This window comes from Nocardia sp. NPDC023852 (assembly GCF_040639505.1).
GTDB lineage: Bacteria > Actinomycetota > Actinomycetes > Mycobacteriales > Mycobacteriaceae > Nocardia.
The window spans coordinates 1-42,571 of the sequence record NZ_JBFAAB010000037.1; the positions used below are offsets into that span (position 1 = coordinate 1).

Here is a 42,571-nt window from a genome sequence, read left to right on the forward strand (position 1 = left end):
GGGCGACCGTTGAACTCGTCATCGAGAACCTTCTTGGCCGCGGGCAGCTCGCTGTAGTCGACGGTCCCGACGACCTCCGCGCCGGCGAGCGGGTCCGCGTGTTCGATGTCGAATTCGCGGTCGTCGAACAGCCACGGGTGCCGGAATGCGACGATCTCGCGGGCGGTGGTGGCGATGTGGGAGACCACCATCGGAGCGAGCCCGGCCTGCACGACCGCATACCAGGTCTCCGGGCTGGTGATGCTGTCGAGCCGGATCGCCTCCTGTGGCGCCATCTCGATGCGCTGCATGACCACTCTGGTCTTCTCGAACACCGCACCCAGATCCACCGCGACCTTGTCACCGTCCTGGATCCGGTCGACATCGTCGTAGGGGTCGATGAACCGCGCCACATCCTCGTCCAACTGGATGTCGTTGTCCTTGCGTCCCAACCAGTCTCGGAAACTCACACCAACCCCCTCGCGCTCGTAGTAGCCCTGCCGGTCCGAGTATGTCCGGCCGGTCCGACAGATCAGAGCGCTTCAGGTGGTTCCGGTGTTTGTGTCAGAGCAGAACCGCATACTGCCTTGAGGTGTCGTCGTCAAAGGGGTGGCGGCGCAACAACTTCCAAGACAGGGGGAACATACTCATGTTCCAGGACACCGCGACGTTCCCGTTCCGGGTCAACAAGGACATCAAAGACCGCATCGGCACAGACAGTCTGCACCGCATCGGCGAGCACCTATGGCCGGTGGACTGCCAGAGCTGCGGGCACCCCTTCGGTCCGGAGGTCCCGGCCCTGGTGGTCAACGACCTGACGGTGATGGCGGCAGCGTCGCTGCACCACGCTGGTTGCCGGGCACCCTCGTGGAACGAAGGCCTGCTGAACGTGACGCGGCAAGACCACCTGTCCTACCGCACCCTGGCATTTATGCTGCCGACAGAAGTCGACGGTAGGCCGGATCCGCTGCCCACGATGCTGGTGAACCCGTCGCTGGAACAGGTGCTGCTCAAACCTGAGGCTTCGGGGTGGACCGTGGCCACCATGGGCCACTACCGCGATTACTGCGGCCTCACCGGCGTATCGGTGCCTAAGCCAGTTCCCGACGCCTACGCACAGCTACACCCGAACGGGCTGCTGACGGTGACCCTGGAACGCACCGTGCAGACCTGGGAATTCGAGACCACACCTGACGGGCTGCGCGAGTCGATCCTCGCCCGCCGCGGCGTAGCGCTCGGTGTCACCAGCGCCTACATCCCGGGCGAACACTTCGTGGTCGTAGCGGACTTCCTCACCGCGATGCAGTCCGGACAGATCGCCCTCGGATGGGTCACCCTGCGCAAATAGAACCCCGCCGACAGCGAACGGCCCCGGAACCCGCCTAGCGAGTTCCGGGGCCGTTTTCTATCCCAAATCAGTCGAGGTACCGCCACCGAATCCGGGTGACGAACGTGTCCGGGGTGCAGCCCTTGTGGCTGCGGCAGAAGAACTCGACGAACTCCTCCGGTGTCATGCCCGGAAACCCTTCGGCCTCCACGTCCTCCGGACCGATGAGGGCTAGGCGCTCACGCCGCACGTCGAGGACTTCGACGTCGACGATGCGCACCAGCGGCTCCCCAGGCTTGCGGCCCATGACCTTGCGGCACAGAGTCAACCGGGTTCCCGGCGTCAGTGCGAGCCAGCCCATGCGGCGGGTGACGGTCTTACGGCGGTCGCGGACCGCGTCCTCGGTCAGGGAGACCGACATCAGCCTCGGCATGATGTGCTCCTGTTCTGCGGGAATTGGTTCCAGATCTGGCCGTCGAGTTCGCGGCCGGCTGATTTCGGGGTGCGCCCGCCCCACTGTTTGAAGAAGAACGCGGTCCCGGCCTCGACGCACTGGTCGCGCAGGTCGCGCACCCAGTCGGTGTGCATAGGTCGCGCTTTTGGTCCGGATTCCCCGCCGACGATGACCCAGTCGATCGCCGGTTCGGGACGCCATTGGGAGCATTCGCCGCCGCATCCGCACTCGAACCGGTCTGCGTCGTCAGGCCAGCGGCACCTGCAGCCGTCGGTGCAGGTGCCGGTGAACAGGAACCGGTCGAGGTCGATCGGGCCCAGCAGCGGCTCGCACGACAGGAACCGCACTGCGGCAGGTGTGGCGAGCAGGTCGGTGATGCGGTGGGTGACCGCGCCGTTCTCGACGCTGGTGCCCAGCCACAGGTTCGGCGGGAACACCAAACCCCGCTCGGAGGCCAGGCGCCGCGCCCGCGAGGGCCGCTTGGTCAGCACCTGGTAGGTGTGCTGCGGGGTGGCGGCGATGACGTCGATGACGGCCCGGACGAATTCCTCATCGACTCTGGCGTGGAACAGGTCGGACATGGAGTTCACGAACACCATGCGTGGGTCGCGCCAGCGCAGCGGGATGGCGAGGGCGTCTGGGTGCTGGGTGACGGCGAACCCGGGCCCGGAGGTGCGGGGGTCGCCGTCGCGCTGGTACTTCGCCGATCCCATCGCTTTCAACCGCTTGGCCATGGTCAGGGCGTAGCAGTTGTCGCAGCCGGTGCTGATGCGGTCGCAGCCGGTGACGGGATTCCATGTGGTGTCGGTCCATTCGATGCCGGTCATGCGAGGGTCCTTTCGATCTGCTCGCCGGTGATGGCTTCGACGAGGGCGCAGCCGATGACTTCGGCTGCTGCGGGGGTGACGGCGTTGCCGTAGCCGCGGGCCTGGGTCCGCTTGTCGCCCAACGCCTTGAACGTCGCCGGGAAGGCCATCCCGTCACGGATCTCAGACGGTTCGAGCATCCGGAACGTGCACTGTCCGAGCAGCTGCTCGCGGTCGATGCCGAGCAGCCCGAACCGGTCGCGGGTGGTCAAGGTGCCCATCGGCTCGGCGACCGGGTGCGCGCGCCCGGTGCGGTAGTAGGGCACCAGCAGATGCTCGGCCCCGGGTGGCTGGACCAGGCCGTGGTGGAACCCGGACGCAGCGAAGGTGGCCAACGGCTGGTCGATACCGCGGGCCGATTTCTTGCTCCCGCCGCCGCGCAGCTCGGCGATGAATGGCGGGATCGCCACACCGAGTTCGCGGCGGCAGGTCTGTGTCGGCAACGGCTGACCGGCACTGTTGGCGGTGAGTGCGGCGCGTCCGCTGGTCTGCACCACCAGCGGCGGCACCACCAGGGCGTCGGTCTCGCGGGTGGTGCGGGTAGGCATCGGCTCGGTAAGGCTGGTCGCGGCGGTGCGCCATGTCCCGCCGGCGGGGGTGAGCATCGGTGTGCCCGCGAACTTTTCCAGGCCGATCCGGATCCGTTCGAGGGTGTTGTCTGCGAGGGGTTCGTCGCGGTCGGCGATCCGGGCGCCGGGCGGCAGGTTCCAGTCGATCGCGACCGAGGCCGGTGTGGTGATCGGTTCGACGATCGCGAACTTGCAGGCCTTCGACGGGCACCGGTACACGTATTGGCCGTGGCGTATGCCGTAGCGGCCCATCTCGACGCCGGGTTTCTTCCACGCCTGCAGCGCATCGACGATCCGATCGCAGCCCGCGCACCACGCTTTCGGGCGCAGCCACTTGTCCCAATCGGGTTGGCGACCCAACGCTTTCATCCAGTACGCCACATACAGCCGGTCACGCGACTGCGGGACGGGCAGGCAGGTACGGGGCAGCACATGCCCGGAGTTCAGTGCGATCAGCCGCGTCTCGTAGCCGAGTTCCCGGATCTCACCGATCCAACGGCCCCAGTCATCCCAGCGTCGGCACTGAACAACGTTCTCCATCACCCCGGCCAGCACCGGGCGTCCGCGCGCAGCCATCGACCGCAGGTACCGAGGGATCTGTTCGACCAGGGCCCGCGACCGGGACGCGTCCGGATCCTCGATGACACCGAGTTCCGTATCGAACATCGTGTACTGATTCGACTGGTCGAAGTAGCGCTTCTCGCCCTTGGCGTCGGTCCAGGCCGGGCACGCCGGAGACGCCCAGAACAGCTCGGTCGGCGGCAGATCCTGCAGCACAATCTTCTCCACATCACCGGGCGGAAGATGCTCCGCGCCAGGGAAGTTCAGCTCGTGCACCGCCACCGCGACCGGGTTGTGGTTCGCCGCGATCCGCAGCTCGATCCCGGGCACCTGCTCCCAGCCCAGCGAGTCCCCGCCCCATCCGGCGAAGTACACCGTCGATTGCAGGCTCATCGCACACCCGCCGGAATGCGCTCGATCCAACGGTCGATCAGCCGGGTCAGCGTAGCCAGCCACGCACCCGCGAAAACCTCGACATCGGTGGCGCGGGCCGCAAACAGGACACGGGATCCGCGCCAGCTCAACGGGATATCGGCACCAACCAGCTCAGTCAGCGGTGTGGTCATATCGGGCCACATGTAGACACCCGGACCCATCAACGCACCGAAGTACACCAGATACCCCTCAGCATCCAGGTGTGGTGTGCCCTTCCCGTCGCGTCGCCGCTGCTCGATCGCGGCGACCGTCTCGGTGTCGGTGGGGTCGATGCCGTAGGAGACCAGGTGCTGGCGCAGTATCCGCCGCGCCCGCTTGCGCCCTACAGACTCCCCGACGTCGCGCAGCAGCCACTCCAGCACCATCGGGTGCGGCTCGTCGAGCTGTCGTGTCAGCGCCTGTGCCCGGACTTCGGCGCGGGCGCAGGAGTCCTCGTAGGTACTGCCCCAGGCGATCTGGGTCGGGTCTGGTTGTTCACCGGTCAGCACCGCACGCAGCGCGGCCAGCTCAGCCCGGTAGGTCTGCGCGTTCTGCCCGACCGCGGTGGGCAGAACGGCCTGCGCATCGCTCAGCAGCGTCCGCGCCCGGCGGCGCTGCCCGAACGTGCTGGCGCGGATGGCCTCGACCGCGAACGCGAGGACCACCGAGATATCAGCGTGTTCCTCGCGCAGGGTGCGGTCACCCACCTCGGGGGCATGCGGACCGGCGGCGAAGTAGTCGGGCTCGGTAGCGGGATAGGAAGGATCGAAAGTCAACGTCATGACCGACTCCGAGATAGGAGGGACGGAAACAAACCGTCGCGTGACCACTGTTAGCGAACAGCGATTGCGACCACTGTTCACGTTAGGTACCGTCTCGCAGTATGTCAACACTGGTCGCGACCACAGGTAACATCAGGGGCTATAGTGCGGATATGAGCGAAGACGACCGCGCCCGCCGGATCGAGCAGGCCCGAACGGCCTACGACAAGGCCGCCGACGCCTACGAATCCGCGCGAGAGGCGCTGTTCAACGAGATCCTGGCCGGACTCGACGAGGGCATGGGACCTAGCGCCGTCGGCCGACACTCGAAGTTCACCCGCGAATACGTCGCCCGCATTCGCGACGGGAAGGTCAAAGGCCCCAGAGACGCCTGAACCTACCGAGATTGTGGCGCGCTACACCTCCGGCGCGGGCACCAGCGAATCAGCCCGAACGCTGAACGGATACCTACCCGCGGCCTCGAGAAGCACGGACTCGACGATCGCGTAGCCCTCGTCGTCTAGTTCCAGGACCTGAAAGACGGAGGCTCCGCCCGCGACCAGCAGCACCTTGTCACCGACCTGAACCATGACGGTGAGCCTATCTCGCCAGACCGTCCAGTACGTGGCAGTATCGAATGCGTGTTCGATGCCGGGGATCGGGTGGCGTGGTGGGCTGACCGCGATGGTCGCTCGCTCGAGCCCGGCCACCCCGACGCGATCCGGCGAACAGGAATCATCGCCAGTGTGCAGCGTCATCCCGCCGACAACAGCCAGATCGTTGCCTACCTGGTCGAGTGCCGCGGCGGTGTCAGCGGCTCGTACATCACTACCGTCCGCCCAGACCACGGCCACCAGCTCACCCTCGCCGAATGAGAGCACCCCTGAAACGGAGAACTCCCCTGCCGGCGCCAGGACCAGCGGGGGGAGTTCTCCGTTCGGGCGGTTGCGGGGTCAGTCTTCGGCCTGTTTCGAGGTACCGCTTGGACCCGAGCACGCACCGCTACCCTCTGTTTGACCAGCTGGGATGTTCGGATTCGGTGGCGTGGCGGTGGTCCGGCTCGTTGTATGGGGGTGAAGTCTCACCCCCAGTACTCGCCGCGTTTTTTCCGCTCCTCCACGTCGGCCCGATACTGAGCTTCCTGGTCGGTCCCTATTTTGTCTTCGTCGCCGAAACGGTCCCGCAAATGTATTTGCTCTTCGGGTGGCACGGCATCGCGCCGCGCGTTGAATTCTGCGAATCCCGCTTTGATTCGGGCAAGTTCTTCTTGGGAGATGTCCACGGGCACCTCACCAGGCGCGTAGAACGTCTTCCCGTTTTTTCTTTCCGGCATTGTCTTCTCTCATTCCGTTTTGTGTCAGTGGGGTAGGTCTCGGGGAAGTTCGCGCATTTGAATGATTTCGCGGCCGCCCGGTCCCGGAAATCGGTCGACTACCTGGAATGGAGTATCGGTTTTGAAAGCGACCTCCAATTCTTCCGGAACGCTCGAATGGTGGCCGATGTACCGGCCGTCATTCGACCATATCTGAAATTCGATCGGCCGGTCCTTCGCTGCGGCCGGGGTAGCGGACGACGACGTAACGGCGTGCTCGGTGATGACGGCGTCGGGCTGGTATTTCGCCAGGTCTTCCGGCGACATGTCGGTGCGCCGGGTCACCGGCCCTTGATAAACCGGTGCCTTGTCGAGCGCGGAATTGATCGCGTCTCGCTCGGCGGCCTGCGCGGCGGTCAGCGGTTCGCCACTGCGCAATGCGCCGTTGATTTCACCGCTGGAACCGGTGTAGCGCGCGATTGCGTCCAGGTCTTCGCGCGGTAGGTCCGGCTTCGGAATGCCTTCGGGATGCTCGATTTTCGGCAGCTCGATAGGCTCCTTTTTCGGCGGCCCGGACGGTGTGTCCGGTTTGGGTTTGAGTCGCCCGCCTGGAGCCAGGTCTTCGAGCCTTTCCATTTCCCGCACGTGCCGCGACAGATCGGCATCCAGCTTCACCCCGGCGGCGATCCGGCGCTCGGTCTGCCATCGTTCGATGAGCAGCCGCATCGGGCGGGCGTAGCGGGCGCAGATGGCCGCGGCACCAGCTACTCCGATAGCGGCGCTGGCGCCAAGGGTGATCCAGCTCGACGCGATCGAGATCGCGGCGTTGATAGCCAGTTCGGTCAGCAGCGCATCACGGATGGACTCGAGCTGGACTTTGAGGTTGGCGCGCAGCTCGTCCAGCGCAACGCGGTGATCGCGGCAGGATGCGGCCAAATCGGCCATGGCCGTAACGACAGCAGCGGCCGCGCCCTTCAAGGCGCGCAGATCCTCATCGATGAACGCAGATTCCAACGCGGTGATGCGGTCGAACGCGACAGCAGCGGCCTCGAGCGCGGCGGGGAATCCGGCGACGGCGGACGCTGAGCGGACGCGGTCCCAGGTATCGGCCGCATTGCTGATGGTGGTGGCGTTGCCGTCGGGCACGATGATGCCGATCATCTCGGCCAAGCCGATGCCCTCATCGACCAGGCCGTTGCCGGGGCCACCCGCCGACGGTAGCGGGATGTGACACACGATCACCGGGGGTAGTGGCGCGGTCGGCCGGACGGGCAAAGCTCCGGCGCCGATGGTGGCGCCGTGTTCGGCACATTCGTGGTTGTAGCCGATCTGCTGCAGGATCAGGGCGTATCCGTGGGCGGCGGTGGCGACTTTGGAGACCATGCGCAGGATCTCCGCGGCCCGGTTGTCGTAGGAGACGCCCCACTTCTTCGCATCCGAGTAGCTTCCGGCCATGTCGGTGGCCTTGGCCATGTTCGGCCATTCGGCATCGACGGCAGCCCAGAACCCGGCGGCGGCGTCGGCGAGCTTGGTCGCGGTGTCGTAGTAGACCGGCACCGCCACATCGAGAACGGTCACCCAGCGGCCCCGGTGCCACGACCGAGCATGGCCGCATTCGCTGCCGCTGCCGCCTCGTACTGCGCGCGTGCCGCGGTGGCCGCGGCACGCATCTTCTGCAGGCCGTCGCGGATTTCGGCGGCGGAAGCGGTCCATTCGGCGTGTGCGGTGGCGTGCGCGGCCGCGGACACACCGCTCCAGTTCCCTTGGACGGCGGCGATACGCTGCTCCACTTCGCGTAGGGAATCGGCGACGAAACCGTTCAGCCCTTCCATGCGGGTGGTGACGTCGTCCAAGTGGGCGAGGTCTACGCGATATTCAGTCATTGTGGTGTCCCCCCAACAGGTTCGGTTCGGATGTCGATCAGATCGGAGGCAGGCTCAGCGAGCCGTAGTCGCCGGCGTTCGTGGTGTCGGTGGCGACGCTGCGCTCGACCACCACACCCAACAGCTCAGCCATGTCCGCCAGCGCCTCGAACACCCCCAGGGCGGCGGTGTGCGTCTCATCCCATGCCCCGGCGTAGGCAGTGGCCGCCGTGCCGCGCCAGCTGGTCATCAGGCCATCGACTTCAGCCGACGCCGCACGCAACCCGCTGATCAGATTCTGGGCGGTCTGCTGTATGTAGCGCCCGGCATCGCAGACATGCTCGGGCACCACGACGAACGCGGTAGGCGACGCCGCGGGGGCGGCGGTAGCAGTCACGGGATGGCTCCTCGGTTCGGTGATTCTGGGGTGACTCTTTCGGAACGTAGGACGCACCCGACCGCCGCCCGGTTCCATCTCGGCCCGAACTCACCGGTCCACGAGAGCTGGTGGGCGAGTTTTCATTCGAGTGGAACCGAACAACTCATCGGATCGTCCTATCCACTCGAGAGCAATCACCAGGCGATGAGAGAACTTCGAGGGGACCCACACGTGCAGTCAGAAACACAATCGAACCGGCTGGGCCTGGACCCGACCGCTGTAGCGATCTACACCGCCGCCATGGATCGGGTAGCCGCAGAACTGGATTCAGCCGCGCAGCTGGTCGACGCCATACCAGCCACCGACCAGCTCACGGCAGATCTCGGACTCCTCGGCCGCGGGTTCGCGACAGAGTTCGCCGCGGCGGTCACCTCGCATGCTGGTGCGCTCTCGATGGGTGCGCGGCTGGTCAGTGAGTACGGGCGGGTGCTGCGCGACTACAGCGGCGTCGCCGAGACGATCGACCGAGATACCGCTGAGGCGATCACGCGGAAAGCCGCGACGCTGTGAAGCCCGGCCATCGGCAGGATCCGCCGATCGTGGCCGCACTGGTGCAGCCCCTGCTCGAGCTGCGGGCCGCGTTGGGCACCGGGACCACGGTACCGGACCAGACACTGGTCTCAGCCCTGCAGGCGGCCGTCGAGCGGGTCGCCGACACCGACCCTGAGCATGCCCGCGGCCTGCACGCGCTCGAATCCTCGTGGGACACCGGCGCCGATGCGGTACCGGTTCTGCGACGCACCCGCCACGAAATAGGCACGGTCGCCGACCACGGCCCGCGATACCTCACGCTGCTGGCCGATGCGCACGCGACCAACGCCGCCGCCGCCCGCGGCGTGGACCGGATCATCACCGAATTCCGGCGTGACGCACGAGAAGTCGTGGACACCGCGACAACCGCGCCGGACGCCGACCGGGTGATAGACCTCGCCTCCCGTGCCCTGCGGGATGCGATCACCACCGTCAACGCCGCGCAATCGGAGATGGACGACCACACTAGACGACTACGCGGGCTGGACCCGGGTCCGCTGTCGACCCCGCGTAGCTGGTCGACATCCCCCGGCACGATCCACATCCCCCCGAGCCCGACACCAGCCCAGACACCCGGTGCGGGCCCTGGCCAACCGGTAGACCCAGCCGTCGCGCAAGCCGCGATCCAGGCACAAATCCAGCAAGCAGCGCTCGCCGCGGGCGTCCAACTCGGCACCAGCGTGATCGACGCCGGCGTCGAGTTCGGGCTGCACGTGGTCGACAAAGTCGCCGAAGTCGGCAACAAGCTCGTCGATACCGTCGCCGCCAGCGCCCAGACCGCGATACAGGAAGGCCTCAACCCCGGCGCACATCCGCCCGCACCCAACACAGGCACACCGACAGCACCGGTCGGCCCGGGCACACCGACAGCACCGGGCACATCGCGAATCGACTTCGGTCCGACCACACCCGGCCTGGCCGGTGCGGTTTCACCGGTACCGAACACAGCACCAGCGAAACCGGATCCGCTCGCTTCATCACCGCAGCAGCCGGTGAAACCCATCCCGGATCCAGGGCCAGCTTCCAGCACTGCGGGTCCACTGGTAACTCCACCAGCGGCTCCTCCTACGCCGCCGACCGCGCCAGACCACAAGCCCCGGCCCGGGCAGCTCGGCGTCACGATGCCCACAGCAGTGTCCTCACTGCTGCTCGATGAGCCCGCTGGTGTCGTCGGACCGGCGGCTACGTGAGCGACACCAACGGCGATAAGAGCACCGACGCGGGACCGTGGGATCTGGGATTGCCGATGATCGGTGATCCTGCGACGGAAGAACAAGAGCACTCCACACAGGCAGACCGCGGGCCAGGCGACGACGACTGGCAGCAGTGGCTCGCAACCCCCAACGACAACGCGGACCTCGTGCCCGACCACTACGAGGACCGGCGACCGGTTTCGGTCGACCAGGCGGGCGACCGAAACCGACGACTTCGAGGACGATTACGACGACGACGCGGGTGCTCCGTCGATCATCGACCGATCGGGTGGCCACCGTCGCGTGGGGACGCCGCGGTCGCTGCCGTCCGCCCCTCGCCGCGAACCGCGCGGGTCCAGACCTGCGGCAGCACTCGGCATCGTCGCCCTAGTCGTGCTCGTCGTCGTGGTCGTGCTCGCGGTAGCCGTCAACACCGATAAAGCCAAAGCCGCCCAACGCGCGTCGGCGACCGTGGCGACCACGGTTACGGCGACCTCGACCACGGTGGCTGTCTCGACCACGCTAGCCGCACCACCACACGCCCACACCCTGCCCGGATGCGCCCAAACCCGGGCAGGGAACCGGGTTTCCGGCACCGGACCGGGCAGCACCAGCAGCGGGCCCGACGCCATTCTGGCCTTCGAGCACGCGTACTACGTGCTGCGCTCCGGCATCGCGGTGCGTGCCGTGGTCGAGGGAACCGCCATCCCGGATGCCGAGCAAATCCAGCACGGAATCGACCAGGTGCCCGCCGATACCCGCTACTGCGTGGAGATCAGCCCGATGCAGGCTGGACGGTTCCTCGTCGACCTGACCGAGCAGTGGCCCGGCGAACCCTCCGAATCCTTCACCCAAGTAGTCACCACCACCAGCACCAGCGGCCGAACCCTGATCACAGCCATAGCCCCGACCTGATCAACCGCCAAGCGGCCATCGCCCGAGCACCGGGTCCAGCCATCAAAATCACTGCCTTCCGAAACCTGCCGAAAGGACCAGCGTGGATTCCGTACCCGTCACCTCGCCCCGTCGACCGAAAGGCTCGCTCGCACAGTGGCTCACCGCACTCACGGCAGTCGTGGCCCTGGTCGTACTCGTCGCCGCGACCGTGCTGACGCTGGACTACCTACACCGCATCGTGCAGTGGTACGACGTGCGGCACCCGGGCGGGCCACCGACCGTGGCGACCTTCCAAGAGCACTGCATCGACTACACCCGATACGTTCTCGACCAGCACCGCGCAGGGCTCACCCTCGAACAGATCCAGGCCACGCTCGACAAGGCCGCTCACGTCTCCGATCAGTTCAACGCGCAGGGACGCCGCCTCGACCACCCACAAGCGTGCGGGACACCCGAGGAGATACTGCACACCGCAGGCCTGAAGTAAGAGACAACCCTGCGGTGTGGTGATCGGAGGCAAGCGAGCGAAGCTCGTGCGGCAGCACCTTCCCAAGACGCCCGGCACGCCAACGGCAGCGAACGTACGGGCCTGACGGCCGTCGCCGTTCCTCCCCCGAATCCTGTGCCATCCTGACCGTTTTTCCGTCCCACCCCGTCCCTGGTTTGTTGACCACCCTCGGTCCAGGTACGCAGATCGAGGGTGGTCAACAAATCGGACACCGGAGGAAGGGGACGGGGTGGGGCAGGACCGTCCGCAGCTCAGCGGCGGTCCACTGGCGCGACCAGCTTCACGACCAAGGTAGCGACCAGCCTCGCGACACTTGCGCGTCCCTAATCGCGAGGCTGATCGCGATTAGGGACGCGAGTCTGATCTACCGGAACCCCGGCTAGCGGTCAGCGACCCCGACCCTGGTCTCGGATCTGGCTGGTGTCGGACGCGGTGTAAGGCCGGGCGGTCTCCGAGGCCGACGGCGGCCGCTGCGTGGTGGCTGTGCGCGGATCGGTGCCGAAGGCGAGTTGGGAAATTCGCCAGGACTGGATGGCTTCCTCGTCGATTCCGGCCGCCCGCATCTGCTCCACCCGCTGCTCGATCGACTCCCGCCCAGATCCCCGCGCCGGCCCCTGCTCACGTTCCGCGAGCTGATGCTGCCGCTCGCGCAGGACCTGCAACGGTTCCAACGCCCGATCACGCAACTGCTGGGCACGAAGCAGTTCCTGGCGGGCGGTGTGCGCGTCAGCGATCGCCCACAGCGTGCGGATCAGCTCCTCGACCAGCCGCACCGTCTCCGCGGCCGGGTCGGGCCGCCCGCTGTGTTTAGCGAGCTGGATGAGGATCACCGCCACCGCACCCAGCCCGGGCGGGCGCTGCTGGCCTTCGGCCGGCGGGCGCCACCGCAGATGCGCGGGCCGCTGCGCCGAACGAGTCAGCTCCGCGGCCGCGTCGGCGAACACTCCCGGTTTCGTTTCCACGCGCCGCGACCACGCCGCGAACACTCCCGCCGCGCGCCCGGCCGCGCGCGCCCACTCCCCGTGGCTGTCGGCAGGGATCGTCGCCAAGTATTCGTTCCACCTCTGCAGATCGCGGTGCGCCCGCGCCCACATCTGCGGATCATCGAGAGTCTGCGCCTCCCGCCCCCGCTGCCCCCCACTGCGGCGGCCGGCCTTCCACGTCGCCAACGCCTCCGCCCGCGCTTCCAGGGAGTCGTCCCACTGATCACGCAGCGCGGGCAACGCCAGATCCGTCGACAGCGTCCCCCCGGCGTACCAGGGCCCAGTGTGGCTCAGCTCCTCGATCGTCAGGGGCTTCCCACCACCAGCCAACTGCTGCGCTTCGGATTTGCGGTCCGCGGCGATGTCCGCTGCGCTGCGCCAGCGCACCGCATACCCGGTCACCTCGCCGCCACCTTTGCTGTAGCGGGGGCGGATCGAGATCCCGGCATCCCGGATGCGGCGCACGAACTCCGCCTCACTCGCCGACGCCGACGCCAACGCCCGCACCTCCAAACGCAGCTTGTCCCGCTCGGTCAACTCCTCACCGCTGCGGGCACGACGTTCGGTCTCCGCCCGCGAGTTGCCCTTCAACGCGCCGCCGTCCTCGCGGGAGGCCAGCACCTCCAGCCCGTAGCGGTGCTCGAGCAGGTTGCACACCTTCTGCGAGCGCGCGTAGTCACCCATCGGGCGGCCCGTGACCGGGTCAGGGAAAAAGGTGTCGATCTTGCTGCCGTCCTCACGGACGAGGGACGCGGCGATGTGGATGTGATCGCCACCGGAGCGGTCCGCACTCGCGCGGCCGTGACGCACCGCCACCCACCGCACCCCCGCTTGGGACGGGTCGACGAACCCCATCTCGCGCATGAAGTCTTCCGCGATCGCTTTCCACGTCTCGTCCGACAGATCGCCCTCTTCGGCCCGCAACGCCAACGAGCAATGCCACACCGGCGCATCCCGCAGCACACCCTTCTCCCCCGCCACCGGCCGCTCGATTACCTCCACCGCGCCAGTGTTCGCGCTCGCAGCGCGGGCCCGCATCCGGGCACGGGTGCCGTGCAACTTGCGCGGCAGATCTATCTCCCGCGCAATCTCCAACGCCACATTCCTCGCCGACCGATCCGCCTCCGAGCCGTCGAACCGGGCCAGCCACGCCGCCCGCATCACCGACGCCGAGCCCGCGACCACATGCCGGTCGGTGTGCTCATTCGCCTTACCCGGACCCAACAGATACACCATCAGCCCACCGAGCTTGGCGCCACGATTGATATTCGGATTCACGACCCCGCCCTCACCGTCGTGTCACTTCGCGCGCCAGCTCATCCAGCCGCGCCGCGCGCGCCGCGAGATCCTCCAACACCACCCGCAGCTGGGCGAGAGTGTCGTCGATGTCCTCAGCCAGCGTGCCGGTCACATGCGCGGCGTGCGCGATCTGATTCAGATTGCCGCCGATCTTCGCCAGGTGCTCCACCCGCACCTCATCCATCGCTCCCGCTGCCGACAGCAGGATCCCAGCAAGGGTCTTGCGCTTGGGCCAGGGCAGCCACGGCCCCGCCTCATCCGCTTCCCCTGCCACGCGGCCGCCAGTGGGGTTCAACGCCGACTCCGCCAGATACCGCGGCACCGTCATACTCGCCTCCGCCGCAGCCTCCGCGAGCGCGGCGGCCTCGGCCTCCGACACCGTCACCCGGAACCGCTTCACGCTCGCGCCGATGTTCTCCCGCCGCTTGCGCGAACGGGCCCGTGTCACGTCCTGCATCCGCCGCTTCGACGCCACGCCCTCCCCGGTCGTCGGCGACGTCGCGGCGGCCGAATCCGGCCGCTCCGGCACCTGGGTGACCACCTCGCACCCACCTCCCTCTCTGGCTCAGCGCAGCGACACCCGGCAACCCGGGTGGACCTCGCCCCAGCGAGGTGACCACACTTATGGCACATAAGTGTTAGCTTGCTCCGCCGGGGCTGGCCTCTGAGCATACCGGAGCGCGATCGCCGCGACCAGCACGAGACGAGACCGAACAGAGCCCTGTAGTCACTCCGGCAGCGACAGCCGCCGACCCTTCGAAGGCGTGGCGCGACCCGCGCCACGCCTTCCCTTACACCCCGCCTCTGGGGCGCTGGACGGATGAGCCGGTAGGGTCCAGACACGACGAGACCCCGGCGGCTAAGCCCCGCCGGGGTCTCGTCTCTGTATTCGGAGGATCTCAGGTCACTTCTCGCCCTTCCGGTCACCGCGTTTGCGCAGTTCGATCAGTCGGCCACCGCCGGACTCCTCGGTGGTGCGGCCGGCCTCCGCACGGATCCGCTCAGCGGTCGCCTTGATGGAGTTGATCGTCTTGTGGTGCACCCCGGTGGCTTCGTGGATCGCGTTCGTCGACGCGTTCACGGCCGCCATCTCCAGCACCTGCACTACGACCTCGGGGCTCAGCCGACGCCCCACCCCGGCAGCCCGCACTTCCTCGGCCAGTGCCACAGCCGTGCCCGGTACGGCCTGCACTTGGGGCTGCACTTGGGGCTGCACTTGGGGCTGCACTTGGGGCTGCACTTGCTGCGGCGAGTCCGCACTTTCGGGCAGGGAGACAGCAAGTGCGGACTGCGGCCGGACGCCTGCACCAGAAAGTGCAGGGGCGGTCTTCGGGTGCGAGCGGGTCGCAAGTGCAGGCTGCGACGACCGGGAAGTGCGGAGAGAAGTGCGGGGTTCCGCAGCGGTCCGAGTGCCCTCGTTACCGGAGGTAGAGGCGATTTCGTCTGCGTCTGCGACCAGTTCGCGCGGCTCGGTCTCGGCTGCCTCGGGCTGCCCTGCACTTTCGTCCGCACCGTCGCTGGCGGCCGTAAGTGCAGGCTCGACAGACGGTGCGGGCTCCAAGTGCGGGGCAGACTCGACATCTACCCTTTCCGCACTTTCGTCCGCACTTCGGTCCGCACCGGAGTGAAGTGCGGGGGCCTGCACTTCGACTTCGGGCCGGTGATCGGTGTCCGCACTTTCCGCACCAGCGAAGTGCGGATCGCTCTGCAAGTGCGAAGCGGCAGCGGAAAGTGCGGGCTCCTCGAGGTGGGCGAATTCGTCAGTCGGCGCCTCGTGCGGGAGCGCCACCGTGTCGTCGGCAGTCCTGGGAGCGCTGGGCTCGGCCGCCGGCAGGGCAGACACCGCCTCGTCCCGCCCGGTCTCGGGGCGCTCGGTGAGGATGCCCGGCAGGATCTGGTTCCCGGCGCCACCGACCTGTGTCAGGGCCACCAGCCGGGCGTGCAGGTCCTCGTGGTCGGGGACCGCTGCGGTCGCTCGTTCGATCGCGCTGCCGTAGCGTTCGGCGACCAGGCGGTGGGTGACCAGGGCGACGCCGATCATGATCGGTGCGATCCCGTGCACACCGAAACCGGTCACATCCCCCTCCCGGACGTACGGGAAGGTGTTGAGCGCGATGCTCGCCGTCAGCAGAATGCCCTCAACGGTGTAGACCTGCCACAGCTTGTCGATGACACCCCACTCGGCGGTGTCGGCGGTCGAGAGCATCAACGCGACCAGCACGACACTGATCAGGGCTTCCAGGCCGTAGGACAGCCACCACATCGGATTGCCCATACCGCCGGTGGGCGCGATGTTCTGCTGCACCGTGACCGCGGAGAACAGCATCGAGAACGCCACCACCCCGGCGAGCAGCCCCAGCACGCGCGGTTTGCGCTGATGCAGCCGCGCGACTTTGGCGTGCGGGCTGCTGCTGTGGCGCTGCTCCCCGATCGCTTGCGCGGCCCGCAGTAGGTCCGCGGCCTCACGCTCGGCCAGCTGTGAGGCTGTGCGCCGCACCCGTTCGGCGGCGTCGGCGGCGGCCTGGATACGAGCTCGCTGCTCGTTGCGTTCGTGGTCGCGCATGAGCTCGGCGAGCTCGCGGGCGTCGGTGAGCTCGCGCTCCGACAGCGCCGCCAGCAGGGCAGGGTCGTCCTGATGCGCCAGCCGCTCACGCGCGGTCTGCACCCGGTCGGGCAGCGCACCGACGATCAGGCCGTCCCCATCGGGCGGCGGCGCGATTCTGGATTTCGGTCGGGGAAGCATCAGCGGGAACCCTTCTCGGTTGTGGTGTCGGCGTCGAGGGCGCGTTGCAGGGCCTGGAGCTGGGTGTCGTGCGCGGACTGGATGCGGGCGATCTCGCCGCTGTGGTCGCTGCGCAGCTGCTCGCGGTCGGCGCGGGCCTCGGCGCGGGCGGCGACCAGCTCGTCCCGCAACTGCCGGATCTCGGCCCGGTCGGCCTCGACCTGGGACTTCGCTTCGGCACGGACCGCGTCGACCTGGCCGCGCAGCTGCTCACGCTCGCTGCGGGCTTCCTCGCGGGCCTTGGCCAGCTCGCTGCGGAGCCGACTGGCCTCGGCGCGGGCGTCGGCAGCGGCCTGCTCGGCGCCAGCGCGTTCGGATACGGCCTGGTTGCGTTCCTCGGCCGCACGACGGGCCAGCTCGTCATAGCGCTCGATCCGCTCCTGAGCGTCGGACTCGATCCGCGCGATGCGGTCCTCGGCTTCGGCGCGCACAGTGGCGATCTCCTCGCGGGCCTCCGCAGCATCGCGTTCGACCTCGTCGATCCGGGTTTGCGCTGCGCGCTTGGCATCGGCTTGGGCCTGCGTCGCGACCTGGATTCGGGCCTCGGCGTGCTCGCGGGTCGCCTGGATCTCGTTCTCGGCGTGCTGCCGAGCCTCAGCGGTTAGCCATTCGGCGTGAAGCTGTGCCTCGGAGGCCAGCCAGCGAGCGCACTCCGCCGCGTAGTCGGCCTGATCGGCCGCGATCCGCGCCGCGTCGTTGGCTTCCTCGAGATCGTCACGGGCCCGACGGGCCTGCGCTTCGGCGACCTCGGCCCGGCCTCGGGCTTCCGCGACAGCCCTTTCCGACTCGGTCCGGACATGCTGCAGCTCAGCCGCCTGTGCCTCGTCGTCACGCGAGGTGTCCAGGTTCTGCGCGATGGCGGTCAGCTTGCCCGCAAGGTCGGACATCGCTTTCCGCGCTTCGGTGAGCTGGTACTCCAGGCTCATCCGCGCCATCGACACCGGTGCGTCGGTCTGGGCGATATCGACCACCGCGCCGCCGGCGGCGACTTTCTTGCGGCGCCGGTCCTTCTCCTTCCAGCTGTTCGCGGGGTTGTGCAGCGCTGACCCCGGCGTGTCCCGCTGATAGCAGTACTTCGACGGGGCCCCCGTCTCCGGGTCCGGCCTGGTCGGACGTGCGCAATCCGGATAGGCGCAGATCCGTTGCGCCTGCGACGACGCATCATCCTCGGAATTCGACATGACTCAAGTCTACCACTTACATATCTTTAATTTCCTATCTTTCAATTCCTATCCGATAGGAAATTAAAGATAGGAAATTCTGCCTGCAACGTCGGGATCGACACCAGTACCTGGTGTTGCACCCTTGTATTCGCGGTGCGACGACGACGGCCCCGGCAGGGAGCCGGGGCCGTGGTGGATTGCGCGTATGCGGGTGGTATGGGGTTGTCGTTGGGGGTTATTCGGTGATGTTGCCGTTCTCATCGGCGTGGGGCACGCCCGCAGCATCGAGGTAGGCGTTGATCGCGGCGTCGACGGTGTCGGTGAGGACCGCACCTTGTCGCCGGACCCATTCCAGGCGTCCGAGGGTGCTCGCCTGGACCTGGGTCGCGAGAGGCCGTTTGTTGTGCCTGGCCTTCATCGGCAGCTGGACGGTCGGCGGGGGCGGTGTGGGTATGGTCTTATCCTTCCCTGCCGGGCCGGGTGACTCGGCTGTGACGGCCGCAGGATCCGGGGCCGGCGTGGACTTGGCGGTTTCAGGGACCGCGGGCGAGGCCTGCTCGTGCCGAATTCGTTCGGCCTCGGCGCGACGCTCGGCCCGTGAGGGCGCCTTGGTCGAAGGCACGCTGATCCCGGGTGTGGAGGCGTTCACGCGCGGATCCGCTCCGCGAGGCGGACCGCGGCGTCGCGATAGGCCACCGCCGCGCTGCACGTTGGAGCGTGGACCGCGACCGGAACCTGCTTGTCTTTGGCTTCGCGGACGCGCACGGTATGCGGGATCTCGCCGAGGTAGGCGCCGCCATCTGTCCAGGCTCCCCAGTCCCGCAGCAGGCCCTCACGCACGTTCTGCGCGGCCTTGGTGTTGCCCTCGTAGTCAGCGAGTAGCACGTATCGGATCTCGAGTTCTTCGTTGAGGCTGTCTTGCACGTCCGCGACCGCCGAGCCGAGGCGGACCAGGGCGTCGACCTCGTCGGGACCAGCTTCCAGAACGGCCAGGACATCGTCAGCGGCAGCCATCGCGGCCTCGGTAAGCGCGCCGAGAGCAGGCGGGCAGTCGATGAGGATCACGTCATACCCGGTGAGGTCATCGAGCTGCTTTGCCAGCCGCAACTGTCCCCCGGGACCGAGACCCCCCTTCTCCAGACGCCGCAGTGCCAGCGCCGCGGGCACCACGTCGACACCGAACTCGGACTTCTGAATCGCGTCGGCCAGCGGTACTCGGTCGGCTCGCTCGTCGGTGAGGACCTCGAAGGCAGTCGCGTCGTTCGGGCCGACGGTGATACCGAGCCCGCTGGTGCTGTGCGCCTGCTGATCGACGTCGATTACCAGCACCCGCAGATCCAGCCGAGCCAGCTCAGCTCCGAGGTTGATCGTTGTGGTCGTCTTTCCGACACCGCCCTTCTGCAAGGCGATGGCGATGACGCGACCGATCGCGTCATCTGACTGTGCCGCCATGAATCCTCCGCTCATCAGCACATGTAAGGCTGCATACAGACATGCAAGGCGCATGCTAGGCGCAGGCATGCCCCTCAGCAGGACTACCCGCCACATCACCAGCGTGTCCGAACACATCTCTGCCGGTAGCCCTGCATGCACGTTTACATGTATGTCTTCATGTAGGTACGTCATTTCGCGAAACCAAGAGTGGTCAGTCCTCACGGGCCAGCCGCGCGATTTCGCGGCGAGCGGCCTCGGCGGCGGCGCGGGCCTCGGCGGCAGAGCTGATCGCGCGGCGGCCGGCCTTTGCAGCGACGGCCACCGCGACAGCTCGCGCCGGGGAGTCGGGTGCGGCGACGACCTGGGCCATGGCTTCGGTGCGGCGCTGCTCGTTCTCTTCTCGCTGGCGGGTCTGTCGCTCCAGTTCGAGGCACGCTTCGCGGGCCCGGTCCAGCAGCATGGGTGGTTCGTCGACCGGTGTCGAGCTGAGCAGCCACGCTAGGTATGCGTGGGGGTCGCGGGGCCGGTCGAAGATCTTGCGGCCGGACAGGTAGACCTCGTCAAGCGCGGCGTGCACGTCGTCGACCCGCCAGCCTGCCAGCGCGCGGCGGGTCAGGACGGCCGCGAGTCCTTGTACCCCTAGTCTGCGTATCCAGAGCGGGAAACGAGCGTCAGAACGGACGTGAGCGGCCAGCAACAGGGCTCGGGAGTCGTACGCGCGGGGCCGCTTCGACCTCCCCTTCTTGTCCTGGCCGCGCGGAGCGCGTCCCTTTGTCCCGTTGTGTAGTGAAACAACTGAGCTGGGGCGTGAGAGAGAAAGAGAACCACCGCTACGCGGTAGTGGGGTGACAAAGTCCTGTTCAAGTAGTGATTTGATGATCGACTTATCCACAAGGTGGGCATAAGCGGGGGATTCGATCAGCGCGGCGACGGCTGTCCAGCCGCGGTTGGGGTCATCGCGCCGCCAGGAGTCCAGCCGCTCGTTCTTGGTGCGGTGGCGTCCGCGGAACACGACCTGGCGCTGATCGAGCAGTCGGGCAAGCTCGCGGCAGCGTTTCACGGTGCGGGGGTGGCGTTCGATGCGCTCGCTCAGGTGCTTCACCGAGGGGCGGCAGTCGCGGCCGGTGCCGAGGTCGGCGCAGCCTGACTCGGCAATGGCCCACGCCAGGAACGTGTCTCGACGCACCGATGGCGCCCGCAGCGTGGCGCGCAACTCCTTGTAGAGCAGGTCGTATAGCGCCAGGGAGTAGGCGACCCACCGACGCTGAGACCACCAGCAAGACGGAACGTCCGCGTAGAGGTCTTCGGGCTGCTCGAGCTTGAGTGCCGGGGGCTTGAACAGGCTCCAGGAGCGTGGTGCTCCGGAGCCCTTTTTCGCGCCGATAGTCCGGTGGGCGGATACCGCCGTCCGGACATGAACGTGCTGGTTGTCACGGTTTTGTCGCGCGTGCTGTGTCGCAGTTGTACCGCTATATGGGCGTGCGCTACCGTGAGACTTGCTTTCCAGAGCAAAGTCCCTTCTAAGGGCGAGACCAGACCCTCGGCGTGCAAGGCCGGGGGTTTCTCGCGTTTATGAAGTTCTTCCATCTGCGGGACTTCGCAGTGACCCCGCTTAACTATCAGCCTGCCGCGGCAAGTTCCTCCTGGTCATGGACTATCTCGGGAGCTGTCGCACAAGCTACCGAGGTACTTTCCGGACATTGGGTTACGCGCTGAGCTGCAACTGGTCCGACGGGCGAACCCACACGAGGTCGGGACGGTCGACATGCCGCGCCATCGTGTCCGCGATGTACTGCGAGATGCTGACGCCTTGTGCAGCAGCGCGTTTCCTGACCTCGTTGTAGACATCTCGTGCGAGGCGAGATTGCGTGAGTTCGCGATCGCCCTTGTTCGGCTGAGCCATGAGGGGCAGCCTTGCATCTCGAATCTGATACGCCCCGCCGACACGCCGGATCCGAGTTCCCACAATCCATGGGACATCCGTCTCGCTCATGCTGAGGTGGCACTTCTGATGAAAAGTTGTCGGGCTCGTAGCAAAAAGTACAGGGCCAGCTCAATCCACCTAGGTGGGAGGAACTCTCGCGCTCACTGCTGTGTGAGACGCGGCAGCGGCCGGTCCAGACAGGGGAACTCGATGACCAGCATTGCGCAGTCTGCCTCAGCGAGGGTGCGCAGATCAGCGTTGTACACAGCGGTTTCAATCCGGTGTCGCCTCATGGCCTGCAAGACCACGCGTGCGGCGGCGTTCTCTCATTTCTGCCTCGAAGACGTGGCGGCGGCCGGCGAGCAGCCCTTCGCGGACTTCACGTTCGAGGCGGCGGAAGCTCTCGTAGTAGCCGTCGTCGTATTCCTCGACGATCTGGAATGTCCATCGGCCGGGTAGGACGTTGCGGCCGATCAGCTGCTGCTCGATCAGGTCGGCGTAGCGGGCGTGACCCGCCTCCCGGAGCAACGCGACCGCCCCATCGAGGGTGCGGTCACCACCTCCGGTCAGTTGGTGGAATGCGTATAGATGCCCGCGAGCACGCTCGATCGCCTCCAGCGCCTCCGAGAGCTTCCCGACCGCTGCGACAGTCGTATCGTCGACGTCGGCAGGACGCCGATGCCGTTCCGCCGGACCATCGGCGCGCTGCCCGGAGATCGACTGTGGCGGGGGATTCGTCATCTAAGTTCCTTTCGAGACGGCTGCAGCTGGTCTGAAGTCGCTGAGGGATTCCGGTTTTCCGTCCGGCCGGGGGAAAGCAGGGATTCGAGTGCCCGGAGACGCTGATCGATCATTGCCATACGCTCGGCCCGGTCGGACGCGTCTGGGTCGGCCTTGGTGATCTGTCCGGGGTGCTGGCGGTAGAACAGCCCGATGTCGGCGATGAACCAGCCGGTTGCGAAGGTGTTGGCGGTCAACATCATTCCGGTGTCCTCAGAGATCGGTAGGGCCATCCATCCGCCGAGTGCGAGCAGCAGCTCGCGGCGGATCGTGATCGTCGTGGGATGGACGTATAGCCGCCAGTCGTGTTCTCGCCAGTACTGTGCGACTGCCCCGACCGGGATCGGGCCTTCGGCCGGGTCACCCGGGAACGCGGTGAGGCTGCCATCAGGCATGAGGTCGAGGACTCGGCAGGTGGTCCACCCGACTTCAGGATGCTGTTCCAGGACCTCGATGCTGCGCGTGAGCGCGGTGGGTGGCAGCACATCATCGGAATCGAGATTGCGCACGTACACGCCGCGGGCACGCTGTAGCGCCACGGTGCGAGCGACGCCTGGGCCGCCATGCCGGGCCGCACCGGGGCGAACTCGAGGGTCGGCTTGTGCAGCCTGGGGGAGTTCGAGTGGGCTCGGACTGTCGTGTTGCACAAGCCATTCCCAGTCCCAGCCATCCGGCATCACCTGAGCAACCAGAGATTCGTATGCGGCGGTCAGATAGTCCAGTCTGCCCTGATGGACGGGTGTCACCACGGAGATCAGCACCGCTCGCCTCCTGATGTCTCGTCGTCGCTGCTTGAGTGCACGCGATCGGCTGTGTAGATAATGCGGTCTGCGACGACCAAAATCCGTCGAGCGTCGAGCGGAGCGTCAGCTTCGTCGTAGGTCGTGAGGGTCTTCTCGTAGACCGGGACACCAACCGGAACTGCCAACGCCTCACGCTCGTCCGCAGTGGGGTTGCGTGTAAGCAGGACCAGGTGTTCGCGGTGCAGCCGGACACCAGCGCGCTCCAACCACGCGCCGGTGTGGCGGCCCGGAACCTCAACATCAGGGCTGGTCAAGCCACACGCGCGTGCCAGGTCGGCGCGCATGTGCTCACGCGCGATCTGGTGCGGTGTCCCATCGAGTGAGTACCGGTAGGTGCGAACCAGAATGTCGGTGCCCTCTGGAATCTGGAGCAGCTCGGCGATGTCCAGGGGCGCGTCAACCCAGTCGTAGGTGACGTCGACTTCGACGCCATCCGCGCCGGTCTCCTCCTCGAAGCTCACCGGCAGGCCCGAGTTGCCGAACAGATCGCGGGTCAACACCTGGGTGCTGCGGACCCGGACACCGCGCCGTGGGGCGGTCGGGTCGGTTGTGAGAACCCCCTCGCTGACCAGCGACATCACCGCGCGATTGACGGGCATATGACTGCCTGCACCGTATTCGTCAGCGAGTTGTCGCATCGGTGGTAGCCGCTCCCCAGGTCGCCACTCGCCAGCAGCTACGCGACTGCGCAGACCTGCCGCTATGTCTGCCCAGAGCGGGGTGGTGGGGGATGGCACAAAGACCTCCTGGTTTGTTACTGCCAAAGCATTGACCTTGAGCATGTTTGGCAGTAACAATACATCCAATCGTTTTGTTACTGCCAAACATTGGAGGACTTGATGGCGATCAGGCGTGAGGGGCAATGGCTGACAGCGGAGGGGTCCGCGCACTGCGCGTATGAGGTTGGGCCAGGCCGTTTTCGGCTGTCGCTGTGGCCGGGCGTGCGGGTGTCGGCGCGGGCGGCGTTGGCCGGTCTGACGATTGCGGAGATGTCCGCGCGGTGGGGGAGGGGCCTGTGGGTCGATACCCCGAATACCCGCATGGTGTGGGGGCTGATCCGCGTCCAGGCGCAGACGCTGGGCATGGATGCGCTGGATGCGGTGATGCGCTGCCAGGCCGGTGAGGTCCCTTCGGACGCTGCGGTGCTGGGGGTGAGTGCGTGATGCAGATTCCAGCTGTTTGGACGCGTGAGGTTTGGCGTCGTGCTGCTGCGCCTGCGATTCCGGTGGTCCAGGAGATCAACGGGCGCATGGTCAGTGACGCGACCGCTCATCATGCCGATTACGTCGGTCAGGACCGGTGGGTGGTGGATTACCTGCCTGGTCGTCAGCTGACCAGGGAGCAGGCGCGTGCGGCGATGCGGATCGCGGTGGCGCCGGACCGGTTTGAGGTCGATGCGTGGGCGGCCACGTTGGGCATGACCGCTGCTGAGGTCGCGCGGTGTGAGCAGTCCGTGTTGCCTGTGAACGGGTCGGCGGTGGCGAGGTGAGCGTCGCGACGGAGTTGCTTGCGCGGACGGTGTCGACGCGGCCCGCGTCGACGGTGCATGTGGGCCGCCACGTCATGTCCAGTGAGCAGACCGGGCACATGGCCCGTTACGTGGGCGATGGCCGCTGGGCGGTGGATTACCTGCCCGGTCGCCAGCTCACCAAGGAGCAGGCCGTGAACGCGATGAAGGTCGCGGTCGCGTCCAGCCATCAGCGTGAGGTCGGCCGTTGGGCGGCGTCGTTGGGGCTGACGGCGGCGGAGGCGGTCGGTTTGGCCGCGATGCGGATGGGTGCGGCGGCGGAGCAGGCGTTGGGGGTGGACCGGTGAGCCGCCAGGCCCGTGAGGGCGTGCTGCGCTCGGGTATCGGGCACATGGTCGGTGCGTTCCTTGCGGTGCTCGCGGTCGGTGTGTTGGTGATGCTGCTGGTCACGGTCGCGTTCCCGTCGCATGAGGAGGGGTCGACGCGGGTGACGCCGCGCCCGCTGGGCCCGTGCGAGCCGTTCTGCAGCCTGCGCACCACCACGGCCACGCCGGGAGGTGCCCGGTGACCCGCATCGAGCTTTCAGACCCTGTCGTGTTCGCCGACCGCGCGTGCCGTGGCGTGGACCAGGAGCTGTTTTTCGCGACCGGGCGGCAGACCAAGCGGATCGAGCAGGCCAAGGCACTGTGCGGTCGCTGCCCGCGGTTGGAGCACTGCGCGCAGTGGGCGCTGCCGCTGGCTGCATCGGCGCAGCTGGCCGAGTGCGTGGTCGCAGCGGTGTATCTGCCCGCCAACCACTCGAACAAGAGGTCGACGGCTGCCCGCGCGGCGGCCGTCGACGAGCTGGCCGGGATCGCCGCCAGTGCGCCCGCTGAGGGGGCCGCGTGATGCCGATCCGTCCCGAGAACCGTTCGCCGACTTGTCATGCCGCGTTCGCGGCCCGAATTCACCCGTTGTTCGACATGGAAAGGCAGGGCTGATCATGGATCGCCGTGTGAAGGACCCGGCCCAGCATGCGGGCACGGGGGAATGGAAAGAACTGATTGCGGTCAGCGCGATCGGCTCCGTGTCGTTGGGAGCCTCAGCGTCGCTGCGGATGGCCCCGTTCTTCGGTGGCCCGCAGCAGGATGTGCCGTGGAACCCGATCTCGCTCGCCGCGCACGTGGCTGTCATGCAGGACGTGGTGTGGTCAGGTGCGGCGACCGCGTCGGCCGGCGTGCTGCTCGGCGGATCGTTTGCCGCAGTGGGCGTCTCGACGTGGGGCTGGCGCTGGGTGTGCTCCAAGTGGCAACACCGCGGGACGGGTCGCCGCCCGAAGCTGAAGCGGCTGCCGGTCGACGACCGCGCGAAGTTCATGGGCCAGGGCAAAGCCCTCGCTCCTTTGGCTGACAGCGCGGTCGCCGAAGCGTCCCGTCGGTTGAAGGTGGCGTTCCCGAACGCGGAAGTCGCTGCCAAGCAGCGGATTCCGGCCCGGTCCGGGGTGGCGATCGGTGTCTCGGTCGCTGATGGCAATTGGCTGTTCGGCAGTTTCGAAGATCTCCACGTCGACATCTGGGGCCCGCGTCAGGGCAAGTCCACGTCTCGCGTGATCCCGGCGGTGCTGGAAGCAGCGGGCACGGTGGTGACTACCAGTAACAAGAGCGATGTGGTCGCGGCGACGATCCGGATGCGCCGTGAGGTCGGCGCCTGTTTCGTGTTCGATCCGCAGCGCATCGCGGGCCAAACGGAGCCGTGGAGCTGGGACCCGCTGTCGTATGTGATCGCCCCGGAGCAGCGGCCGGCGTTGCCGTCGTCGTCGGCATCATTGCGCGTGGTCGACGGCCCGGTGTTCGTTGACGAGCCCGCCGACATCGGCGACCGGGACGCCGAGCCGGAGCTGGTGTGGGGTGCCGAGCTGCGCGCCGCTCAGCTGGCCGGGCATTTCGCCGACGGCGACGACGGCCAGGACGCCAAAAGGGACGCCTTTTTCGACCCGGCTGGCGAGGACCTTCTCGCGCAGCTGCTGTTGGCTGCGGCGTTGGCGGATCGCCCGATCTCGCAGGTGTGGGAGTGGCTGACCGCCGAAACCAACACCGAACCGGCACGCATCCTCGACGTCGCGGGCCATCACCTGGCCGCCAAGGGGTTGTTCGCGATGTACAACGAGGACCCCAAACAGCGCTCTGGTGTGTTCGGCACCGCGCGGAAGATGGGCCGGATCCTCAAGTCCCCGGAGTTGCGGCCGTGGATCGAGCACGGAGGCGACCGCCGGCGTTTCGATCACCGCGAGTTCGCCGGGGCGGACTCGAACACCCTGTATCTGCTGAGCATGGAGGGCGCTGGGTCTGCCGGGCCGATCCTCAACGCGTTGACCGCCGCGGTGCTGGAGTCGGCTGTGCAGCGTGGCATCGCTCATGGTGGGCGGTTGCCGACGCCGTTGATGGCGGTGCTGGATGAGGCCGCCAACGTGGTGCGCTGGCGTGACCTGCCGAAGCTGTACTCGCATTTCGGTTCTCGCGGCATCGTCGTGATGACCGTGCTGCAGTCCTGGGCCCAGGGCGAGCGCTGCTGGGGTGCGGGCGGGATGAAGGCGCTGTGGGGCGCGGCGAACGTCCGCGTGCTGGGTTCCGGTTTGGACGATGTCCCGTTCTTGCGGGAGCGCGCCGAGGCGGTCGGGTTGCACAACGAGCTGACCGGGTCGGTGTCCACCTCCAGCTCGGGGCGCAGTGTTTCGCGCAGCCTCACCGAACGTCAGACCCTCACCGTGTCCGAGCTGCAGTCCCTGCCGCGCGGCCGGATGGTCGTGTTCGGCAGCGGTTTCCCCGCCACTCTGTGCGCGGCGGTGCCGTTCTGGGACCGCGCCTACGGCGCCCGCGTCCAAGCCGACATCAACGCGGCTGCCGCACAGGCCGCGAAGCTCGCGGCCGCGCTCTTCCCCGCCGGGCAGCCGATCAGCAGCGATGGCGAGCAGCGTGAGGAGGGAGCAGCGTGAGCCAGTTCCCTGACGACGGCGAAGACCTGTTCAAGGAGCAGGTCCTCGCGAAGGTCGAGCAGATGGAAGCCGCTGACCCGGCCCCAGCTGGGCAGGGCGAGAAGGGCAGCGATGAGCCGCCTCCGCCGTGCTTTCCCAACCACATCGAGTGGGTCACGCACTGGCTGTCCCCGATGTATGCGCGCGAGGTGAGCGACGACGTCACCAGCAACGCCTGGTGCCCGTGGTGGCTCAAGCATCCGGAGGCGTGTTCGACGTTCGAGTCGATGTGGCGGGCGTGGGAGCACTACCGCCTCGACGGCAAGACCGGCATGAGCGTGTGGTGGCGCGACCACTGCCACTCGCACATGGCCCGGCTGATGGACCCGGCGGGGACCTTCAAGTTCTGCTCCGTGCGCGGCCATTTCATCAACGGCCAACTCCAACCGCTGCCGCTGGCCTCGCCCGGCGCGGCCCTGTCGTCCCCGGCCATCGCAGAGGCCGGGGCCATCTCCACAACCACCACTTCGGGGAGGAAATCTCATGTCGCACGCCTTTTCGCCCGCCTCGCAGGCCACTGACGCCACGGTCGTGCCGTCGACCAGGGCCGGACTGATCGACGCCGTGCACGACCTCACGTGGCAGACCCGCGACGCGCTCGACGACGACGCGCTCGGTCTGGGCGAACAGATCCTGGCGGTCGTGCGCAGCGGGCAGGTCCTGGACGCTGACGAAGCCGCCCGCGCCGAGGTCGTGCTTACCGAGCTGCTCGACGGCGCCGATTCCGCCTACGCGTGGGAGCGGGTCGCCGACGCCGAGCTGTACGAGGCGTGGATGGCCGCGCAAACCGAACAGCCTACCGGCGACCCGCGCGCCTGGCTGCAAAAAGTCGCTCCGGCAGGGCAGTTCGCCGACGCGATCCACCTGTTCCCGGTTCGGGTGGACCCCCACCGCCGCATCCAGCTCAGCCGCGACGAGCTGCGCTCGTGCCTGTCCGAGCTGTATGAGCACATGGACACCGACCCGATGGAGCACCCCAAAGGCGCGACCACGTGGGAGCTCGAGACCGAGGAGATGACCACCGCGATCGTCTCGACGATCCGCGACAGCGAGCACCAGGCGGTCACTCGTGGGGAGGCCGCCCGCCTGGAACGGCTGGTAGCGGCGATTGCCAGCTTCGAAGAGGTCCGCGGCGTATTCAAAGAAGACGCCTGGCAGCTGGCGTGCGATCCGGACGCGTACTCGGTGTGGCTGAACGTGCGAGCGATGAACATCATCAACGCCTTGACCGCAGATCCTCGCGAGTGGACCAACTCCCGAGGCGAGTTCGTCGACGCGATCGGACTGCGCCCGTTCCGTACCGACAGCCTGCAGCCAGCCGACTACCAGCTGCTCGACCGCACCCAGATCGAGCAAGCATTCGCTGAGCTGGCCACGGCCGCGGACCCGTTCATGGAGCAGACCCTGCTCACCCGGGACCGTGACCTGCTCGACGGCGCCGAGCGCCGCTTCGCCGCCGCGGCGGAGTCCATCCTGGTCACCGCGCGGGCCACCAACGTGCTGACCGTCTCGGAAGCCGGCCGTGCTGAGCGAGTGGTCGCCGCCCTGGCCGCCGGGGAGTGGAGCCCCGACATCGTGCGCGACGGGCAGGCCTGGCAGCTGGTCACCAACCCGGACGCCTACTCGACGTGGATGACCGCCCGCAACAGCGCCATCCACACCGCTACCGAGCAGGACCACACTGTGTCCCTCGAGCCCCATGCGCGGGTCGCGGACTCGGTTGAGCCGGACTGGAATTCGAGTCAGTGGCGGCAGACGGACGCGGCGATCGCCGCCGAGCGGATCATCGAGGACCCGGCCCTGGCAGAGCAGTTGCTGACGGTGGCCGACCACGCCGAGGTCGTCACGGCGATCGTCGAGACCGCGCACGGGCAGCTGCGGGAGTGGCAGAGCCTGCGCGAGGACTACAACCACCTCCGAGGCGAACTCAAGCAGTTGCGCGCGGACAACGAGCGGTTGCAGAGCGCGGCACAGGATTTCGCCGCTGATCTGGGCGTCACGTCCGCGCGGATGACGGTGGCGCCGCAGGCCTACTCGCTGCCCGTGGCGCCGGAGTTCCCGGTTCCGGTGAACACGCAGTCGGTGGAGCCCTCGCAGCCGTGGTGGCGGCCGATCTCGCAGGGTTTGGGCCTGGGCGCCCGCTCTGAGCGTGGGGCCAGCAGGTGAGTGGGCAGCCCCCATCGAGGACGACGGCCGCGACTACGCGGCCGTCGTTCGACCGCATCACCGCAGCCCTGGACGCTCACGCTGCCGCGAACCGCCGCCAGCCTGGTCCCTCGTCGTCGTATGGGGAGTGGACCAAGTACCGGTGCCCGTCGCACGATGACCACAACCCCAGCCTGGGCCTGATCTACGACGCGGAGAAGGCCCGCACCGTCGTGCGGTGCTTCACCGGGGAGTGCACCGACACCGACGTCCTGCACGCGATCGGGCTGGATGTGCGGGATCTGTTCGACGCACCGCGCCGTGGCTTCCGTCCCCGCACACCGCAGGCCGGGCAGACCCGCCAGAGTGGGCAGTCCCGCCAACCCGGCCAGGGGTCGGACCGGGAGCAGGGTCGGGGGCGGGAGCACAGCAATGTCATCCCGTTCCAGGCGCGTCGTGACCGTCTCGGGAAGGTGACCGGGCCTCGCCGGGAGGCCGCGATCTACAGCTACACCGACGAGCGGGGCAACCCGCTGGGTGAGGTTGTGCGCGTGCACATCCCGCATGAGCACGGCGTCGAGAAGCAGTTCCGGCAGCGCAAGTGCGACGCGGGCGGGCGTTGGTCCGGTGGCGGGTTCGCGCCCGTGCTGTACCGGCTGCCCGACGTGCGCGAGGCCGTCGCCGACGGCGAAACCATCTGGCTCGTCGAGGGCGAGAAGGACGCCGACCGGGCCCACGGCGCGGGCCTGACCGCCACCTGCAATGCGATGGGAGCCGGGAGTTTCCGGCCCGAGCACGCCCAGCAGTTGCGCGGCGCCGCGCGGGTGGTGATCGTGGCCGACAAGGACGCACCTGGTTACCGGCACGCTGCCCGGGTCGCGCAGATGCTGACCGGCCGCGTCGGGGAGCTGCTGGTCGTAGAGGCCGCGACCGGCAAGGACCTGTCCGACCACATCGATGCCGGGCATGGCGTAGAGCTCGACGAGTTCGTATGTGTCGACTCCTCGGTCCTGGCGGGCGCGCTCAATGCCCCGCCCGCCGGCTATCCCCACCCGCCCCAGCCACAGCGCTCCCACGCACCGCAGCAGCACACCGCTGCCCCGGCACCGGAGCCCAACTACGAGCACGAACCGCCGCCGGACCCTTCCGACGACGACATCACCCCTTTGGAGGAACCGACTGTGAGTGAGCACGCCGCAGACATCGACCACGCCGCCCGCGATATGGCCGCATTCACCCAGATGTTGTTGAGGCTGATGACCCAGTGGGCGCAAGCTGCCGCGATGCGGCGTCAGCGCAGCTTGGAGCTGGCCGCGCAGCAGGCTGTCGCCGCCGCGGAGTTGGCGGAGAAGCGGTTCGAGGCCGAACGCAAAGCGATGCACGCCAGCTTGGATGGGGCCGGGTCGGACAACTGGTGGAAAACCGCCTCCGCCGACGACGTCGTCGAAGCCTGGTACGAGGCCGCCTCGTGGAGCGTGCACGACCCGAAGGCCGAACAGACCCGCCAGGTGTTGGCCGCCGGGTTGCGTGACCGCTGGAACATCGACGTCGACGAACTTTCTCGTGGCGCTGACCCGGACGCGATTGAGCGGCTGGTGCACAACGCCTACTCCGATGGCGCTTCGCTGGATCGGGCCAGGTTGGCGCAGAAGTACGCGATCAACGCCACCGCCGAGATCGGCAGCCTGAACGAGGATCAGCGCAAAGCTGTCTACGCCGCGATCGAGGAGTACACGCACGCGGCGGCGAAATCCCTGGGCATGCAGCGCAGCTCGACACCACCAGCACCCGGGGTGGAGGCCACGCAGGAGGCGGCGCGGGCCCGGGTGCGGTTCCTGCTCGCCGAGACTGATGAGGCCGCCCAGGACAAGGTGTTGTTCGCCTTGGACTACCTGACTACCGACCCGCGGGCAGCGATCGGGCAAGCCAACTGGGGTGCCGACGCCGACACCCGCGCGAAGATGGACGTCGCGCTGCGCGACTACCAGGCCCGCCTGGCGCGTGGCGCCGACACCAGCCAGATCGTCTCCGAGCTGACCCGTCTGGTCGCTGATCTGCCCGAAGCCGACAGGGACACCGCGCGGGCTCGCGGGAAGGCGATCAAAGCCGCGCCCGCTCAGGAGTTTCAGCCGTTGTGGCCGGGTGCGGTCGATAAGGACGCGCTGGGGCAGAAGATCACCGACTACGTGCGCGCGGCGCGCTCCCAGGTCGAAGCCGATCAGGCCAAGGCCACCAAGCTGCGCGAGGAGATCGAGGCCGCTGCCAAGGCGAAGGGCTCCGGTTTGGCCCCGATCGAACGCGACGCCATCAAACTCGCCCTCGCCGACGCGGCCGCACCCGGCGTCGGCCCGGAACCGAAAACGGTATGGGCAGACAAAGAGTCGGCCTACCGCGCCCGCCGCGGCGAGGCACTCAAGGACGCGCAGCGTCGCGCTGAGGCGACTCGTACGGCGGTCGTGACCGTGCTCGCGGCGGCCGGGCACCAGGTCGAGGACGGCCAAGCGGCCAAGTACGACCCGGTGTGGAACGCGGTCACCCGCCTGACCCGAGACACCACCGAGGCGTTCGTCAACGGCGACGTCCAACCCGACGCCCTGGCCGGGCATCGACGCGCCCTGTCGGATGCTCTGGACCAGGCCGGCGTCACCGATCGGGAAGCGCGCCAGCAGATCACAGCGGCCACCACCCGGCTCGAGACCGAGGCTGTCGCCGCGGCCGCGACCGTGCGGCGGCAGAAGACCGAGAAGGTCAAAGCGAGGGCGGATGTCCCGGGGTGGGACAGCCAGTCCCGGCGCGAGCAGCTGGTGGAGGAGCTGACCGCGCTCGGTGTCGACCGTGAGCAGGTCACCGCGCTGCTGCTGACCGACCTTGCCCAAGCCCGCCCCGGCGGCGCGGCCACCGCCCCCGGTGACGCGCCGAAAGCACGGCGCACCTCTCAAGGGGCGGGTGTGAACCTCGGACGCAAACACGGCCGGGAAGGACGGGCGTGACCGGTCATGACGCAGGGGGACAGCACCACTGAGAGCACTGAGGGCGGCGACATCCAGGAATACCCCTGGATGCTCGCCCCCGCCCATCTGCAGACCCGCCGCCAGCTCCGGGCGGCGGGCCTGGGCCCCAACCGGCAGGGCATCGCCGCGGTGATGGTCGGCAAACGGCGCGGGCGCCGCTTGGTCGCGCACCTGTTCGACGTCCGCAAAGCCGCACCGAAGCGTGTGCCCACACCGGCACAGCTGCAGGCCATCACCAAAGCCACGCAAGAACACCAGATCAAAGCAGCAGCGCGGCGGGGGATCTCACGCGCCGAGCTGTCCGCGGTCGGCGACCCCGGACAGGCCTGGGCCCCCGAACCCGACACCACCATGCAAGGAGGGAACCCCATGCCCGACAACACTTTCTCCGGCGAGTCCGCCGAGCTGACGGCGATCCGCGACGAGGTCGCCCCCCTGCGCGAGTCCGGCCGGATCGATGCCGGACTCGCCGACTACGTCAACGCAGTGTCGGCAGGAACCACCGACGAGCCACCGCAGTTGGGTGCACCCGCCGGCCACGGCCAGAAGATGGCCTACCTGCTGGCATCAGTGGCGCTGCGCCAGGCCGACCAGCAAGCAACCGACCTCAACGCCGCCGCCGCGCGGGGTGACCAGGACGCCCAAGCCGACATCGACAGCACGCGGGCCGCGGCCCAGCGGCGTCTGACCGGGTTCAACTGGGCCTCGAGCCGGGAATCCCACATGGAGGTCCTGGCCGATGCGATCGTGTGGTCGCAGGATCCGGAGCTGGCAGAGCTGGCCGCGACGCGGCTGGACGAGCTGACCGCGGACTACCGACAGTCCTGGGGTGTGGTCATCGACGTCGACGAGCGCAGTGTCGGCATCGACCCGGACTTCGATGCGCAGACCTGGCAGCGCTTCACCGACGCCGGCATCGTGTTCGCCCGCCAGTCCGCCGCCGTGGACGTGCTCTCGGCGCGGCCGCTGCCCGGGCGCGTGTTGGAGGCGGTGATGGCCTGGCACGGCGAGCCACCTACCCCGGAAACCGCCGGAATGTATGTCGCGACCGAGAAGACCCGCCGCGCACAGCTTTCGGCCGCCCTCGCCGACGCGGGGGCATCGAACTCGGTCCGGGCCGGGGTGGAGTTCGTCGTGGACTATCTGCGCGGCGACACCAGCCACACCGATCTGACGAACACGCCGATCCTGGTCGACCCAGCCCTCGAGGTGCGTGGCCGTGTCGCCGAGCTGCTGGAACGCTTCGCCGAACGCGGCGACACCTTCGGGGCGATCATCTCCCGTGAGGTCGACGTGATGACCCCGGACGACCAGCGGCGCGTGCGGGAGATCGGGTTCGACATCCGTGACGGCCGCGACACGGACTGGGACCCGTGGCCGGACTGGATCGACCGTGACGAGCTGACCGCCCATATCCGTGACTTCGCCCACGACGCCCACGTTGTCACCGCCTACGCCAACACTGTCGCGGCCGGGTCCGGTCTCGACGACAACATCCAGGACCTGCTCGCCGACATGGGCCGCGACCGCGCTGTCATCCAGACGATGCTCACCCGTCAGGGCTTGCACCCGGCCGAAAAGGCCGCCCTCACCGCGGTTGTCGAGGACATCGACAACGGGCGCGTCGACGACCGCAACCTGCCCGAGCTGCTGCTGCTCGACGAACGCAGCAAACGCCGCGTCGACCTGGCCCGCCACGCCCACACCGCGCACGAGATCAGCGCGCGGACCGCCGATTCGGTCAAGGAGATCCTCGGACCGGGCGTGGACATGTCGCTGCGCTCCAACCCCGGCTCGGCGCTGGACGCGGTCCGCAACGACATCGACGCCCTGGCCAGCGGCGGACTCACCCCCGCCCAGCTCACCGAAAGCCGCCGAAACTTCGACGAGAACATGAACCTTCTCGGCCGCGCACTGCGCGGCGGCGGAGTCGATACACCGACCCGGATGAAGATCCGCGCCGCCGTCGACCAGGGCGTGCACGCCGCGGGGAAGCACGGCAAAACCCGTGGCGGTCGTGAGCAGCGCTGGCGCGACCGGCTGTACTCGGCCACGCCCGACACACGGCCACTGCCCTCGACGTCCCGACCGCCGGTCGACCGCGAACAAGCCACCGCGCTGCGCCTCACCGCCCTCGCCCAAGCCCACCCCTGCGGGACAACCACACCCGCCCAGGCGCCGAACCCCCGCCGAACCCCCGCCGGCGCGGGCGTGGAGCTCGGTCGCAAACGCGAGAAGGAAGGACGGTCGTGACCCGCCGCCAGCTACTCCCGTTGAGTCTCGTCACCACCGCTACCGCGCTGGTACCCACCGGCGGCGGGCACCACATCTGCGAGCAGCGCGTCCCCGGCACCGACAAGTATTACGCCTGAACCGACAACCCCACAGACAAGACTGAGGCCCCGCCATGGCGGGGCCTCAGTCTTGTTGTGCAGCGTTCCGACCGGAGTATCAGCACAGGTAGTGGGTGCGTGGACGCGGCCAATGGGCCGGGCAGTACTGCCGATTACCCAGGAACCAGCCCCGGCCCTTCGCGATCGTGTGCAGGGCATGCTCGGTCGCGAGATCCCCGACTTCCTCGATCATCTCCCGGCACTCCGACTGGTCACACACCAGCCACAGCGAATTACCGATCATGACCTGAGTATCGACCTCCCGACCGACACATCGCATCCCCTCGACAGCCACGCCCAGACACCGGCTCTCGATTTCGTGTTCAAAACCGGAAGCTGTCCACCTCAAATGGGGTGGGATTTCGAGAAGGCCTACTTGCGGCGCGGGTAGTGGCAATGCGGCGACCGAGGTTGGCGGGAAGCTGATCGCGACCAGGCTGTCGTGGTCATCCGAATCGGCGAACTGAACTCCAGTACGCATGTCGGCTGGACTCGTGCTCACCGACGGGCGTGACGGGCAGTGACCGCCATCCGGCGCAGCCTGCCGCGCATCCGACCGTCGGTGTTGGGTGCCAGTGTCAAGCCGACCATGTCGGCGATACGGCCGGCTACTGACGTCACCACGGTTGTGTCGGTCCATATATGTTCGGCGAACTCGGGTCTGCTCAACTGCGCGAGGCAGTAGTCGAGCTTGTCCACAGCGAACTGTTCTCTGCGCAGCAGTAGATCGCCCTGACCGACCAAGCGGAAGAGGGGCGCAACCCCGAGTCCACGATCACGAAGACGATTCAGAACCGTTTCCCGCTCGGCCAGCAACGCGAAATGACGCACGTCGTGTCCCGCCGACCGCAACCGTCCCACCGTCTCGGCAAAATACCGAGGATCCACGACAGTCATCGGTGCGATCACCACGCCTTCGTGCTTGTGAAGCACGCGGTCAAGGACCTCGAACACACCCTGCCGCCAGCCGGAAAAGTCCTGGAAGTCGCCACGCAACGACGACGGCATCATTCGGTGCAGCCCGAAACCCACCTCTTCCGGATCGCATACGACACTGCCGGGAAGACGCCGGTGCAGCTCGAACGCAGTCTGGGTCTTACCCCCACCAAAGGGCCCATTGATCCACAGCAGCATGGCCACAACACTATCGACGCACAGCCCAGTGCCCCTCGTTTCCGGTCCACAGTTCGCCGGAACCGGACGCCCTTCGCGCTGCCACAGCACGAATCCGGATCGGTTCCCATTGAAGAAGCTTCACTCACGCTGAGTACGCACGGATTGCGCGAGCAAGTTATGGACTTGGCATGACTAAGTGAGGGACACCCCACCGGTACGGCGGGGTTCGGGAGGCAAGCTCTCCCCGCTGAGGGAGAGTGCGGCAGCACCTCGAGACCTCGACCGCCAGCACCACGCATGACCCCGGTGGGTTTATACGCCTTTGTGGTTTACAGCTGGGCCCGCCGGCGGTCGGCGGCTGGATCGAGTGTGCGGCCGCCTCCGGGCCGGTCCAGGCGTGACAGATCCGGCGCGTAGCGGGCAGCGAGAGGGTGACGCGCTCCATCGTCGACTGTGACGCTTGTTCCGTTCGAATCATTCTGGAGCAGTTCTGTGTGTATCATCAGCTGTGCGAGATGCAGTAGCGTCTTTGAAGTGGACCCGGCAGCCATCCGGACGGTTGGTGAGCCGGGTTTCGCGTATCTAGGTGAGTTTGCGGACATTGGTGATGATCGGGTTCACCCGATTGCGCCAGTCGCCGCCCTTCGCCACGCACCAAGCCACCGCGTCTGAGACCCACAGCAGCGGTTCCTCGTTCGGTCGCATGTGCTCGTACGCGAGGGTCTCCGCGACACCGAACTTCCGGACTGCCGTATAGAGAACCTTGCGGTCACTGGCCACCAGTGAGTCGTCTTGCTCGATGGTCAACCGGCGGGCACCCAGTTCGGCCAGATCCTCTACGACGGCGGTCAGGCAGGTAGCGCGGGCGTCAACCGCGCTTCTTGTCCGAGTCGCGTCGTACACCACAACATTGATCTCCAGCTCGCAGAGGGCCGAGCAGATCGACCGACGCCGGGAGTTGCTCTCCTTCTTGAAGTGGATGCGGTTCTGGCCCTTCACCCGCCGATCTCGCAGCTGCTTGCGTGCCTCCTTGAGGTGACGCACTTCGACGACAGTCGAAACAACCAACAGGCCATTCTGCTTGGTCTCATCAACGAACGCGTGCATGCTGTGCCGACCCCGTAGCCTTTCGCTCGCGCCGACTGCCGGCGCACCCTCCGATGAACAAAGCCAGTTCTTCCTTCTGTGGGGAGAAGCATCGCGCGGTGGGCAGCTACCTCTCGGCCTGTACGAGACGCTCCGAGATGCCTTGCCTGCGCTTACTTAAAGTCGAACACGGCGGCCAGCAGGGTGGATGCTTTTAGCATTGGACAGATGTCGAGAGGGCTGGGGCGGTTGCAGATCTACCTTCTTCGGAGCCTGTATCACTGTCGCCTCGAGGAGGACGACGCTCATCGGTGGGTCGACGTCCGGTTCATCCGCGTCCACGAGCGACGCGACGGTGTCAGTGCAACAGCACGGCACCGCGCGAACAGGGCGAGTGTTCGTCGTGGCGTGCGACGACTAGAAGATGCAGGACTGGTCGAATCACAGCTACGCGACACGGGCGTGCGGCAGATAGACCGACACGGCGAGCTCCATCCGCCGCGCCGACGCCTCGTCATGTTCGCGCGACTAACTCCTCAAGGGGTCAGCTACGTCCGATCTCACGACATCGACCCTGAGTACACGAAACTCCGTCGTCTTCTCGCGGTCATCGCCAGCTACGGCCGCGGTGGTCCCGCAATGCCGGAACAGGTGCGCAGTCGGTTCCGTGAAGGAACGAGACTTTTATTGACTGAGCGCTTGTTCACCCCGACACAGGCCAGCCACCATCTCCTACGAGAAGGTTTCGAACTTTCCGTCATCGAACATGAGATCGAGAGGTGGCAGCTGCAGATGTGGGATTTGAGCACTCCCACCGACCGGGCATACGAATTGCTCTTCACCTATGAACACATCGAGATCCTCTCGATGTGGCTTCAGGCCCGCCTTGATGCGCAGCGCCGCTGAGGGCCTGAAGATAGGTCATCTTCCGGCTGTGGCCAGCGGGCACAACCTGGCCTCTGATGTCGTAACGATCGGTTATTGGGCAACTGGGGTGCTGGCAAGTGAACCAACTCAGGCGTCAGGTTGTGTTCCCGCCCGATGGCGTCCATGACGGCATGGCTGAATTATGTGCCCGGCCTACGACCAGCCGAGCTATTCCGCCTCGGGTCTCGGGGGTTCGGCCCCGCCGGTCAGTCGACGGATCCGGCCTGCTGCACGGCGGGTTCTCGGCGGGTTTCGCCGATCAGCAGGTGCAGTCGATCGGCTAGGTACCCTGCCTCGGCGGCAGTGATAGCCACCAGAACTTCGTCCTCGCTACGCAATTCGATGCAGTAGGACTCCGGTGCACCAGCAAGGGTGTCCACCCGGGTCAGCGAGGTCGTCAGTGGCATGTTGCCCCAGATACTGAGCATCCGGGTCGATTCCAACCCTTCGTGCATGTGGCCGAGATCGGGATCGTCGGTCTCGGTCGGCGCGTAGTGGGTGGAACACCATGTGGGGCAGCACCGTACCGCCGCGGGCCGGTCATCGCTCATGCCGCGAGCATAAACGCGCGGCCGGTGACCGGAGCGCGGAATCGAGCCGGTAGACGGGGGCCTCCGACATGAACCACACCATGTCTTGATACCAAGGTTTCGAGACACCTCGGCGAGACCTCCTGCGCCGGAAGGTAATCCCACGTCAACGAGTCTCATATTCTTATCTCGAAATTACGTCGCAAAACATCGTAACAGGTTAGAATTATGAGACTCGATCATGTTGGGAGACTATTTTGACCACCACCCGCGCCACTGACACCGCCGGTCGCATCATGGAACATCTCGCCGCGCACCCCCTGCCCGATGTCGCCGTCACCGGCTGGTACGACGCCACCCCGCACCCCGCCGACGCCAGCCTTGGATTCGCGGTCGGTGACACTGCGACCGAAGCATCCGAGCCCGAGTACCGCGACTACGCGGTCGTCGAGCTGAATGTCGGCAGGCTCCTTCTCAACGCTGAGGACGGCCCGCTGCGGTGGTGGCTCGAAGTCCGGCGCGAGAACGAGTATGGATTCGATGTCCCTGTGCCCGCCGGGGAGGGCGTGCTGAACGGCGATATCGCTCCCGTCATCGACGCGATCCGCGTGGCCACCTCACCCACCAGCGGGTAGGCGCCTCGGTCATGGCCTGGTACACCATCGAACACAGTTGTGGTCACCTCGGCGAGCGCCAGATCTACGGCACCAACGTGCACGGCGAGCGCGAGCGCAAGGCGGCGACGCTGGGTCGGTCCAAGTGCCCGGACTGCGCCGAGATCGACCGTGTTGCAGCCTCCGCCGCGGCTGCTGCGGTGGCCGGTGATTTGGGCTGGCCGGAACTGCTCGGCTCGCAACGCCAGAAGGCGTGGGCACAGCGGCTGCGCCTGGAAACCGTGGACCAGCTCGACCAACTCTGCCGCGACGCCGGCATGCCCTCGGACCGCCACGATTGGGCCCGCGGAGTGCTGCTGGCCCAGGTATCGGCCACGCAGTGGACCAGTTACCGCGGTGGTAACCCGCGCCGCTCACGTACCGAGAACTGCCTCAACCTCACGGACCTGATGCCGGTTCCCGAACTGGTGCGAGCGTGGGCCACCGATCCCGCCCGCGACATCGCCGACGCATTCTGCGCCAGGCTGAAACAGAAAGGCGCTTGATGGACCTGGGCTACGCCCGCGTCTCGACTACCCACCAGGACCTGGAGCGCCAACTCGTCGCGCTCGGCGAGTACGGGATCGAGGCCGACCGGATCTACGCCGACAAGAAAACCGGTGCCACTGTCGACCGGCCCGAGTTCAAGAAGATGCTGAAGTACGCCCGGCCCGGCGACACGATCGTGGCGACCAACCTGGACCGGCTCGGCCGCAACCTGCGGGAGTGTCTCAACCTCGTGCACGAGCTGAGGGAACGGGGCATCGGGGTGAAGACGCTGCGGGATCCGCTGCCGATCGACACCACCGATACCTCCGGCATGGCCGAGATCGCCGTGGCCATGCTGGCGCTGTTCGCCCACATGGAACGAGTTTTCATGCAGGAAAGGGCAGCTCACGCGCGTGAAGTCGCTGCCGCTCAGGGCAAACAGCCCGGCCGGCCCCGCAAACTCAGCCCCACCCAGCTCGCCATGGCACGTGCCGCACTACGCGAAGACCAACCCATCGACCAAGTCGCCGAAGCATTCGGGGTATCGCGGGCCACCCTGTACCGCTACCTCGCCGAAACCCAACCAGACACCGAGAAAGCCCCTCCAGCAAATGCGTAACCGCACCACCCTCGAAGGAGTGTCATGACGACGCCGAGGTTCGATCTCCCGGAACCCGCACGGCGGACAGGCCGTCGTCCGCGGCTATTGGATCTGTTCTGCTGCGCGGGCGGCGCCGCGACCGGGTATCAACGAGCCGGGTTCGACGTGGTCGGAGTCGACATCGCGCCACAACCGAACTACCCGTTCGAATTCCATCTCGCCGACGCGCTGGAGTTCGTTGCCGAGCACGGCTCGAGGTTCGACGCCATCCATGCATCGCCGCCCTGCCAGGGATACCTGAATCTCGGAGCCGTCAACCGCGCGCTCAAGCGTGAATACAACCACCCCGACCTCATCGCAGCCACGCGAGAGCTGCTGATCCGGACCGGGCTGCCGTACGTCATCGAAAACGTGCAGGACGCCCGGAAACAACTCATCGCGCCGGTTCGGATCTGCGGCACCGGCCTGGGCCGACCGCTACGTCGGCACCGGCTGTTCGAATCGAATGTCCCGCTGGGCGGCGTTGCGTGCGCGCACGACAGATTCACCGAGCCGAAGTACTGGACCGGTTGGCGCCCAGGTGGTGAGCGCAGACTGTCCACGGTGGTGCAGGTCTACGGCAACGCGGGCGGACGTGAGCACTGGGCAGAGGCGATGGGCATGGATTGGGCGACAGACAAAGAAATGGCCGAAGCGGTGCCTCCGTCCTACACCGAACATCTCGGCCGCCAGCTCCTCGCCACCATCCACCCCAAGGCATGTAACGAAACTCGCTGCCAAGCACCCGGCTGCCGCACCTCGATCACCCAACCCGGCACCGGCAGACCGCGCCGGTTCTGCTGCGGTGCCTGCCGGGTCCGCCATCACCGCACCGCCCGGCACGGCGGGACACCATCACCCCTGGCGAGGTCCACGCCGAAGGGTACCCGGAGATGAGTCCGGACCAGTTCGTGCGGTTCTTCCGCGCCACCCTGTACCGCTACCTCGCCGAAGTCACCAACGCTCAACCGGGCGCTGGTGACACCGAATGAAAGGAAGAGAAGAAATGAACTGGGAGAACGAAATGGCCCAGGTGACCGACGCGGATGTGCGGGCGCTGGCGCTGCACGATCCGGATGCCGAGTGGGAGCTGCGCGACGATTTCACCCCGGCCGCCACCGAGCTGGCCGACGCACTGCGCAGCACCGCACTGGGGACTGTCGAAGGAGGCGCCTACGGGTGTGGTCACGGCGCGACCTGGCTGCTGCCGCCGCATCTGCTGCAGGTACCGAGCCCGCTCGCACGGGTGATCGCCGGAGCGGAACTCGAGCCGCCGGAAGGGCCTTGGCCGGAGTTCGGGCGCACCCAGCATCCGATCGACTGGCCCGAGCTGATCGACACCCACCAAGACCAGCTGACCTGGAATCACGCGATGCTGGAGAACAACCTCGGTGCCAGCGCGGAGGCCATCAGCACCGCGTACCGGATCCTTGCCGCTGGTGGCTGCCGTCCGTACATGGATGTGTGCCTGTGGGTCGACCCCGACGCCCGGATCGCCGTCGAGCCCCTGGCCCTGTTCGCTGAGGGCGAGACCGTCGACGCCGAGTTGAGGGGCCAAGTGGACGAGATCCTGGTGGCCAGCGGACGACCCCGGGACCTGCTGCGCCACAGCGAACCCGGCGGGTACTGGTGCCTGGAAGCAGCCTGAAAACCCCTGCACAGAACGAGAACCGGCCGGCCACTATCCGGCCGGTTCTCGCGTTCACAGGGTCGCATACGCAGCGGCTACAGGGTCAACTCGTTCATCCCTGTGACGGCCCGTGACCGGATGGCCCCTGTGAGCCTGGCGGACTTGCGTCAAGAAATTCGGTGAAAGACGTTGCCTTGACGGCGTTCCGGCTAATTGGGGTCCCGGTAGAAACGAATGCGTTTACGTTTGGCCGCCCTTCGCTCTGACCTGCCGATCTAGAGATTCTGTGGCCGGGAAACGATTACCCTGCATGATGATGTCCTCCTGGATACACCTACCGTGGTCGGGTCCGCTGTGGTTTGTTCTCATCTCCGTCGTGGGGACTGCCGGGTTAGGCCTAATCGGTTGTATTCGAGCCGGGCTGCAGCATCGTGATACGCGAATGATCTTGCGTGCTGCCCCGGCCGGTAGCCGAGTGATCAGCATCAACAAGTGCAGATCATCGATCGCAGCGCATGTGATCGAAGTAGCAACCGTCCCAGCGGTGGACGCGAGCGCGCCAGCCGAGTTGCTGCCACAGGGGAGTCTGTGGACATGACAGAAGCTTCCGATGACGAGGATCTGTCGCCGCT

General features: G+C 67.1%; 48 protein-coding genes and 1 pseudogene. 23 read left to right on the forward strand and 26 right to left on the reverse strand.

Annotation, left to right across the window (positions count from 1 at the left end):
• Nucleotides 1-449 (reverse strand): hypothetical protein (locus AB0H00_RS29440; protein WP_357272656.1); only part of this gene is annotated, 449 nt, incomplete at its 3' end.
• Nucleotides 450-628: 179 nt separating this feature from the next.
• Here AB0H00_RS29440 and AB0H00_RS29445 point away from each other — a divergent pair.
• Nucleotides 629-1,327 carry a hypothetical protein gene (locus AB0H00_RS29445; RefSeq protein WP_357272659.1) on the forward strand — a complete coding sequence of 233 codons (699 nt, stop codon included), beginning with the start codon at nt 629-631 and terminating at the stop codon, nt 1,325-1,327.
• A 67-nt stretch (nt 1,328-1,394) separates the two neighbouring features.
• Here AB0H00_RS29445 and AB0H00_RS29450 read toward each other — a convergent pair whose 3' ends face one another.
• Genes AB0H00_RS29450 through AB0H00_RS29465 form a run of 4 tightly spaced genes read right to left on the reverse strand, consistent with a single transcriptional unit; the run spans nt 1,395 to nt 4,952 of the window.
• Nucleotides 1,395-1,739, reverse strand: coding sequence for a hypothetical protein (locus AB0H00_RS29450; RefSeq protein WP_357272661.1), 345 nt, complete (start codon nt 1,737-1,739; stop codon nt 1,395-1,397).
• On the reverse strand, nt 1,727-2,587 hold the full coding sequence (locus tag AB0H00_RS29455) for a phage Gp37/Gp68 family protein (protein WP_357272663.1): 861 nt from the start codon (nt 2,585-2,587) through the stop codon (nt 1,727-1,729). Before AB0H00_RS29455 ends, AB0H00_RS29450 begins: the two co-directional genes overlap by 13 nt.
• A complete protein-coding gene (locus AB0H00_RS29460; RefSeq protein ID WP_357272665.1) occupies nt 2,584-4,149 on the reverse strand; it encodes a DNA cytosine methyltransferase in 1,566 nt (521 codons plus the stop codon). The genes AB0H00_RS29455 and AB0H00_RS29460 overlap by 4 nt, the downstream gene beginning before the upstream one ends.
• Complete coding sequence (locus AB0H00_RS29465; protein ID WP_357272667.1) at nt 4,146-4,952, reverse strand: hypothetical protein; 807 nt, start codon at nt 4,950-4,952, stop codon at nt 4,146-4,148. Before AB0H00_RS29465 ends, AB0H00_RS29460 begins: the two co-directional genes overlap by 4 nt.
• 152 nt (nt 4,953-5,104) lie before the next feature.
• On the opposite strand from AB0H00_RS29465, the gene AB0H00_RS29470 reads away from it, so the two are divergent.
• Nucleotides 5,105-5,326, forward strand: coding sequence for a hypothetical protein (locus tag AB0H00_RS29470; RefSeq protein WP_357272669.1), 222 nt, complete (start codon nt 5,105-5,107; stop codon nt 5,324-5,326).
• Nucleotides 5,327-5,347: 21 nt separating this feature from the next.
• Here AB0H00_RS29470 and AB0H00_RS29475 read toward each other — a convergent pair whose 3' ends face one another.
• The 5 genes from AB0H00_RS29475 to AB0H00_RS29495 form a co-directional block, all read right to left on the reverse strand.
• Nucleotides 5,348-5,812 carry a hypothetical protein gene (locus tag AB0H00_RS29475; RefSeq protein ID WP_357272671.1) on the reverse strand — a complete coding sequence of 155 codons (465 nt, stop codon included), beginning with the start codon at nt 5,810-5,812 and terminating at the stop codon, nt 5,348-5,350.
• Between the two features lie 200 nt (nt 5,813-6,012).
• Complete coding sequence (locus tag AB0H00_RS29480; protein WP_357272673.1) at nt 6,013-6,264, reverse strand: hypothetical protein; 252 nt, start codon at nt 6,262-6,264, stop codon at nt 6,013-6,015.
• 24 nt (nt 6,265-6,288) lie between these two features.
• A complete protein-coding gene (locus AB0H00_RS29485) occupies nt 6,289-7,821 on the reverse strand; it encodes a hypothetical protein (protein WP_357272676.1) in 1,533 nt (510 codons plus the stop codon).
• Nucleotides 7,818-8,126 carry a WXG100 family type VII secretion target gene (locus AB0H00_RS29490; protein WP_357272678.1) on the reverse strand — a complete coding sequence of 103 codons (309 nt, stop codon included), beginning with the start codon at nt 8,124-8,126 and terminating at the stop codon, nt 7,818-7,820. The genes AB0H00_RS29485 and AB0H00_RS29490 overlap by 4 nt, the downstream gene beginning before the upstream one ends.
• 37 nt (nt 8,127-8,163) lie before the next feature.
• Nucleotides 8,164-8,502, reverse strand: coding sequence for a WXG100 family type VII secretion target (locus tag AB0H00_RS29495; protein WP_357272680.1), 339 nt, complete (start codon nt 8,500-8,502; stop codon nt 8,164-8,166).
• 213 nt (nt 8,503-8,715) lie between these two features.
• Here AB0H00_RS29495 and AB0H00_RS29500 point away from each other — a divergent pair, with 213 nt between their 5' ends.
• From AB0H00_RS29500 to AB0H00_RS29515, 4 genes are all read left to right on the forward strand, one after another.
• On the forward strand, nt 8,716-9,054 hold the full coding sequence (locus AB0H00_RS29500) for a hypothetical protein (protein ID WP_357272682.1): 339 nt from the start codon (nt 8,716-8,718) through the stop codon (nt 9,052-9,054).
• Nucleotides 9,055-9,083: 29 nt separating this feature from the next.
• Nucleotides 9,084-10,265: a hypothetical protein gene (locus tag AB0H00_RS29505; RefSeq protein ID WP_357272684.1), complete on the forward strand. Its 1,182-nt coding sequence runs from the start codon at nt 9,084-9,086 to the stop codon at nt 10,263-10,265.
• Between the two features lie 306 nt (nt 10,266-10,571).
• The gene (locus AB0H00_RS29510; RefSeq protein ID WP_357272686.1) at nt 10,572-11,183 is read left to right on the forward strand and encodes a hypothetical protein; all 612 of its coding nucleotides are present in this window, start codon (nt 10,572-10,574) and stop codon (nt 11,181-11,183) included.
• An 82-nt stretch (nt 11,184-11,265) separates the two neighbouring features.
• The gene (locus tag AB0H00_RS29515) at nt 11,266-11,652 is read left to right on the forward strand and encodes a hypothetical protein (protein WP_357272688.1); all 387 of its coding nucleotides are present in this window, start codon (nt 11,266-11,268) and stop codon (nt 11,650-11,652) included.
• A 407-nt stretch (nt 11,653-12,059) separates the two neighbouring features.
• Here the strand turns inward: AB0H00_RS29515 and AB0H00_RS29520 are convergent, their stop codons facing one another.
• From AB0H00_RS29520 to AB0H00_RS29575, 12 genes and pseudogenes are all read right to left on the reverse strand, one after another.
• Nucleotides 12,060-13,934, reverse strand: a complete 1,875-nt coding sequence (locus tag AB0H00_RS29520; RefSeq protein WP_357272690.1) for a hypothetical protein — start codon at nt 13,932-13,934, stop codon at nt 12,060-12,062.
• 10 nt (nt 13,935-13,944) lie between these two features.
• Nucleotides 13,945-14,496: a MobC family plasmid mobilization relaxosome protein gene (locus AB0H00_RS29525; protein WP_357272692.1), complete on the reverse strand. Its 552-nt coding sequence runs from the start codon at nt 14,494-14,496 to the stop codon at nt 13,945-13,947.
• Between the two features lie 363 nt (nt 14,497-14,859).
• On the reverse strand, nt 14,860-16,698 hold the full coding sequence (locus tag AB0H00_RS29530) for a hypothetical protein (protein WP_357272695.1): 1,839 nt from the start codon (nt 16,696-16,698) through the stop codon (nt 14,860-14,862).
• The gene (locus tag AB0H00_RS29535) at nt 16,698-17,918 is read right to left on the reverse strand and encodes a hypothetical protein (RefSeq protein ID WP_357272697.1); all 1,221 of its coding nucleotides are present in this window, start codon (nt 17,916-17,918) and stop codon (nt 16,698-16,700) included. The genes AB0H00_RS29530 and AB0H00_RS29535 overlap by 1 nt, the downstream gene beginning before the upstream one ends.
• 217 nt (nt 17,919-18,135) lie before the next feature.
• Nucleotides 18,136-18,549: a hypothetical protein gene (locus tag AB0H00_RS29540; RefSeq protein ID WP_357272699.1), complete on the reverse strand. Its 414-nt coding sequence runs from the start codon at nt 18,547-18,549 to the stop codon at nt 18,136-18,138.
• Entirely contained in the window at nt 18,546-19,352 is an 807-nt protein-coding gene (locus AB0H00_RS29545) for a ParA family protein (protein WP_357272701.1), read from the reverse strand. The genes AB0H00_RS29540 and AB0H00_RS29545 overlap by 4 nt, the downstream gene beginning before the upstream one ends.
• A gap of 193 nt (nt 19,353-19,545) precedes the next feature.
• Nucleotides 19,546-20,520: a hypothetical protein gene (locus AB0H00_RS29550; RefSeq protein ID WP_357272703.1), complete on the reverse strand. Its 975-nt coding sequence runs from the start codon at nt 20,518-20,520 to the stop codon at nt 19,546-19,548.
• Nucleotides 20,521-21,039: 519 nt separating this feature from the next.
• On the reverse strand, nt 21,040-21,237 hold the full coding sequence (locus AB0H00_RS29555; RefSeq protein ID WP_357272706.1) for a toxin-antitoxin system: 198 nt from the start codon (nt 21,235-21,237) through the stop codon (nt 21,040-21,042).
• A gap of 294 nt (nt 21,238-21,531) precedes the next feature.
• Nucleotides 21,532-21,975, reverse strand: coding sequence for a hypothetical protein (locus AB0H00_RS29560; RefSeq protein ID WP_357272755.1), 444 nt, complete (start codon nt 21,973-21,975; stop codon nt 21,532-21,534).
• A 20-nt stretch (nt 21,976-21,995) separates the two neighbouring features.
• On the reverse strand, nt 21,996-22,799 hold the full coding sequence (locus AB0H00_RS29565) for a glycosyltransferase (RefSeq protein WP_357272707.1): 804 nt from the start codon (nt 22,797-22,799) through the stop codon (nt 21,996-21,998).
• Nucleotides 22,793-23,440 carry a GntR family transcriptional regulator gene (locus tag AB0H00_RS29570; protein WP_357272757.1) on the reverse strand — a complete coding sequence of 216 codons (648 nt, stop codon included), beginning with the start codon at nt 23,438-23,440 and terminating at the stop codon, nt 22,793-22,795. Before AB0H00_RS29570 ends, AB0H00_RS29565 begins: the two co-directional genes overlap by 7 nt.
• Nucleotides 23,441-23,623, reverse strand: a pseudogene (locus tag AB0H00_RS29575) (GntR family transcriptional regulator); the annotation flags it as partial.
• 57 nt (nt 23,624-23,680) lie between these two features.
• Between AB0H00_RS29575 and AB0H00_RS29580 the strand changes: the two are divergent.
• From AB0H00_RS29580 to AB0H00_RS29630, 11 genes are all read left to right on the forward strand, one after another.
• On the forward strand, nt 23,681-24,004 hold the full coding sequence (locus AB0H00_RS29580; RefSeq protein ID WP_357272709.1) for a hypothetical protein: 324 nt from the start codon (nt 23,681-23,683) through the stop codon (nt 24,002-24,004).
• 86 nt (nt 24,005-24,090) lie between these two features.
• On the forward strand, nt 24,091-24,330 hold the full coding sequence (locus AB0H00_RS29585) for a hypothetical protein (protein WP_357272712.1): 240 nt from the start codon (nt 24,091-24,093) through the stop codon (nt 24,328-24,330).
• On the forward strand, nt 24,327-24,656 hold the full coding sequence (locus AB0H00_RS29590; protein WP_357272714.1) for a hypothetical protein: 330 nt from the start codon (nt 24,327-24,329) through the stop codon (nt 24,654-24,656). The genes AB0H00_RS29585 and AB0H00_RS29590 overlap by 4 nt, the downstream gene beginning before the upstream one ends.
• On the forward strand, nt 24,653-24,877 hold the full coding sequence (locus AB0H00_RS29595; RefSeq protein ID WP_357272716.1) for a hypothetical protein: 225 nt from the start codon (nt 24,653-24,655) through the stop codon (nt 24,875-24,877). The genes AB0H00_RS29590 and AB0H00_RS29595 overlap by 4 nt, the downstream gene beginning before the upstream one ends.
• Nucleotides 24,874-25,197, forward strand: a complete 324-nt coding sequence (locus AB0H00_RS29600) for a WhiB family transcriptional regulator (RefSeq protein ID WP_357272718.1) — start codon at nt 24,874-24,876, stop codon at nt 25,195-25,197. Before AB0H00_RS29595 ends, AB0H00_RS29600 begins: the two co-directional genes overlap by 4 nt.
• 94 nt (nt 25,198-25,291) lie before the next feature.
• Nucleotides 25,292-27,280, forward strand: coding sequence for a TraM recognition domain-containing protein (locus AB0H00_RS29605; RefSeq protein ID WP_357272721.1), 1,989 nt, complete (start codon nt 25,292-25,294; stop codon nt 27,278-27,280).
• Nucleotides 27,277-27,840, forward strand: a complete 564-nt coding sequence (locus tag AB0H00_RS29610) for a DUF4913 domain-containing protein (protein WP_357272723.1) — start codon at nt 27,277-27,279, stop codon at nt 27,838-27,840. The genes AB0H00_RS29605 and AB0H00_RS29610 overlap by 4 nt, the downstream gene beginning before the upstream one ends.
• Nucleotides 27,803-29,485 carry a hypothetical protein gene (locus tag AB0H00_RS29615; protein WP_357272725.1) on the forward strand — a complete coding sequence of 561 codons (1,683 nt, stop codon included), beginning with the start codon at nt 27,803-27,805 and terminating at the stop codon, nt 29,483-29,485. The genes AB0H00_RS29610 and AB0H00_RS29615 overlap by 38 nt, the downstream gene beginning before the upstream one ends.
• Nucleotides 29,482-32,454 carry a hypothetical protein gene (locus AB0H00_RS29620; protein ID WP_357272727.1) on the forward strand — a complete coding sequence of 991 codons (2,973 nt, stop codon included), beginning with the start codon at nt 29,482-29,484 and terminating at the stop codon, nt 32,452-32,454. The genes AB0H00_RS29615 and AB0H00_RS29620 overlap by 4 nt, the downstream gene beginning before the upstream one ends.
• A 6-nt stretch (nt 32,455-32,460) precedes the next feature.
• Entirely contained in the window at nt 32,461-34,728 is a 2,268-nt protein-coding gene (locus AB0H00_RS29625; RefSeq protein ID WP_357272729.1) for an RRQRL motif-containing zinc-binding protein, read from the forward strand.
• Nucleotides 34,725-34,847 (forward strand): hypothetical protein, encoded by a 123-nt coding sequence (locus AB0H00_RS29630; protein WP_357272731.1) that lies wholly within the window; start codon nt 34,725-34,727, stop codon nt 34,845-34,847. Before AB0H00_RS29625 ends, AB0H00_RS29630 begins: the two co-directional genes overlap by 4 nt.
• A gap of 79 nt (nt 34,848-34,926) precedes the next feature.
• Here the strand turns inward: AB0H00_RS29630 and AB0H00_RS29635 are convergent, their stop codons facing one another.
• The 3 genes from AB0H00_RS29635 to AB0H00_RS29645 form a co-directional block, all read right to left on the reverse strand.
• Nucleotides 34,927-35,112 (reverse strand): hypothetical protein, encoded by a 186-nt coding sequence (locus tag AB0H00_RS29635; protein WP_357272733.1) that lies wholly within the window; start codon nt 35,110-35,112, stop codon nt 34,927-34,929.
• 254 nt (nt 35,113-35,366) lie between these two features.
• The gene (locus AB0H00_RS29640; protein ID WP_357272735.1) at nt 35,367-36,002 is read right to left on the reverse strand and encodes an AAA family ATPase; all 636 of its coding nucleotides are present in this window, start codon (nt 36,000-36,002) and stop codon (nt 35,367-35,369) included.
• Between the two features lie 564 nt (nt 36,003-36,566).
• On the reverse strand, nt 36,567-37,052 hold the full coding sequence (locus AB0H00_RS29645; protein WP_357272736.1) for a hypothetical protein: 486 nt from the start codon (nt 37,050-37,052) through the stop codon (nt 36,567-36,569).
• Nucleotides 37,053-37,478: 426 nt separating this feature from the next.
• Here AB0H00_RS29645 and AB0H00_RS29650 point away from each other — a divergent pair, with 426 nt between their 5' ends.
• Nucleotides 37,479-37,976, forward strand: coding sequence for a hypothetical protein (locus AB0H00_RS29650; RefSeq protein ID WP_357272739.1), 498 nt, complete (start codon nt 37,479-37,481; stop codon nt 37,974-37,976).
• Nucleotides 37,977-38,203: 227 nt separating this feature from the next.
• On the opposite strand, the gene AB0H00_RS29655 is transcribed toward AB0H00_RS29650, so the two are convergent.
• Nucleotides 38,204-38,548 (reverse strand): hypothetical protein, encoded by a 345-nt coding sequence (locus tag AB0H00_RS29655; RefSeq protein WP_357272741.1) that lies wholly within the window; start codon nt 38,546-38,548, stop codon nt 38,204-38,206.
• Between the two features lie 236 nt (nt 38,549-38,784).
• Between AB0H00_RS29655 and AB0H00_RS29660 the strand changes: the two genes are divergently transcribed.
• The 5 genes from AB0H00_RS29660 to AB0H00_RS29680 all read left to right on the forward strand — a co-directional run bounded on the left by AB0H00_RS29660 (nt 38,785) and on the right by AB0H00_RS29680 (nt 41,957).
• Nucleotides 38,785-39,162: a hypothetical protein gene (locus AB0H00_RS29660; RefSeq protein ID WP_357272743.1), complete on the forward strand. Its 378-nt coding sequence runs from the start codon at nt 38,785-38,787 to the stop codon at nt 39,160-39,162.
• Between the two features lie 11 nt (nt 39,163-39,173).
• On the forward strand, nt 39,174-39,686 hold the full coding sequence (locus AB0H00_RS29665; RefSeq protein ID WP_357272745.1) for a hypothetical protein: 513 nt from the start codon (nt 39,174-39,176) through the stop codon (nt 39,684-39,686).
• On the forward strand, nt 39,686-40,288 hold the full coding sequence (locus AB0H00_RS29670) for a recombinase family protein (RefSeq protein ID WP_357272748.1): 603 nt from the start codon (nt 39,686-39,688) through the stop codon (nt 40,286-40,288). Before AB0H00_RS29665 ends, AB0H00_RS29670 begins: the two co-directional genes overlap by 1 nt.
• 24 nt (nt 40,289-40,312) lie before the next feature.
• Complete coding sequence (locus AB0H00_RS29675) at nt 40,313-41,206, forward strand: DNA methylase (protein ID WP_357272750.1); 894 nt, start codon at nt 40,313-40,315, stop codon at nt 41,204-41,206.
• A gap of 109 nt (nt 41,207-41,315) precedes the next feature.
• On the forward strand, nt 41,316-41,957 hold the full coding sequence (locus tag AB0H00_RS29680; RefSeq protein WP_357272752.1) for a hypothetical protein: 642 nt from the start codon (nt 41,316-41,318) through the stop codon (nt 41,955-41,957).
• Nucleotides 41,958-42,571 lie beyond the last annotated feature (614 nt).

Bases quoted from the DNA above. Each gene is read 5' to 3' on its own strand.
- AB0H00_RS29445 (WP_357272659.1), top strand. From the start codon at position 629: ATGTTCCAGGACACCGCGACGTTCCCGTTCCGGGTCAACAAGGACATC.
- AB0H00_RS29450 (WP_357272661.1), bottom strand. From the start codon at position 1,739: ATGCCGAGGCTGATGTCGGTCTCCCTGACCGAGGACGCGGTCCGCGAC.
- AB0H00_RS29455 (WP_357272663.1), bottom strand. From the start codon at position 2,587: ATGACCGGCATCGAATGGACCGACACCACATGGAATCCCGTCACCGGC.
- AB0H00_RS29460 (WP_357272665.1), bottom strand. From the start codon at position 4,149: ATGAGCCTGCAATCGACGGTGTACTTCGCCGGATGGGGCGGGGACTCG.
- AB0H00_RS29465 (WP_357272667.1), bottom strand. From the start codon at position 4,952: ATGACGTTGACTTTCGATCCTTCCTATCCCGCTACCGAGCCCGACTAC.
- AB0H00_RS29470 (WP_357272669.1), top strand. From the start codon at position 5,105: ATGAGCGAAGACGACCGCGCCCGCCGGATCGAGCAGGCCCGAACGGCC.
- AB0H00_RS29480 (WP_357272673.1), bottom strand. From the start codon at position 6,264: ATGCCGGAAAGAAAAAACGGGAAGACGTTCTACGCGCCTGGTGAGGTG.
- AB0H00_RS29490 (WP_357272678.1), bottom strand. From the start codon at position 8,126: ATGACTGAATATCGCGTAGACCTCGCCCACTTGGACGACGTCACCACC.
- AB0H00_RS29530 (WP_357272695.1), bottom strand. From the start codon at position 16,698: ATGCTTCCCCGACCGAAATCCAGAATCGCGCCGCCGCCCGATGGGGAC.
- AB0H00_RS29535 (WP_357272697.1), bottom strand. From the start codon at position 17,918: ATGTCGAATTCCGAGGATGATGCGTCGTCGCAGGCGCAACGGATCTGC.
- AB0H00_RS29545 (WP_357272701.1), bottom strand. From the start codon at position 19,352: ATGGCGGCACAGTCAGATGACGCGATCGGTCGCGTCATCGCCATCGCC.
- AB0H00_RS29555 (WP_357272706.1), bottom strand. From the start codon at position 21,237: ATGGCTCAGCCGAACAAGGGCGATCGCGAACTCACGCAATCTCGCCTC.
- AB0H00_RS29570 (WP_357272757.1), bottom strand. From the start codon at position 23,440: ATGCCCGTCAATCGCGCGGTGATGTCGCTGGTCAGCGAGGGGGTTCTC.
- AB0H00_RS29580 (WP_357272709.1), top strand. From the start codon at position 23,681: ATGGCGATCAGGCGTGAGGGGCAATGGCTGACAGCGGAGGGGTCCGCG.
- AB0H00_RS29585 (WP_357272712.1), top strand. From the start codon at position 24,091: ATGGTCAGTGACGCGACCGCTCATCATGCCGATTACGTCGGTCAGGAC.
- AB0H00_RS29605 (WP_357272721.1), top strand. From the start codon at position 25,292: ATGGATCGCCGTGTGAAGGACCCGGCCCAGCATGCGGGCACGGGGGAA.
- AB0H00_RS29615 (WP_357272725.1), top strand. From the start codon at position 27,803: ATGTCGCACGCCTTTTCGCCCGCCTCGCAGGCCACTGACGCCACGGTC.
- AB0H00_RS29625 (WP_357272729.1), top strand. From the start codon at position 32,461: ATGACGCAGGGGGACAGCACCACTGAGAGCACTGAGGGCGGCGACATC.
- AB0H00_RS29635 (WP_357272733.1), bottom strand. From the start codon at position 35,112: ATGATCGGTAATTCGCTGTGGCTGGTGTGTGACCAGTCGGAGTGCCGG.
- AB0H00_RS29640 (WP_357272735.1), bottom strand. From the start codon at position 36,002: ATGCTGCTGTGGATCAATGGGCCCTTTGGTGGGGGTAAGACCCAGACT.
- AB0H00_RS29655 (WP_357272741.1), bottom strand. From the start codon at position 38,548: ATGAGCGATGACCGGCCCGCGGCGGTACGGTGCTGCCCCACATGGTGT.
- AB0H00_RS29665 (WP_357272745.1), top strand. From the start codon at position 39,174: ATGGCCTGGTACACCATCGAACACAGTTGTGGTCACCTCGGCGAGCGC.
- AB0H00_RS29670 (WP_357272748.1), top strand. From the start codon at position 39,686: ATGGACCTGGGCTACGCCCGCGTCTCGACTACCCACCAGGACCTGGAG.
- AB0H00_RS29675 (WP_357272750.1), top strand. From the start codon at position 40,313: ATGACGACGCCGAGGTTCGATCTCCCGGAACCCGCACGGCGGACAGGC.
- AB0H00_RS29680 (WP_357272752.1), top strand. From the start codon at position 41,316: ATGAACTGGGAGAACGAAATGGCCCAGGTGACCGACGCGGATGTGCGG.